Source organism: Luteimonas sp. 100069 (assembly GCF_003813845.1).
GTDB lineage: Bacteria > Pseudomonadota > Gammaproteobacteria > Xanthomonadales > Xanthomonadaceae > Luteimonas > Luteimonas chenhongjianii.
This window is the reverse complement of sequence record NZ_RPFN01000001.1, coordinates 1142053-1198527: the sequence shown is the minus strand read 5'-3', so window position 1 is coordinate 1198527 and position 56475 is coordinate 1142053. Positions and strand designations below refer to the sequence as shown.

The 56475-nt window shown below is 66.3% G+C and carries 55 protein-coding genes, 3 tRNA genes and 1 pseudogene (1 of these 59 only partly in view); 27 read left to right on the top strand and 32 right to left on the bottom strand.

Annotated elements, in window-relative coordinates; all coding sequences use genetic code 11:
* The 3 genes from EGK76_RS15520 to EGK76_RS05350 all read right to left on the bottom strand — a co-directional run.
* On the bottom strand, positions 1-209 hold the beginning of the coding sequence (locus EGK76_RS15520; RefSeq protein WP_199730854.1) for a nuclear transport factor 2 family protein. 487 nt of this gene lie to the left of the window's left edge; only the first 209 of its 696 coding nucleotides appear in the window; the start codon lies at positions 207-209; its stop codon lies beyond the left edge, outside the window.
* A 248-nt stretch (positions 210-457) separates the two neighbouring features.
* The gene (locus EGK76_RS05355; protein WP_199730853.1) at positions 458-991 is read right to left on the bottom strand and encodes a hypothetical protein; all 534 of its coding nucleotides are present in this window, start codon (positions 989-991) and stop codon (positions 458-460) included.
* A gap of 573 nt (positions 992-1564) precedes the next feature.
* Entirely contained in the window at positions 1565-2443 is an 879-nt protein-coding gene (locus tag EGK76_RS05350; protein ID WP_123831894.1) for a pirin family protein, read from the bottom strand.
* Positions 2444-2654: 211 nt separating this feature from the next.
* On the opposite strand from EGK76_RS05350, the gene EGK76_RS05345 reads away from it, so the two are divergent.
* Positions 2655-4349: an MFS transporter gene (locus EGK76_RS05345; protein ID WP_123831893.1), complete on the top strand. Its 1695-nt coding sequence runs from the start codon at positions 2655-2657 to the stop codon at positions 4347-4349.
* Here the strand turns inward: EGK76_RS05345 and EGK76_RS05340 are convergent.
* Positions 4333-5232, bottom strand: coding sequence for a LysR family transcriptional regulator (locus tag EGK76_RS05340; protein ID WP_096300550.1), 900 nt, complete (start codon positions 5230-5232; stop codon positions 4333-4335). The two genes, EGK76_RS05345 and EGK76_RS05340, sit on opposite strands and share 17 nt — an antisense overlap.
* Before the next feature lie 169 nt (positions 5233-5401).
* Between EGK76_RS05340 and EGK76_RS05335 the strand changes: the two genes are divergently transcribed.
* From EGK76_RS05335 to EGK76_RS05300, 8 genes are all read left to right on the top strand, one after another.
* Positions 5402-6520, top strand: a complete 1119-nt coding sequence (locus tag EGK76_RS05335; protein ID WP_123831892.1) for an NAD(P)-dependent alcohol dehydrogenase — start codon at positions 5402-5404, stop codon at positions 6518-6520.
* Between the two features lie 44 nt (positions 6521-6564).
* Positions 6565-7644, top strand: a complete 1080-nt coding sequence (locus EGK76_RS05330) for an MBL fold metallo-hydrolase (RefSeq protein ID WP_096298522.1) — start codon at positions 6565-6567, stop codon at positions 7642-7644.
* A 26-nt stretch (positions 7645-7670) separates the two neighbouring features.
* Positions 7671-9146: an aldehyde dehydrogenase family protein gene (locus EGK76_RS05325; protein WP_123831891.1), complete on the top strand. Its 1476-nt coding sequence runs from the start codon at positions 7671-7673 to the stop codon at positions 9144-9146.
* Positions 9147-9333: 187 nt separating this feature from the next.
* Complete coding sequence (locus EGK76_RS05320; protein ID WP_123831890.1) at positions 9334-9969, top strand: isochorismatase family protein; 636 nt, start codon at positions 9334-9336, stop codon at positions 9967-9969.
* Between the two features lie 491 nt (positions 9970-10460).
* Positions 10461-10766, top strand: a complete 306-nt coding sequence (locus EGK76_RS05315; protein ID WP_123831889.1) for a GNAT family N-acetyltransferase — start codon at positions 10461-10463, stop codon at positions 10764-10766.
* 391 nt (positions 10767-11157) lie between these two features.
* A complete protein-coding gene (locus EGK76_RS05310) occupies positions 11158-11397 on the top strand; it encodes a hypothetical protein (RefSeq protein ID WP_123831888.1) in 240 nt (79 codons plus the stop codon).
* Positions 11398-11734: 337 nt separating this feature from the next.
* Positions 11735-12142, top strand: coding sequence for a DUF4124 domain-containing protein (locus EGK76_RS05305; protein ID WP_123831887.1), 408 nt, complete (start codon positions 11735-11737; stop codon positions 12140-12142).
* Positions 12143-12832: 690 nt separating this feature from the next.
* Positions 12833-13789, top strand: coding sequence for a tyrosine-type recombinase/integrase (locus EGK76_RS05300; protein ID WP_123831886.1), 957 nt, complete (start codon positions 12833-12835; stop codon positions 13787-13789).
* 13 nt (positions 13790-13802) lie between these two features.
* On the opposite strand, the gene ssb is transcribed toward EGK76_RS05300, so the two are convergent.
* From ssb to EGK76_RS05260, 8 genes are all read right to left on the bottom strand, one after another.
* Positions 13803-14234, bottom strand: a complete 432-nt coding sequence (gene ssb / locus EGK76_RS05295) for a single-stranded DNA-binding protein (protein WP_158613452.1) — start codon at positions 14232-14234, stop codon at positions 13803-13805.
* Positions 14235-14442: 208 nt separating this feature from the next.
* The gene (locus tag EGK76_RS05290; RefSeq protein WP_123831884.1) at positions 14443-14694 is read right to left on the bottom strand and encodes a hypothetical protein; all 252 of its coding nucleotides are present in this window, start codon (positions 14692-14694) and stop codon (positions 14443-14445) included.
* Positions 14691-16082: a putative sulfate exporter family transporter gene (locus EGK76_RS05285; RefSeq protein ID WP_123831883.1), complete on the bottom strand. Its 1392-nt coding sequence runs from the start codon at positions 16080-16082 to the stop codon at positions 14691-14693. The genes EGK76_RS05290 and EGK76_RS05285 overlap by 4 nt, the downstream gene beginning before the upstream one ends.
* A 287-nt stretch (positions 16083-16369) precedes the next feature.
* Complete coding sequence (locus EGK76_RS05280; RefSeq protein ID WP_123831882.1) at positions 16370-16573, bottom strand: hypothetical protein; 204 nt, start codon at positions 16571-16573, stop codon at positions 16370-16372.
* Positions 16574-16869: 296 nt separating this feature from the next.
* Positions 16870-16945, bottom strand: a tRNA-Glu gene (locus tag EGK76_RS05275).
* Positions 16946-16997: 52 nt separating this feature from the next.
* A tRNA-Ala gene (locus EGK76_RS05270) sits at positions 16998-17073 on the bottom strand.
* 96 nt (positions 17074-17169) lie between these two features.
* Positions 17170-17676 carry a DUF1249 domain-containing protein gene (locus tag EGK76_RS05265; protein WP_096298539.1) on the bottom strand — a complete coding sequence of 169 codons (507 nt, stop codon included), beginning with the start codon at positions 17674-17676 and terminating at the stop codon, positions 17170-17172.
* Between the two features lie 97 nt (positions 17677-17773).
* Positions 17774-18595: a pyruvate, water dikinase regulatory protein gene (locus EGK76_RS05260; protein ID WP_096298541.1), complete on the bottom strand. Its 822-nt coding sequence runs from the start codon at positions 18593-18595 to the stop codon at positions 17774-17776.
* Positions 18596-18705: 110 nt separating this feature from the next.
* Here EGK76_RS05260 and ppsA point away from each other — a divergent pair, with 110 nt between their 5' ends.
* Positions 18706-21087: a phosphoenolpyruvate synthase gene (gene ppsA / locus EGK76_RS05255; protein ID WP_123831880.1), complete on the top strand. Its 2382-nt coding sequence runs from the start codon at positions 18706-18708 to the stop codon at positions 21085-21087.
* Between the two features lie 276 nt (positions 21088-21363).
* Here ppsA and orn read toward each other — a convergent pair whose 3' ends face one another.
* The gene (gene orn, locus EGK76_RS05250; protein ID WP_096298545.1) at positions 21364-21927 is read right to left on the bottom strand and encodes an oligoribonuclease; all 564 of its coding nucleotides are present in this window, start codon (positions 21925-21927) and stop codon (positions 21364-21366) included.
* A 32-nt stretch (positions 21928-21959) separates the two neighbouring features.
* On the opposite strand from orn, the gene EGK76_RS05245 reads away from it, so the two are divergent.
* Positions 21960-22490, top strand: coding sequence for a DUF2721 domain-containing protein (locus EGK76_RS05245; protein ID WP_233580164.1), 531 nt, complete (start codon positions 21960-21962; stop codon positions 22488-22490).
* A gap of 16 nt (positions 22491-22506) precedes the next feature.
* On the opposite strand, the gene tadA is transcribed toward EGK76_RS05245, so the two are convergent.
* The 8 genes and pseudogenes from tadA to folD all read right to left on the bottom strand — a co-directional run bounded on the left by tadA (position 22507) and on the right by folD (position 30841).
* Positions 22507-22971 carry a tRNA adenosine(34) deaminase TadA gene (tadA, locus tag EGK76_RS15635; protein ID WP_233580199.1) on the bottom strand — a complete coding sequence of 155 codons (465 nt, stop codon included), beginning with the start codon at positions 22969-22971 and terminating at the stop codon, positions 22507-22509.
* Between the two features lie 117 nt (positions 22972-23088).
* Positions 23089-23418 (bottom strand): annotated as a pseudogene (locus tag EGK76_RS15630) (GNAT family N-acetyltransferase); the annotation flags it as partial.
* 110 nt (positions 23419-23528) lie between these two features.
* A complete protein-coding gene (locus EGK76_RS05235; RefSeq protein ID WP_123831878.1) occupies positions 23529-24515 on the bottom strand; it encodes an aldo/keto reductase in 987 nt (328 codons plus the stop codon).
* A gap of 312 nt (positions 24516-24827) precedes the next feature.
* Positions 24828-25685: an aldo/keto reductase gene (locus EGK76_RS05230; RefSeq protein WP_123831877.1), complete on the bottom strand. Its 858-nt coding sequence runs from the start codon at positions 25683-25685 to the stop codon at positions 24828-24830.
* A complete protein-coding gene (locus EGK76_RS05225) occupies positions 25682-26113 on the bottom strand; it encodes a cupin domain-containing protein (RefSeq protein ID WP_123831875.1) in 432 nt (143 codons plus the stop codon). Before EGK76_RS05225 ends, EGK76_RS05230 begins: the two co-directional genes overlap by 4 nt.
* Before the next feature lie 587 nt (positions 26114-26700).
* Complete coding sequence (gene guaA / locus EGK76_RS05220) at positions 26701-28281, bottom strand: glutamine-hydrolyzing GMP synthase (protein ID WP_096300559.1); 1581 nt, start codon at positions 28279-28281, stop codon at positions 26701-26703.
* A gap of 120 nt (positions 28282-28401) precedes the next feature.
* Positions 28402-29859 carry an IMP dehydrogenase gene (guaB, locus tag EGK76_RS05215; RefSeq protein WP_096298551.1) on the bottom strand — a complete coding sequence of 486 codons (1458 nt, stop codon included), beginning with the start codon at positions 29857-29859 and terminating at the stop codon, positions 28402-28404.
* A 106-nt stretch (positions 29860-29965) separates the two neighbouring features.
* A complete protein-coding gene (gene folD / locus EGK76_RS05210; RefSeq protein WP_123831872.1) occupies positions 29966-30841 on the bottom strand; it encodes a bifunctional methylenetetrahydrofolate dehydrogenase/methenyltetrahydrofolate cyclohydrolase FolD in 876 nt (291 codons plus the stop codon).
* A 109-nt stretch (positions 30842-30950) separates the two neighbouring features.
* Between folD and EGK76_RS05205 the strand changes: the two genes are divergently transcribed.
* Positions 30951-31280, top strand: coding sequence for a DUF1244 domain-containing protein (locus tag EGK76_RS05205; RefSeq protein ID WP_123831870.1), 330 nt, complete (start codon positions 30951-30953; stop codon positions 31278-31280).
* A 268-nt stretch (positions 31281-31548) separates the two neighbouring features.
* Here EGK76_RS05205 and htpX read toward each other — a convergent pair whose 3' ends face one another.
* Complete coding sequence (htpX, locus tag EGK76_RS05200; RefSeq protein ID WP_123831868.1) at positions 31549-32454, bottom strand: protease HtpX; 906 nt, start codon at positions 32452-32454, stop codon at positions 31549-31551.
* Between the two features lie 138 nt (positions 32455-32592).
* Between htpX and gluQRS the strand changes: the two genes are divergently transcribed.
* From gluQRS to phbB (EGK76_RS05180), 4 genes are all read left to right on the top strand, one after another.
* On the top strand, positions 32593-33510 hold the full coding sequence (gluQRS, locus tag EGK76_RS05195) for a tRNA glutamyl-Q(34) synthetase GluQRS (protein ID WP_123831867.1): 918 nt from the start codon (positions 32593-32595) through the stop codon (positions 33508-33510).
* A gap of 54 nt (positions 33511-33564) precedes the next feature.
* Positions 33565-34305, top strand: a complete 741-nt coding sequence (gene phbB / locus EGK76_RS05190; RefSeq protein WP_123831865.1) for an acetoacetyl-CoA reductase — start codon at positions 33565-33567, stop codon at positions 34303-34305.
* A gap of 169 nt (positions 34306-34474) precedes the next feature.
* Positions 34475-34966, top strand: a complete 492-nt coding sequence (gene phaR / locus EGK76_RS05185; RefSeq protein ID WP_343205615.1) for a polyhydroxyalkanoate synthesis repressor PhaR — start codon at positions 34475-34477, stop codon at positions 34964-34966.
* A gap of 66 nt (positions 34967-35032) precedes the next feature.
* A complete protein-coding gene (gene phbB / locus EGK76_RS05180; protein ID WP_123831864.1) occupies positions 35033-35779 on the top strand; it encodes an acetoacetyl-CoA reductase in 747 nt (248 codons plus the stop codon).
* A gap of 27 nt (positions 35780-35806) precedes the next feature.
* On the opposite strand, the gene EGK76_RS05175 is transcribed toward phbB (EGK76_RS05180), so the two are convergent.
* On the bottom strand, positions 35807-36730 hold the full coding sequence (locus EGK76_RS05175; RefSeq protein WP_123831862.1) for a M48 family metallopeptidase: 924 nt from the start codon (positions 36728-36730) through the stop codon (positions 35807-35809).
* 31 nt (positions 36731-36761) lie between these two features.
* Complete coding sequence (locus EGK76_RS05170) at positions 36762-38588, bottom strand: formylglycine-generating enzyme family protein (RefSeq protein ID WP_233580163.1); 1827 nt, start codon at positions 38586-38588, stop codon at positions 36762-36764.
* A 112-nt stretch (positions 38589-38700) separates the two neighbouring features.
* Here EGK76_RS05170 and rnd point away from each other — a divergent pair, with 112 nt between their 5' ends.
* Positions 38701-39828: a ribonuclease D gene (gene rnd / locus EGK76_RS05165; RefSeq protein WP_096300561.1), complete on the top strand. Its 1128-nt coding sequence runs from the start codon at positions 38701-38703 to the stop codon at positions 39826-39828.
* Positions 39829-39843: 15 nt separating this feature from the next.
* A tRNA-Ala gene (locus EGK76_RS05160) sits at positions 39844-39919 on the top strand.
* 64 nt (positions 39920-39983) lie between these two features.
* Here EGK76_RS05160 and EGK76_RS05155 read toward each other — a convergent pair.
* The gene (locus tag EGK76_RS05155) at positions 39984-40367 is read right to left on the bottom strand and encodes a DUF6165 family protein (RefSeq protein ID WP_123831859.1); all 384 of its coding nucleotides are present in this window, start codon (positions 40365-40367) and stop codon (positions 39984-39986) included.
* 155 nt (positions 40368-40522) lie between these two features.
* Between EGK76_RS05155 and EGK76_RS05150 the strand changes: the two genes are divergently transcribed.
* A complete protein-coding gene (locus EGK76_RS05150) occupies positions 40523-41113 on the top strand; it encodes a mechanosensitive ion channel family protein (RefSeq protein WP_233580198.1) in 591 nt (196 codons plus the stop codon).
* Between the two features lie 22 nt (positions 41114-41135).
* Here EGK76_RS05150 and EGK76_RS05145 read toward each other — a convergent pair whose 3' ends face one another.
* Positions 41136-42176: an AI-2E family transporter gene (locus EGK76_RS05145; RefSeq protein ID WP_123831857.1), complete on the bottom strand. Its 1041-nt coding sequence runs from the start codon at positions 42174-42176 to the stop codon at positions 41136-41138.
* Positions 42177-42260: 84 nt separating this feature from the next.
* On the bottom strand, positions 42261-42524 hold the full coding sequence (locus EGK76_RS05140) for a DksA/TraR family C4-type zinc finger protein (protein ID WP_096298576.1): 264 nt from the start codon (positions 42522-42524) through the stop codon (positions 42261-42263).
* A 115-nt stretch (positions 42525-42639) separates the two neighbouring features.
* Between EGK76_RS05140 and EGK76_RS15625 the strand changes: the two genes are divergently transcribed.
* Positions 42640-42978, top strand: coding sequence for a VOC family protein (locus EGK76_RS15625; protein ID WP_233580162.1), 339 nt, complete (start codon positions 42640-42642; stop codon positions 42976-42978).
* A gap of 1 nt (position 42979) precedes the next feature.
* Positions 42980-44230, top strand: a complete 1251-nt coding sequence (locus EGK76_RS05135; RefSeq protein WP_233580161.1) for a TIGR03862 family flavoprotein — start codon at positions 42980-42982, stop codon at positions 44228-44230.
* A 104-nt stretch (positions 44231-44334) separates the two neighbouring features.
* On the opposite strand, the gene EGK76_RS05130 is transcribed toward EGK76_RS05135, so the two are convergent.
* The 4 genes from EGK76_RS05130 to EGK76_RS05115 form a co-directional block, all read right to left on the bottom strand.
* On the bottom strand, positions 44335-45243 hold the full coding sequence (locus EGK76_RS05130; RefSeq protein WP_123831853.1) for a pseudouridine synthase: 909 nt from the start codon (positions 45241-45243) through the stop codon (positions 44335-44337).
* Positions 45244-45252: 9 nt separating this feature from the next.
* A complete protein-coding gene (locus EGK76_RS05125; protein ID WP_096298582.1) occupies positions 45253-46110 on the bottom strand; it encodes a PA4780 family RIO1-like protein kinase in 858 nt (285 codons plus the stop codon).
* Between the two features lie 85 nt (positions 46111-46195).
* The gene (locus tag EGK76_RS05120; RefSeq protein ID WP_123831852.1) at positions 46196-48343 is read right to left on the bottom strand and encodes a S46 family peptidase; all 2148 of its coding nucleotides are present in this window, start codon (positions 48341-48343) and stop codon (positions 46196-46198) included.
* Between the two features lie 93 nt (positions 48344-48436).
* A complete protein-coding gene (locus EGK76_RS05115; protein WP_123831850.1) occupies positions 48437-48985 on the bottom strand; it encodes a YaeQ family protein in 549 nt (182 codons plus the stop codon).
* 111 nt (positions 48986-49096) lie between these two features.
* Here EGK76_RS05115 and EGK76_RS05110 point away from each other — a divergent pair, with 111 nt between their 5' ends.
* From EGK76_RS05110 to EGK76_RS05100, 3 genes are read left to right on the top strand one after another with little or no spacing between them, the layout of a single operon-like run.
* Entirely contained in the window at positions 49097-49945 is an 849-nt protein-coding gene (locus EGK76_RS05110; RefSeq protein ID WP_233580160.1) for an N-formylglutamate amidohydrolase, read from the top strand.
* Between the two features lie 8 nt (positions 49946-49953).
* Positions 49954-51153, top strand: coding sequence for a tyrosine/phenylalanine carboxypeptidase domain-containing protein (locus EGK76_RS05105; RefSeq protein WP_158613451.1), 1200 nt, complete (start codon positions 49954-49956; stop codon positions 51151-51153).
* Entirely contained in the window at positions 51150-52214 is a 1065-nt protein-coding gene (locus EGK76_RS05100) for a hypothetical protein (RefSeq protein ID WP_199730851.1), read from the top strand. The genes EGK76_RS05105 and EGK76_RS05100 overlap by 4 nt, the downstream gene beginning before the upstream one ends.
* Before the next feature lie 231 nt (positions 52215-52445).
* Here the strand turns inward: EGK76_RS05100 and EGK76_RS05095 are convergent, their stop codons facing one another.
* Positions 52446-54776, bottom strand: coding sequence for an FdhF/YdeP family oxidoreductase (locus EGK76_RS05095; RefSeq protein ID WP_123831847.1), 2331 nt, complete (start codon positions 54774-54776; stop codon positions 52446-52448).
* A 106-nt stretch (positions 54777-54882) separates the two neighbouring features.
* Between EGK76_RS05095 and EGK76_RS05090 the strand changes: the two genes are divergently transcribed.
* The 3 genes from EGK76_RS05090 to EGK76_RS05080 all read left to right on the top strand — a co-directional run bounded on the left by EGK76_RS05090 (position 54883) and on the right by EGK76_RS05080 (position 56368).
* Positions 54883-55065, top strand: coding sequence for a CPXCG motif-containing cysteine-rich protein (locus EGK76_RS05090; RefSeq protein ID WP_123831846.1), 183 nt, complete (start codon positions 54883-54885; stop codon positions 55063-55065).
* Positions 55066-55300: 235 nt separating this feature from the next.
* Positions 55301-56023, top strand: a complete 723-nt coding sequence (locus tag EGK76_RS05085) for a Crp/Fnr family transcriptional regulator (protein WP_096298596.1) — start codon at positions 55301-55303, stop codon at positions 56021-56023.
* A gap of 60 nt (positions 56024-56083) precedes the next feature.
* Positions 56084-56368, top strand: coding sequence for a DUF3247 family protein (locus tag EGK76_RS05080; RefSeq protein ID WP_157745412.1), 285 nt, complete (start codon positions 56084-56086; stop codon positions 56366-56368).
* Positions 56369-56475: the final 107 nt, after the last annotated feature.

The window sequence follows — 56475 nt, the reverse complement described above, 5'->3', positions numbered from 1 at the left end:
ACGACCTGCCGATCGTAGTCCTGGACCTGGGCCACCGTGGCGCCGTCCTGCTCCTGCCAGCTGACGGCGAACAGGCCGTTCCCCAGCGGTACGACGTGGATGTCCACGACCTCGGCCCGTGCAAACGGTCCTTCCGTGATCTCGAACGCCAGCTGCGTTGTCGACAGCAAACGCAGGCTGACCTTGAACTCGGGATAGGAAACTTCCATTTCCGTCCCGACAGGGAATCGCTCCAGTGCCATCGTCGTTTCTTCCGGTGGTTGATGGGAGACAGGGGGGTGTGTTGCACCGTGTGCGGATGAGGATGCAGCCGACAGTGCAGCGGAGCGCGAGGTTCGCGCAGTCGCTGGAAATCCGCCGATTCGAACTGGTCTACGCCCACATGGGGTCGGCCGATGTCACGGCACCCACGACGTTGAGCGGCCGACGTGCGCAGCCCATCCATCTGACACATCACTCAGACGTCGAGCTCCGGACCCTCGGGATTGGCTTTGATCCGGTATGTGCCGCTTTCGCGGAAGCTGCGTACAGTTGCGAACGTGTCTTCCATGAACTGTACGAAGCTGAGCTTGCCGCCTTTGGACCGCGCCAGGATCGACAGTGGTGAAGTGACCGTCTTTCCGAGCGTGTTGGAGCGGTAGGTGAAGTAGCCGAAGATGGCGGCGCCATCGGCATTCTCGAAGCTGTCCTGCGTTTCGAACGCCTCTGCCGACCATGCAGTGAATACATCCTTGAAGGTCTGGACCAGCCCCTCAGCACCAGCAGTGGTACCAGCCCAGGGCATGATCCGCTTCAGTTCCGGATTGTCGTAGTTGAGCGAAACGTAGATGAAGTCGTCGCTCGTAAGCCGCCGCACGTGGTCGAGATCGGCTGGATTCCGCAGGACGGCCTGCAGCAGCGCGAGCGGGCTGTCGGAGCCGGCGGGCGTGGCCACACTCGGAGCCTGGGCGTCGGTGATTTTCGCAGTCCTCGTATAGACGTCGTGTGTCATTGCATTTTCCCCTCGAGGTTTACAGAGCGATTGCTCGCTGGATGTCGGTTTGACGGCATTGCCCCGCGCCGCCGAACGTTGTGTATTGGCGCCAACGGTGCGCTGCCGATCTGGAAGGCTGGTTCTCACGCTTTGCGTCGCGGGAGGCAGCCAGATGCAGCCGGCGGATATTCCGGGTCGCTCCTGATAAGACGCATCCCGTCGAGCTACGGAAAGAAGAAGATTTCAGAAGCCTCTCATCCAAAGGCGGGGTGGGGTAGCGCCGTTTCCTGTGGTGCTGTGTCGCTCGTGCAGCAACGTCACAGCAGACATCGAAGTGCTCTGCGCGTCCGTCGGTCGACAATCGCCGAGGGTGCAGCTGGCGCCCTTTGGGAGGCGATCGGCGGGCACCGGCGATTCCGCGCAAGGGGAGGGCGGCGATGCTCTGCCTGGACCTGCTTTGACGTCCCACCGATCCAGCCTGCTTCGCTGCCGGCGGGCATGAACGCCGGCCCGGACACCAATCCCCACGATCCATGCGTCTCGTCTCGGACGGCCTACTGGCCATCGATTACCCGCGGCGACCGGCGTCCTTCAGTCGGACGCGCGGCTGTCGGCAGAGGGGACAGGCCGCATCGTGCCGGCGCGGGGGAACTTTCCCGCCCGATATTCGGAATAGTATCGGGCCAGTTCCTCGTGGGAGCCGGCGATGAACGGACCCTTCGCAACCACAGGAATGTTCTGCGGCTGGCCGGCGTAAAGCAGCAGACGAGCGCCACTATCTCCCGCCCGCAACATGAGCAGACTCTCGCCTCCGCCAATGGAGGCAGACCAGCCAACCGTATCTTGGGCGAGTCTCTCGCCTGTGGCGCCAGCCTCCACCTCGCCGTCGATTACCACGACAAACGCGTTCCGGGAGGCTGGTAGATGGGATGCGAAACTGGCCCGCGGCTCCAGCCGGATGTCCACCAAGGTTATCGGAGCGGCGTTCACCGTAGGCGCCGTCGCTTCTCCCGACTTGCCGCTGTACACCGTCGCCAAGACCCCAGGCTCCGCATGCACCGGCATCTCTGCGCGGCGCAGGATCTGCACGCGTGGTGACATGTTGCGATGCGCTTCAGGGAGGATCACCCAAAGCTGCAGGAGACGCATCCCGGAGGAGACCGTCGCATTCTCGGAATGGACGATGCCACTGCCGGCCGTCATCCATTCGACATCGCCTTCCTCCAGACGCCCCCCGGTATCCTCCATCGTGCCGTTGAGCATGAAGGTGACGGTCTCGAGCCCGGCATGGGGGTGCGACTCCCCGAAACTTCCACCGAGCGTGATGTTGTCATCGGCCATGAGAAAGAAAGGATCGGTCGCGCGCAGATCGCCAGGTGCAATGACCAGGGCGGCCTTATGCCTGTCGCCACCGAAGCCGGGACCGAGCGCGGGTGTTCTGGTGACACGATCAATCGATCTCTCAAGCATTGGCCAAGTCCTTCTCCTGGTGTAAGGCGGTTCCTGTCCTGGGTTGACGTCGCCTCCGTAGCGCGGCCAATAATCCGGATCCGTCCGACTTTCATCTAGACACGGGTTCGAGAACCCAGCATTGCTCAAAGCGCAACCCAAGGACTGGCGGTCAGCGGTCTATTGTTGCGTGGTGCAAGATCACCTCGACAGCCAGCGTGAGCGTCGCCCGATGCGCAGATTCCGAGACCTTCTGGAGGAGGAGGTCGTGGAGTTTCCCGAGCATGAGCGCTCTCCCGTACCCGGATCCCCTGCAACGCCGACACATGGGCCAGCGACTCGACTGGCCTATGCGTTCGTCGCAGTGCTGGTTGGGATAACTGCGGGTTTAAGCAGCGCGCTGGTGAGCGTCAACACGCTCCAACTACAACAAATGCTGGACCTGAGCACACATCAAGTGGCGTGGCTATCGACCAGTTATGTGATGAGCGCTGTGTCGGCCAACCTGCTGTTGATCAAGGTTCGCCAGCAATACGGCCTGCGCCGCTTCGCCCTGACATTCCTGACCCTGCATGCCGTTCTGGCCCTGATACTCGTGTTCGCGCCGGGCTATGAGACAACGCTGCTGGTGCGCGCGATCAGCGGTTTCGTTGCGGTAGCACTGATACCGCTTTGTCTCTTCAACATGATGCAGGCTTTCCCCGCAAGATGGCGTTTGCGGGGTCTTGTGCTTGGCATCGGAGTGACGCAATGCGCGATACCTTTGGCGCACGTCCTTTCGCCAGCCTTACTGGCCAGCCACGGGTGGCGCTCACTGTTTCTGCTCGAGGCGGGACTCGCTCTGCTTTCACTTGCGGCATTGGGGATGCTGCGCCTGCCGCCGGCAGAGCGGGTTCGCGTTCTCCAGCCGCTCGACTTGTTGACGTTCGTTCTGATGGGCAGCGGCCTGGCACTGATTGCTGCTGTGCTGGGCCTGGGCCGATGGGAGGGGTGGTGTCAGGCGCCGTGGATCGTCGCGTCGCTTTTCATCGCCATACCGGCGTTGGTGGTAGCAGGCGCGATCGAGACGTGCCGCCAGACACCCCTGTTGAACCTTCGTTGGCTCGGGCGTGGGGACGTCGCGCGCTTCGCTGTCGCGATATTCATGGCGCGGATTGTATTGGCAGAGCAGGCATTCGCGATCGGCGTAATGGGGGAACTGGGTGGTACGGCGCAGCAACTCGCCATGCTATCGATGGCCATGTTGGGCGGAGCCGTCGCTGGGGTTCTCGTTAGCGCCCTCACAGTGAATGCCGAGAAGCTTGCAAGGCCGATGATGCTGTCCGTAGGAATCATCGCCCTTGCTGCGCTTGTCGACAGCGTGTCGGACGGCCAGCATCATCTGCAGCGCTTCTACCTGACTCAGGCTGCCATCGCGTTTGCGGGGACGTTCTTTCTAGGACCCGCGTTACTCCTGGGCATCACCAACGCACTGCAGCACGGCAGCCGGGAGCTGATCAGCTTCATCGTCCTGTTCGGGATCGTCAACGCGCTCGGCGCGCTCGCGGGTCCAGCGCTGCTGGGGAGCCACCATGACGGGAGCCGGGCGGTGGGCGGAACCACACTGGACGCAATGATGGACACGTCGCGCCTGGTAGCCGTCATCGCGGGGTTCACGACGATCTATCTCGCGGTCCTGCTCATTCTACGGATACGGCGGAGGCTGGCAGAACTCGGGAACGAACGCGCCGGTGGCCCGACTTCTCAACCCGGGCCGGTCGCCACGCCCATTGCCCAGTCGATCAACAGCCACTGGCGACCACCTCGCCCCAGTAGCGCTTCGGCAGTCGCGTTTGCCGCCCTTGCATTGCTGGGGGTTGCACTGGTCGTGGCAGCTTGGCACCAGCCGGTCCCAAGCGCAGTCGATCTGCTCAGACCTCCGGGGTGATCCTCTCGTACAAGAAGTCCACCAGCGCACGCACCCTGGCGATACGGGATCGGGCAGCCGGCATGAAGATATGCAGATCGGCGCCTTCGTGTGGATGGGCAGGCAGCACCGCTTCCAGCTCGCCTCGCCTCAGCAAATCCTCAACCATGAACTTCGGAACGACGGTCATGCCCAGATCCGCACGTGCGGCGGCCAGGAGCATTTGTCCGTTACTGGTGCGGAAGCGGGAGTTCATGCGCACATGCTCCCAGCCCCCCACGCCTCGGAAACGCCAATGACCAGTATCCATGGCATGTAGCAGGGCGTCGTGCGAGGCCATTTCGGAGGGGGTGTCCGGCCGTCCTCGTGCATCCAGATAGCCCGGGCTGGCGACGACTACCCAATCAACCCTGGCGAGTTTGCGCGTGATGAGCGTCTGGTCCGAGACAGCACCCACCCAGATCGAGAGGTCATAGGCTTCGGCGGTCATGTCGGCCAGACGATCCTCGAAGCGAATGTCGAACTGGACGCGCGGATGGAGCAGCGCAAACTCGGCGAGCAGCGGCGCAAGAACAAACTCGCCGAACGCGGTTTGAACCTGGATGCGGAGCTGGCCGGAAACGTCAGTCGTCAACTTGTTGACGACCTCCTGCGCCGACTCCAGTTCCGCAAGGCCGGCGCCAGCGCGTGCATGGTACTCACGGCCAATATCGGTTGGCGTCGTACCTCTCGGCGTTCGGGTCAGCAATTGAGCGCCGAGGACGGCCTCCAGGCGACTGACGCGGCGGCTGACGATGGATTTGGCAATGCCAAGGCGTGCGGCAGCGTTCGCAATGCCTCCTGTCTCGACCACCTCAACGAACGCAATGACATCCACCAAGTCAACGGGCAGGCGGTCCGACATCAGCAACTCCAACTTCCGGATTTTGTGGGTAGCGCGACACTACAGAATCAATAACCTGAGCGAAAGGTCGAGCAAGCGCTGCCTGCAGACCCTGATCACTTCCGATGGAAACGCCGATGACCCACTCGAGAAAGTCAAGAATTCCCCTGTCTGCCAGGAGTGTGCATCCGTGAACACTCCAGCGCGAGCAGCCGTGATCGAACAAAAGGACACCCCCTTCGTCATGCGCGATGTCACCATTGATGATCCCCGGCCGGACGAGGTGCTGGTCCGGATGGTTGCAACAGGCATCTGCGCGACCGACGCGCATGTCCGCCAGCAGTTGTTGGCGGCTCCATTGCCGGCAATTCTGGGCCACGAGGGCGCGGGCATCGTTGAGCGCGTCGGATCAACGGTGACTCACCTGAAGCCCGGCGACCACGTCCTGCTTTCCTACCATTCATGCGGGCAGTGCAAGCCCTGTCTGTCCGCTCATCCCGCCTATTGCGACAAGGTCTGGGAAGCCAACTTCGCAGGTGCCAGGCTGGATGGCTCCATCGGTGTGAGTGCGCAAGACGCGGGCGACCTCCATGCCCATTTCTTCGGCCAATCCTCGTTCGCCACCTACGCGCTTGCCCACCAGCGCAACACCATCAAGGTGCCAAGCGACATTCCATTGGAAATCCTCGGACCGCTCGGCTGCGGCTTGCAGACCGGTGCCGGAGCGATATTGACGGCGATGAAGGTTCCGGTCGGCGCCACTGTCGCTATCTTCGGCGTCGGTGCGGTCGGTCTTGCCGCGATCATGGCCGCCAAGGTGGCTGATGCCGCCACCATCATCGCCATCGACGTGAATGAGCCAAGGCTGGAGCTTGCGAAGGAGCTTGGTGCGACCCACGTCGTCAACGCAGCGGGTGGAGTGGACGTGTCCGCAGCGATCCGACAGATCGAACAGCGGGGCGTCGAATTCGTACTGGATACCAGCGGACGTGCGGCGAACCTTGATGCGGGCGTTGGCGCCCTCGCGCCGCTGGGTCATTTCGGCTTCGTTGCGTTCAACGCCCACTCGGGGGCGACTGTCGACGTGTCGCGCCTGTCAGTCGGGCAGACGCTGCAGGGCATTATCCAGGGCGATGCCGTGTCGGCGCTGATGATTCCCGAATTGATCGGGCTCTATCGCAGCGGTCGTTTCCCGTTCGACCGGCTCATCACCTTCTACGACTTCTCTGAAATCAACCAGGCGTTCGATGACGTGGCTGCGGGCCGCGTCATCAAGGCCGTGCTGCGCTTCGATATTCCAGCTGACTGATTGGTCTGCCCCCACTCCACTTTCAACGAAACAGGACACCAACCATGTGCGACAACCACCAGAAGCCGATCACGGCTTCGGATACCCCCGCGTTTTTCGGAATCGACCGTTACGGCTTTCCGGAAGCGGGCGAGCATCCCCTCGACCCGCCGGAATATTACCCACCGTATTTCTGGAGCGAGCGCTTCAAGAAGCTCGGCTACCACTGCGAAGAGCTTCGCGACGGTTTCTACTGGGTCACCAGCGGTGGCTATGACGCGGCGTTCGTCGTAACGGAAGAAGGCGTGATCGCGATTGATGCTCCACCGACGCTCGGCGAGAACATGCTGGCTGCGATCGAGGAGGTCACCGACAAGCCGGTGACGCATGTGATCTACAGCCATTGGCACACCGACCATATCGGCGCCGCCTCGGTCTACGGACCGGACGTCGAGATTGTGGCGCACGAAATCACGAAAGAACTGCTGGAGCGGTTCCCGGATCCGGGCCGGCCGCTTCCGACGCTGACTTTCGACAAGGAGCATGTGCTGACGGTTGGTGGCGTGACCCTGGAGCTGTCCTACAAGGGTGAAAACCATTGCCCCGGCAATATCTTCATCTACGCACCTGCCCAGAAGGTGCTGACCTGCATCGACATCATCAGCCCTGGCAGTGCGACTTTCATGCACTGCGATGCCTCGCAGAATATCACCGCATGGTACGAGGCCCAGCACCAGATCATGGAGTATGACTTCGACTTCCTCGTCGCCGGTCATCACATGAAGTACGGCACGCCCGAACTTGTCAAGGAGTCGATCGAGTATTTCGCCGACATTCTTGAAGGTGCGCAGGCGGCCATCGATATCTACTCGAGATCCGACCGGCTCATCGATATCCTGCTGAAGCCAGGTCTCGACCGCTTCTGGGTTGGAAGTGAGAACTGGATCAACTCGATGGTCAACTACGCCACCAAGCACGTGCTCGAGAAGAAGACCAGCAATGGCAAGCTCTGGTCTGAGCGTTTGGCGGGTGTGACCACGCAGACCAAGTATCACGCCTATACCGTCATGGAGTCGATCCGCCTTGAGCGGCCGCGGCCCAACTACCGGCTGCGCGGCGAGAACCCTCCGCCGTTCCTCGCCTGACCTGACAGGATCCGGATCAATCATTGATGGCCACTTACTCTGCCAATAACTGGATCGACGGCCGCTTCGTCTCTTCGTCGAAGCGCAGCAACTCCATCAATCCAGCGACCTATGAATCCATCGGAGACTACGCCGATGAGGGCGGCGCAGCTGCAGCTGCCGCCATCAAGGCTGCCTCCGGCGCTTTTCGCGGCACGGGCTGGGCGCACGACACCGAACTTCGCGCCAGGGTTCTCGACCAGATGGCGGCTGCGATCGAGGGGAACCGGGATCGGCTGCTTGACATCCTTTCGCTCGAGAACGGCAAGGTTCGTGGCGAAGCTGCACTCGAAGTCGATGGGAGCCCCAGCAAGCTGCGCTACTGGGCCGGGATGGCGCGCACGGAGGCGGGACGCGCCACGCAGCCGCGACCCGGGTGCCTTTCAATCATCCTGCGCCAGCCCATGGGTGTGGCAGGCGTGATCGTGCCTTGGAACTCGCCAGTCATCCTGGGGACCAGGTCGTTCGCGCCGGCCCTGGCGGCAGGATGCACGGTGGTGGTGAAGATGCCCGGCCAGGTCGCGCAGACTGCGGCCGTGCTGGCAGAGATTTTCGCCGACGTGACAGATCTCCCGGCCGGCGTCATGAACATCTTCGCGGAGAGCGGATCAGAGGGCGCCGCACTGTTGGTGGAAAGTGCGGATGTGCCCACGATCAGCTTCACAGGAAGCACGAAGACCGGGGCGCTTATCGGGGCGGTCGGCGCGCGCCGGATGAAGCGTTTTGGACTCGAGCTGGGCGGCAAGGCGCCCATGATCGTGTTCGATGACGCGGACATTCAGCCCATGCTGCCTGTGCTCGAAAAGGCGCTGACGGTTTTCGCCGGCCAGTTCTGCATGACCGGTTCCCGGCTTCTCGTTCAAGACGCGGTCTACGACGTCGTCCGCGATGGACTTGCGGACCGGCTGCGCAAGGTGCGGGTCGGACCTGCCTCCGATCCGGCAAGCGACATGGGGCCGCTGATCGACAAGGCGAATGTCTCACGCGTCGACGAAGTCGTCAGGCAAGCCTTGGTGCATGGTGCGACAGCGGTTGTCCGAGGCGGGCCGCTGACCAGCGGTCCGCTGGCAAAAGGTGCTTTCTTCCAGCCCGCCATGCTCGAAGTCACCGACAACAGCCTGGCGATCGTGCAGGAAGAAACGTTCGGTCCGGTTCTCACCATCCAGCGTTTCAGCCATGAAGCGGAAGCCGTCGCGCTTGCCAATGACAGCGATTACGGGTTATCAGCCAGCGTCTGGACTCGCGATATCGACCGCGCCCTGCGCGTCGCCGGGGCGCTGGAGGCTGGCAGCGTCTTTGTGAATGATTGGGCGAAGGTATATGACGGCACGGAAGAGGGTGGGTTCAAGCAATCGGGCCTGGGCAGGCTCAACGGGCATGCCGCGCTTGATGACTTCATCGAGTACAAGCACATCGCGCTGAAGCCTGGTTTGGCTGGACCGTCGACGTGGCCGCCGCGCTGAGATGGCGCTGCAATCACCCCCCACTTGAAGGCGGCGAGCGCATTGTCTCGGTGGCGTTACGTCCGGTTGATAACTGCCCATGTCGCAACACGAGCCAACTCTGGATCGGGCCAACGCGGCCTCAGTCTTCTCCCAAGTCAAGGGAAAGAGACATTCACTCGTGCAACAACTCAGAAGGATTTCCATTATGTCAAAAGATGACACTTTGCTCACGCCCGACAACCACGCGCTGATCATGATTGATCATCAGTACCTTCAGTTGCTTTCTGTGCGATCCCATACCGTGGAAGAGGTGGTTTCGAACGCAGTGATCACCGCTCGCACGGCAAAGATCTTCGATGTGCCGACGTTGTTCACGACCGCATTCGCCGAACGTCAGGAGCTCATCAAGGAAATCCAGGCGATCGACCCCGAGCAGGTACCGATCGATCGAACCGGATTGAACTCGTGGGACGATCAACGTGTTGTTGATTGGGTAGAGGCGACGGGGAAGAAGAAGCTCGTGATGGCCGGTCTTTGGACCGAGGTCTGCTTGGCCATGCCGGTCCTGTCTTCCCTGGCTGCGGGGTACGAGGTCTATATCGTGACCGACGCCTCGGGTGGCAGCAGTCCGGAAGCGCATGAGCGCGCAGTGCAGCGAATGATTCAGGCCGGCACCCGGCCAATCACCTCATTGGCTTATCTGAGTGAATTGCAGCGCGACTGGAAGTACGAGAGCACCGCGACAGACGTGGTGAACCTCGCCGTAGAAATGGGCACTGCAAGTGGTCACGGATTGCGCTGGGTATGGCAACTTCAAGGCCTCAAGGAAGGCACACGCTGAAGGATCAGCCCAGGATCGTTGGTCTGCGACAGGCTTTCTGGGCCCTCGATTCAAATGCTCCTTCCCGATGTTGTCGGCCGGCGCGCCTTTGACCGCTCGACGACTCGCATCTGTCCGGCGCGGCAGCGAAGGCCTGGGCCTGGCCAGAGGCCGGTGACTGTCAGGGTGCCAAGCCGCCGGACCAGAACGAGAGCTTTAACTCTGCGCTGCGCTCCGTCGGAGCACGACTCGCAGCAAGCATGCAAACACCACGATCCCGGTGCCCGTCCACGTCGCCGCAGGCGACGCCGAAAAGGCGGCCGAGGAATCAGCCAAGAAGTAGGCGAAGGTCTGACATCTGCTGGTGGTAGGGTCGCTACTTCGCCTACCACCAAGCAGCCTGCAAGGAGAAGTGCGAATGAGCGAACCATTCATCGCTCTGCGCCGGCCCCGCCGTGGCGCGTGCCGCTCGGGTGTGCACTCATCTGTCCATCATCTTCACAGAGGCTGAAATGAGCGAGAAACCTGCAGTTCGGATTTCATACGAGGATCAAGGCCACAAGGGTCGCTTTGTCGCCCGTATCACTGGTGTCGACGGAGAGGGCGAACTGACCATCTCGAAGACTTCGGATGTATTGGTCATTGCAGACCGCACTTTCGCACCCGATACGCTCCGCGGCACGGGCGCCGCCTTGGCACTGGTCGAGGCCCTGATTGCGGACGCCCGAGTCAAGGGTTATCGCGTTATACCGCTCTGCCCCTACGTGCGAGCGCAGTCGCTGAAGCATCCGGAGTGGGTGGATGTCATCCAGCAGTGAGGCGGTTATGCGCTCGACCGATCATGCTTGCCACGACTTTGTCGTGTGAAAAAACGAAGTGATGGCGGGTATTTCTGCCCCAGGCTTGCAAGACGATCTGTGGCTGAGCAGTGCCCACAATCGTACTTGAGCTCGCCAGCAACAGCCTCGTTATCGTGCAGGAAAAGTCCTTTGTTCCCGTTCTCTCCATCCAGCGCTTCTGCGATGAGAACGAACGATCAGCTCGCCAACGACAGTGACTGCGGTTGTCGGCCAGCATTTTCCCACGCGACCTCGAACGCGCCCTGCGGGTAGCCCATGCCCTGGAGCCGGGCAGGGTCCTCGTGAACGGTTGGGCGAAGGTGTACGACGGTACGGAGTAGGGTGGGTCAAGCTGTCTGGACTTGACAGGTTGAACGGCCACGCCGCGCTCGACGCCTTCATTGAGTACAAGCACATCGCGCTGAATCCGCGACTGGCCGGGCCGCCGATGCGGTCGCCACTGCCTTCGCGCTCGACCTGGGACTCGTCGGCTCGACATGACTCCCATTTGACCACCAAGAGCACCTTCCATTACTCGCGGAACGATCCGAAACCCCACACCGACCAGGTTTTGTCGCCCGAGATTGCACCCTTGATTGTCATCGACTAGCCAGCCGGTGCAGGCCTCCTCGATCGCTCGATGGCGCGCGAGGAGCTGTGCTTAGTATCACGAGTGTCGCCAAGGCGGCGGTAAAACTTCGCATTCCGATTCGTCCATTCGACGGTCAACGACCAGACCGGCCCAACAAGCCGCCGATCCAGGAACTGCAGGGACGTGCTCGGCCGCCTGCCGACGTACAGGGCAGGGGGCCGGAAGCTGGAAATCGCGTCCTACGGCGAATGTAGCCCGTGACGTCGGCTGCTATGCAGCCCGGAGCATTCGGGAGCCGCGATGGATGGGGGCACCTCTGCGGGTATGATTCCGTCACCGTTGCGGGGAGCGGATCATGAAAGGACTCATCGTCGCGGCTCTTGCTGCGATCAGCACACCAGCCGTCGCTCAGGACGTCCACAAATGCGTCAACTGGCAGGGTGCCGCCACCTACCAGTCGGAACCCTGTCCGCAAGGCCAGCGTCTTGATCGCGTCTATACGCCGACACACGCCGAAGTAGATGGGCGCGCTGTCCGCAACTTCGTGCCTTCGGCTGGTGGATCTCGAGATGCCCTCGCGCCTGCGTATGGCCAAACCATGAGTGCCACCGGCCGCATCAAGTCAGATGCTGCCTGCGGTGCAGCGAAAGCCGTTTTCGGTCATGGCACTGCCACCAACGGCCACCGCAACATCGATTCCCTCCGCACCGGCTCTAGCGTCGTCTCAGAACACTGCAACCACTCCCGCGGGCCGGGACGCTAAGGGGGCGGGCATAGCGCCACGGAAGAATACGTTCGAACAGTCGGCTCAGATAGCGCTCGACCCCGTGCTCGATGCAAGAGCGCGCCTCGAGATTCTCACGTCAGTTGGACGACAAGTTCAATCTCTATGTACCAACGCTGGAGGCGGCTTGGCGACAAAGATCGCCCGCGGCGAAGAGCGGCAAATCTGCAAAGAAGAAGGTAGCCGCGAAGAAGGTGGCGGCTCAGTCCTAGAGCCGGCGTGTTGTGCCGGGTAGTAGTTGGAAGAAACGCTTCGTGTCGACGCGCTGTTCTCAAGCAGCTGCAGAGGCTCTCTGTCACTCGCGGCGGACAAGCGCTTAGGGAACTTCCCAGCCGCCTTACTGCCCGCTACGACACTTCGGAATCACTCATCCCAAGGATTGGTGGACACCCAAAACTACGGAAGTCGCACATGTGTCTACGCCTTTGTGCGTTGGGAACTTCGATGTACATGCGTTAGTGCATCAGATGTACACGTTAAGTGCGTGCGCGGAGCATTGAAGAGTGCGGTGCCCAGGCGCATTCCTGGGGGTCAGAGCACCGACCGACGCTGGAGATGCACCCTAGCGGCCCGCTCCATGACTTCGCATAATGTATATTATGTAAGGTTCTGGGTTGTGTAGAGCCGAGGCGCCCCAACTGACTGATTTTTAAAGCGTTTCGCCCTGTAGTGGTCGCGGGGTGTTTACAGTTGGTGTCACTAAAACCGATTTATGTTGATCTTCTGGACCGCTACGGCACGTTCCTACGGGTCTGTGGGCGGTCGCCGAAGACGGTGCTGGCGTACACCGCGGTGGTCACGCGGTTCCTTCCGGTGCAGGAAGACGGCGGCGCGGACGATCCGGTGCGTCGGTACCTGCGTGCCCGGGCGGGCCGTCTGGCGTCGAACTCCGTGAACCTCGAGATCTCGGCGCTGCGCGCGTGGTTCGCCTGGCGGCACATGGTCGATCCCGAGGGCTGGCAGCCGTCCGGGTGGCCCCGCATGCGCCGGCCGCCACAGCGGCTTGTGCGGGCGCTGGACGACCACGAAATGGGCGTGCTGTTGGCGGCGCCGGATCTGTCGACGTTCGTGGGCCTGCGCGACCACCTGATCATGGCCACGCTGTACCAGTGCGGGCTGCGTGCCAGCGAACTCGTCGCGCTGACGCTGGGCGACGTGCTGCTGGATGGTCTGCTGCACGTGCACGGCAAAGGCAACAAGTACCGGCTGGTGCCGTTCGGCGGCCAATGGCATGGGCTGCTGCGGACCTACCTGCAGAAGCGCGCGGCGCAGAAGCCTGGCAAGCGGTCGGCGCTGTTCCTGACCGCCCAGGGCCGGCCGCTGCGCGACGGGCGCAGCGTGTGGGTGATCGTCAACCGGTACGCCCGCCGGTCGCTGGGGCTGGGCTGCGGGTTCTCGCGGCTTGAAGCGCACACGCGTGGCCGGCCCTGGCAGGGCCACTACCCGCACCTGCTGCGCGCCTCGTTCGCCACCGAATTGATGAAGTCCGGCCTCGACATCTTCGCCATCTCGCAGATGCTGGGCCACGAGAACGCCGAGACCACCACGCGCTACCTTGGCCTCGACATGGAGCACCTGCGTGTCGCCGCGGCGCATCACCCGCGCGCGCGCCGCGCCAGCGAGTGACCGCCGCGCGGCCTCAGAACGGCAGGTCGTCATCATTGAACTGCTCCTCGCGGTTGCTCGGTGCGTCCGCATCCGCGGGCGAGGTCGGGGCAGGTGTCGCTCCCCTGCCCTGATGCTCGCGCCGTGTGTCCGCGTGGTCCCGGCCGCCGTGCCAGGTGATGCCGCCGGGCTCGGCATAGATCCACGTCGAGTAGCGATCGCTGCCGTCGTCGGCCTGCCATTTCTCGGTGCGCAACTTGCCTTCGACGGTGATCAGCCGGCCCTTCTTGAGGAACTTGCCGGCGTTCTCCGCGTCGCGGCTGAAGGCCTTGATGCGCAGCCATTCGGTGTGCTCGACGCGTTCGCCGGCACGATCGCGCCAGGCGTCGGTCACCGCAATGCGCAGCTCGGCAACAGTGCCGCCCTCGCCCGCCTTGACCGCTGCCCGCGGCCAGGCTGCGCCCACTATGCCGTGGGCTCCGCCTGCGCGGCGCATCACATGTAGCCGCGCTGCGCACCATCCCGCGAACCAGCGCGGTGCCCGGCGGGTGGATCGCGACGGACACGATCGCGGCACCGCGTAGCCGGCCGGCACGGGAGGGCGGGCGCGTGGCGGGCGCCGCGCCCACCCGCTCGGTGCTTCTCCCTTGGCGGGTTGATCGACTCCGTGAGGACTAGGGCACCTCATCGGCGCGCGCCGATGAAAACGCCGCGCACCGCTTGCGACCGTTGATGATCCGGTCGTGGCGGAGGCAGAGCCCGTCCCGAGCGCGGACCGAAGCCGTGCCCGAGGACAGCGCCGTCAGCCCGGGCAGCGCCGCTTCAAACTTCGCCGGATCCTGGCAGAAATGGGCGCAGGGACCACAGTTTTCCCCCTGGTCGGAGCGCACGCCGAGCGCGTGCCGCACTGTCATCCACAGGCTCATTGCCCGAGCGTCGCCCAATGCTTGCCAAAGACATAGGCCGACAGCAGGAACCCGATCGATACGTTGACGGCTACCCCGACGGTGAACGCCGCGAACGGCTTCGGGCCGGCGGCGGCCAGGTCGCGGAACCGGGTCGTGAGGCCGATGCTGAAGAAGCAGAAGATGAAGGTCCAGCTCCGCAGGTCCTTGATCGGCCCGGTCAAGCCCGGCGCGACGATACGCTCATAGTCCGCAAGGCTGTAGGACGCGGTAATCGCGGTGATGATCGCAGAGGCCACGAACAGGCCGATCACGAACTTCGGGAAGCGCCTCCACACCTCACGCGCGTCAGGTGCGCTGCCCGCCGGCTGCGTCTCCCAGCGGGTCGTCGCCACGATCGCGAGACCCACGGCCCAGATGCCGATCCAGAGGTCGCGGCCGACCACCTTGACCAGGGTGAAGGCGTGCAGGGCCTGATCCGCCGTGCCCGTGATCCCCGGGATCTTTCCGGCATAGCCGCCATAGGCATGGGCTGCGGCGATTCCGGCAGCATCGGCGAATTCGGACGTACCGATCCATGCACCTGCCACTCCAGTCGGAAGCAGGAGCGCGCGGCTGGCAATCGGGAGGACGAAGATCATCACCAGTGCCCACAGCACGACGATGGTGATGGTGACCGCGGTGTCCTCCTTCTTCGCGCCGACCGCCCCGGCGACGGCGATTGCCGCCGAAACCCCGCAGGTCGCGCCCCCTACGCCCAGGACGGCGGCAAAACGCCGATCAAGGCCGAACCGCTTGGCGGTCCAGTAGATGACGCCGAAGGTCACGATCGACACCGTCGAGGCCTGCAGGATCGCGACCGGCCCGGCGAGCGCGATCAGCGAAAGCGGCAAGGTGGCGCCCAAGAGGACGATCCCGGTCTTGACGTAGAACTCGCCCCGGAACCCGGCATCGAGATGGCGCGGCAGTCCGACCGTGTTGGCAAGGACAAGACCCAGCAGCAGAGCGACGAGCGGGGCCTCCATGTTGTAGTGGGTGGCCTCCTCCCACCGACCGATCACGAAGATCACATAGGCGGCGATGTAGAGCAGCGTGAATGCCGGGACGAACGCCCGCAGTTTCTGGCCGACGGCTGCGAGCGCGAGCGAAAAGACGGCCAGCCAGAACAGGTACAGCGCCAGGTAGCGCACCCAGTTGCGCGCAAGATCGTCGGCCACCTGTGAGATATGGCTCCATTCCGGCGGCACCACCGCCAGCCAGCGCAGGCTGCTTCCGTTCCAGAACAGGATGCAGGCCGCAGCGACGATCGAGAGCCCGATCCAGATCGCCCACCAGTCCTCTTTGCGCCACAGCTCGCTCCAGCCGGATGGCGGAGGAGCGGCAGAAGTCGGCTCGGTTGTGGTCGCCATGTCAGGACCCTGGTCACCGCGGCCCAAGGATGTTGGGACCTGGCGGAACGTCACGCTCTTGTGCGATCGATCTTAAGTGTGTCCAGGTCATCGGGAAGTAAGCATGGCGTCGGCGCCAATAGCAGGGGTGTCCCGCGTCGGGCGGGCAACCAACCCTCTGAAATTGCGAAAGAAATTACGGGGCATCCGGGAGCCCTGGGGATATCTGACGGCGGCTTCGACCCGGGTATCGCCCGGTCGACCTGAGGCGTATGGATTCCTGGACCGGTTGCAGACGCACTCAGGTTTCAGGTGATCCTGTACTCCAGCCCCGCCTCGTCGGTGAAGACGTGCACGGAGCCCGGATCGCCTTCCAGCGTGCCGTGGATCACGCCGTCTTTCGTGAGCAGCTCCCAGTGCTGATCACGGCGCGTCAGGGCGCCCAGAACTTCCCTGATCCAGATGAACTGCCCATCCGCGGTTTTCTCGAAAACGCTGTAGTTGCTTTTCACTGTGGGCTCCATCGCGACTCCAGCAGTGACAATAAGGCGAGGCCATGCATTGCCGACGTCATGATTCGCGTAGGCACGCGGTCCGGTCGCCCGCGGGCCATTACTTCGCGGGACCGCAAAAAACATCGCCAGGATCGGCATTGAACAGGTCTGCGTCGGCGCTGCCGCACGCAGCCTCGACACCGTCGATCCGGGCGGAACAGACCTCCGCTTGTGGCGCGGCTTCAATCAACTAAAGACACGCAAAAAAAAAGCATTCGGGCAGCTCTTGCGAGCTGCCCGAATGCTTGAAAAAGTGGCGTCCCCACGGGGATTCGAACCCCGGTGTCCACCGTGAAAGGGTGGTGTCCTAGGCCTCTAGACGATGGGGACGCAGATGACCTGCGCCATCTGTGCATCGGCCTTGTGATGCACAGAGAAATTGTGGTGGAGCCAGGCGGGATCGAACCGCCGACCTCCTGCATGCCATGCAGGCGCTCTCCCAGCTGAGCTATGGCCCCACGTTTGGGAGCGCGAAATTGTAGGGTTGCAGTGGCGCAACGTCAACAAAAAATTCGCACTTCCTTCGATCGCATCGATTCGTTCCGGGGAACGTTTCAGCCGGTGGCGCCGGCCTCGTTGCTGTCGAGCCGCGCATCATCCGGATTTCCGCGCAGACTTGCAAGCCCATGTCCCTGGTCGTCGAGATACTGCAGCCACTTTCCGAGGAAGGTGTTCATGCGCAGCCGATGATCGACGACTTCGACCGGCGGTGGAAACATGCCGATGACGTCCTGCCAGCGACGACCGACGTAGCAATGCGTCGCCTCCACCTGCCCTGCATCGCGATACAGGCGAAGGTGCGCAGAGGGGTCCGGTTCGCCGGTCACCGGATCGAGCATCGCGTAACTCAGGCGCAGCTCGGTCGTGTAGGGATGCTGGGCGATGACGTCGAGCAGCACCGGCAGCGCGCCCGGCACGTCCGACCGGTAACGGCCCGGCGCAAGCGCAGCCGGATCGAATACGCGGACCAGACGCTCGTAGTTCTCGGCGTACAGGCCCATCAGCCAGCCGAACCGCCCCATGGCGGGCAATCGGGGACGTCGGGTCAGGACTTTCTGCATGCGCCGATGCTACATCCGCGGCGATGAATCGTGCGGAATCCGCCCGCCCCATGAGGACTGGGAATCGCGCTGTTCCGCCACCACCTTCCGGGCGACGTCAGTACATCACCCGTTCGATGCCCAGGGTCGACATGACCTTGCTGGAGATCTCCTCGATCGAGGTGTGGGTCGTGCTCAGCGATGGCACGCGCTCGGCGCGGAACAGCGCCTCGGCCGCACTGACTTCGCGCTTGCAGGTCTCGAGCTGGGCATAGCGCGAGTTCGGGCGACGCTCCTGACGGATCTGCGCCAGCCGCACCGGATCGATCGTCAGCCCGAACAGCTTGCTCCGGTGCGCGCGCAGGCGTGGCGGCAGACGGTCGTGCTCGAGATCTTCCTCGGTCAATGGATAGTTCGCCGCGCGCACGCCGTGATGCAGCGCCAGATACACGCAGGTCGGTGTTTTGCCCGCACGCGACACCGCGACCAGGATGACGTCGGCCTCGTCGTAGTTCGTGGCCATGCCGTCGTCGTGGGTCAGCGCGAAGTTCATCGCGTTGATGCGCCGGTGATAGGTCTCGAAATCAACCATGCCGTGGGCGCGGCCCACGCGCGACTCGCGCGCTTCCAGCAGTTCGCGCTCCAGTGGCTCGATGAATGGCGCGAAGACGTCGAGAACGAGTGCCCCGCTCTCCCCCAGCACCGTCGCAAATGCCGGATCGACGCAGGAGCTGATGACGATCGGGCGCGTACCCATGGCCTCGCCACGCGCGCGGATCAGCGCAGCCACCTCCCGCGCACGTTCCTTCGAATCGACGAAGGGAATGCGGTTGGTGCTGAATTGGGTTCCGGTGAACTGGGTCAGGAGGCTGTGGCCGATGGTTTCGGCAGTGATACCGGTGCCATCGGAAACGTAGAACACGGGGCGGGGACTGGACATATGGCCTCCGAGCAGTCGATGAGAGCGCCTGCGCGCCCGGGATGGCTAAAATAGCGGTTCAGTGCCGGCACTGCCGGCGTTCCCTGATCACCGCGACACGGAGTCTCCTCTTGAGCGCCAACATCCTGTGGTTGCAAGACCTGCGTCTGTCCGACCTCGCCCAGGTGGGTGGAAAGAACTCGTCCCTGGGCGAGATGATCGGCAACCTCGCCAAGCTCGGCGTCTCGGTCCCGGGCGGTTTCGCAACCACGGCCGATGCGTTCCGCGATTTCATCGCTCACAACCATCTGCACCAGCGCATCTTCGACCGCCTTGCGACGCTCGACGTCGAAGACGTGGCCGCGCTGACCGCCGCCGGCAAGGAGATCCGTGGCTGGGTGATCGACGCGCCGCTGCAGCCCCAGCTCGATGCGGACATCCGCAGCGCCTACGAGAAACTGGCGTCGGAGAACGGGGGCGGCGACATCGCCGTCGCGGTGCGCTCGTCGGCGACTGCCGAAGACCTGCCCGATGCCTCGTTCGCCGGCCAGCAGGAAACCTTCCTCAACGTCACCGGCAGCGACGATGTCGTGGTCAAGGTCAAGGAAGTCTTCGCCTCGCTCTACAACGATCGCGCGATCGCCTATCGCGTGCATCACGGATTCAAGCACGAGGACGTGTTCCTGTCGGCCGGCGTGCAGCTGATGGTGCGCTCGGACATCGGCGCCTCGGGCGTGCTGTTCACGCTCGATACCGAGTCCGGCTTCCGCGACGTGGTGTTCGTGACCTCCAGCTTCGGCCTGGGCGAGATGGTCGTCCAGGGCGCGGTGAACCCGGACGAGTTCTACGTCTACAAGCCGACGCTCAAGGCCGGCAAGCCGGCGATCCTGCGCCGCGGCATCGGCAGCAAGCAGCTGCGCATGGTCTATTCCGACGTCCCCGGAGAGCGCGTACGCATCGAGGACACGCCGCTCGAGTTGCGCAACAGCTTCTCGATCAGCGACGAGGACGTGCAGGAACTCTCGCGCCAGGCGCTGATCATCGAAGACCACTACCAGCGCCCGATGGACATCGAGTGGGCGAAGGACGGCGCAAGCGGCAAGCTCTTCATCGTGCAGGCGCGGCCCGAGACGGTGAAATCCCGCGCAAAGAACACCCAGATCGAGCGGTTCTCGCTCGAGCAGCGCGGCGAGGTGATCTGCGAAGGCCGCGCGATCGGCCAGAAGATCGGCGCCGGTATCGCGCGCGTCGTGCGCACGCTCGACGACATGAGCCGCGTGCAGCCGGGCGACGTGCTGGTCGCCGACATGACCGATCCCGACTGGGAACCGGTGATGAAGCGCGCCGCGGCGATCGTCACCAACCGCGGCGGCCGCACCTGCCACGCGGCGATCATCGCGCGCGAGCTCGGCGTGCCGGCGGTCGTGGGCACCGGCAATGCGCTGGACATGATCGAGGACGGCCAGGAAGTCACGATCAGCTGCGCCGAGGGCGATACCGGCTTCATCTACGCCGGCATCCTGCCCTTCGAGCGCATCACCACCGATCTGACCTCGATGCCCGAGGCGCCGCTGAAGATCATGATGAACGTCGCCAACCCGGAGCGCGCGTTCGACTTCGGCCAGCTGCCCAACGCCGGCATCGGCCTGGCGCGCCTGGAAATGATCATCGCCGCGCACATCGGCGTGCATCCGAACGCTCTGCTGCAGTACGAGAAGCAGGACGCCGAGACCCGGAAGAAGATCGACGCCAAGACCATCGGCTATGGCAGCCCGGTCGACTTCTACGTGAACCGCCTGGCTGAAGGCATCGCGACGTTGACCGCATCGGTGGCGCCCAACCCGGTGATCGTGCGCCTGTCGGACTTCAAGTCCAACGAGTACGCGAACCTCATCGGCGGCAAGCACTTCGAGCCGCACGAAGAGAACCCGATGATCGGCTTCCGCGGCGCCAGCCGCTACGTCGACCCGAGCTTTGCCGATGCGTTCGCGCTCGAGTGCAAGGCGGTGCTGAAGGTCCGCAACGAGATGGGCCTCGAGAACCTCTGGGTCATGATCCCGTTCGTGCGCACGCTCGACGAAGGCCGCAAGGTGATCGAAGCGCTCGAGGCCAACGGGCTGCGTCAGGGCGAGGCCGGGCTGAAGATCATCATGATGTGCGAGGTCCCGTCGAACGCCCTGATGGCCGACGAGTTCCTCGAGATCTTCGATGGTTTCTCGATCGGTTCGAACGATCTTACCCAGCTCACCCTCGGCCTGGATCGCGACTCCTCGATCGTCGCCCACCTGTTCGACGAACGTGATCCGGCGGTCAAGAAGCTGCTGTCGATGGCGATCAAGTCCGCGCGCGCCAAGGGCAAGTACGTCGGCATCTGCGGTCAGGGCCCTTCGGACCATCCGGACCTGGCGCAGTGGCTGATGGAGGAAGGTATCGAGTCGGTCTCGCTCAATCCCGACACCGTCGTCGACACCTGGCTGAAGCTGGCCAAGTCCAAGAGCGATGCCAAGGCGTGACATCGCCTTGATCGCACGTCGGCCCCGCTGACGGCACGAGCCCCGCTTCGGCGGGGCTCGTCGTTTTCAGGTTCCGGAAAAGCCTGCGCAGCGGGGCCGCAAACCGGCTGCGTGGGCCGCCGCACCTCAGGTTGATCGGGACGCTTCCCCTACCCGAGCGCGGCACACGTCGCCACAACGGGGCCGGGACGCGGACGTCAGCGCCGCGCTGGCCGCAATTGGAGGCGTGAGGTCGCGCCCGCCCGGGCGACGGGTCGCCGGTCCGCCGGTCCGCGATCAAAGGCCCGAAAAGGGTCCCATCGAGCCACGGTAATGCCGCAGCTCGTCGATCGAATCGCGCACGTCACTGAGCGCGGTGTGCGCGGAGTGCTTGGTGAAGCCTGCCAGGACCTGGGGCGCCCAGCGCCGCGCGAGTTCCTTGATCGTGCTGACGTCGAGGTTGCGGTAGTGGAAGAACTTCTCGAGCGTCGGCATCTGCCGGTGCAGGAAACGCCGATCCTGGCAGATGGAATTGCCACACATCGGCGACTTGCCGGGGCCGGCCCACTGTTCCAGGAACTCAAGCGTGCGTGCCTCCGCCTCGGCCAGGCCGACGCCCTGCTCCAGCGACCGTTGCCACAGGCCCGAGCGGCGATGCTGTCCGCGGTTCCAGTCGTCCATCGCTTCGAGCACCTCGAGCGGCTGCATGATCGCCAGCTCCGGACCTTCGGCCAGGATGTTGAGATCGGCATCGGTCACGATGGTCGCGATTTCCAGGATCCGATCGTGATCGGTATCCAGACCCGTCATCTCCAGGTCGATCCAGACCAGTCGGCTTTCGATGGCCTTGTCGGCATTCATGCGTGCAGTCGCCTTCGGATTCGTAACGGCGCATGATATCGCAGCCGCTTTGGACCCTTGCCCAGAACTTCCGCCAGATGCTGTCCAATCCCGCGATCTCGCACTACACCATCCTCACCGCAATGCTCGCCCCGGCGTTCTTCCTGACAGCGACGGCGTCGCTGCTGGGCTCCGCCAATGCCAGACTGGCCAGGATCATCGACCGCACACGCGCCCTGCTGCGCGATCTGTCCGACGACGATGGCAGCGATCCTGAAGAACGGCGCGTGCTCGAAGCCCGCATCGCGCTGCAGCGCAGGCGCAGCAGGATCATCCTTCGCGGCAGCCAGCTGCTGTATGTGGCGATCAGCTGCTTCGTCGGCACCAGCCTCACCGTGGCCGGGGATTCGTTCCTCGACCACCGCTTCGCCCAGGCGCCGACCCTGCTTGCCGCGCTCGGCGTGCTGTCGATGTTCGCCTCCAGCCTGCTGCTGGCGCGCGAGGCCTCGATGGCGGTGTATGCGGTCAACCAGGAGATGGACGATGCGCATCGCATGGCCAACCGCCGCAGTCCGCTGATCTGACCGGCCGGCGCTCCGGTCAGCGGGGCGGCAGGCCGCGCTTGCGTCGGAAATAGTTGGTCAGCATCGGCCCGGCCACGTCGGCGCACACGCCGCCGGTCACGGCGATTCGATGGTTGTGACGCGGGTCTTCCAGCATGTCGAAAACGCTGCCCGCAGCGCCGGTCTTGGGATCGAACGCGCCGAACACCACCCGCGCCACGCGCGCATGGACCATCGCCATCGCGCACATCGCGCACGGCTCCAGGGTCACGTAGAGGGTGCAGCCGAGCAGACGGTGATTACCGAGCGCGGCCCCGGCGTGACGCATCGCCACGATCTCGGCGTGCGCGCTCGGGTCGTGCTCGGCAATGTTGCGGTTCCAGCCCGTGCCGATCACGTTGCCGGCCGGATCGACCACCAGCGCCCCGACCGGAATCTCGTCGTCATCCAGCATCGCGCGCTCGGCCAGTGCCAATGCCTGACGCATGCGAGCTTCATCCATCGACGTGTCGATCGGCGGCCGGGCGATCTCGCGTGCATCGAGCAACTTCCACAGCACCCGCGTCGCCGCCAGTCCGCCCAGTGGCTTGTACGCGAACTCCGGAATGTCGCCGGCGGGACGATAGCCGAGACGACGATAGAACCTGGTGGCGCCGCCGACCAGCGATGCATCCAGCGTGATCAGATGACGGCCGTGATCGCGTGCGGCCTGTTCGAGGGCACGCACCAGGGCCGCGCCGACACCACTGCCGCGCGCGCTCGCCGTCGTCATCACCTTGGTCAGCTCGGCGCGATGCGGCTGGCTGGGCGCCGATACCAGCGCGAGCGAACCGGTTCCGAGCACTTCACCGTCGCGCCGGGCACACAGGATGATGCGCTCGCCGCGCGCCGCCGCCTGGAGTGCGCCATCCCAGAACGCCCGCGCATCCGCGATGGCCAGGGGGTGCATGAAGCCGACCGAGCCGTTGTCGGCTACGGTCTCGATAAGCAGGTCGGCCAGGACGTCGCGGTCCGCTTCGCGGGCGGCGTCGATACGCAAGGTCTCGCGATCCACGTCCATCACCAGCGCTGGTGCACGTGGGGCTTGATGTCCTGCTCGTAGATGCGCGCGACCGCGTCCATGGTCTGCGGGGACAGGGCTGGCAGGCCGGCCGCGCCGATGTTGGCCAGCGCCTGCGCGGGATTGCGCGCGCCGGGGATGACCACCGACACCGCTTCGTCCATCAGGATCCAGCGCAGCGCCAGCTGGGCCAGCGTGACGCCCTCGGGCACCAGCGGGCGCAGCTTCTCGACCGCCGCCAGGCCGACCTCGTAGGGCACGCCAGCGAAGGTCTCGCCCACGTCGAAGGCCTCGCCATGGCGGTTGAACTGGCGATGGTCGTCGGCTTCGAAGCGCGTATCGGCGGTGAATTTCCCGCTCAGCAGGCCGCTGGCGAGCGGTACGCGCACGATCACCGCCACGCCGCGCCGCTGCGCCTGGCGGAAGAACAGCTCGGCCGGGCGCAGGCGGAACATGTTGTAGATGATCTGCACGCTGGCCACACCGGGGAACTCGATGGCCTTGAGCCCCTCTTCCACGCGCTCCACGCTGACGCCGTAGCGGACGATCTTGCCGCGCTCGACCAGGCGGTCCATGCGCTCGAAGATCTCCGGGTGGTAATACGCGTCGGTCGGCGGGCAATGCAGTTGCACCAGCTCGAGCGCGTCGGCCTCGAGGTTACGCAGGCTGCGATCGATCCAGGATTCGAGGTTCTCCGCGCTGTAGCCGTCCACCGTCTGCGCGGGCAGGCGTCGGCCGGCCTTGGTCGCGACGAACGGACGCTCGCCGCCGCGCTCCTTCAGCACGCGCGCGATCAGGCGCTCGGAGTGGCCGTCGCCGTAAACGTCGGCGGTATCGATGAAGTCCAGACCGGCATCGAGCGCTGCGTGCAGGGCGGCGATCGACTGGCCGTCGTCCACCTGCCCCCAGGCTGCGCCGATGGCCCACGCGCCAAAGCCGACCTCGCCGACGCTGCGACCGCTGCGGCCGAAAGGTCTGGAACGCATCATCATGGCTCTGCAAGGGAACAAACGGGCTGCAAAGTTTAGCCCCTCCAGGGCCACGATCACCCTCGGTCATCTCCGATGGCGGACGGCATCGGGCGGCGCGCACGGCATGGGCAACCTCTCGGGCTAATCGATTCATGCCGCGCGCTCGTGCAAGCCAGAGGTCAACCGCCTTGCGCTGAGGATGCAAGCAGCCCGGCGGCCTTCGTCCACAGCCAGCTGCCTGGGGGGCCGAGGATCTGCAGGCGCATCCGCCATGCGCTGCGGACGCGAGACGCCTCGCCCACGATCCCGGTGGCGAGGAGCGCGCGCCTATCCGCCGAATACGGGGAACCTGCTCGCCTCCCCATAGTCTGTATCGCGCTCCACGTTCACCAGCGTGTCCATGTCGGCATCGGAGATGGTGAAATCGAGTTCGGCGTTGTCCTTCAGGTGCTCGGGATTGGTGGTCTTGGGCAGCGGCAGCAGCCCGAGCTGCAGGCAATAGCGGATGCACAGTTGCGCGACGCTCACGCCGTAGCCCTGCGCCATCGCGGCGAGGCTGCGGTCCTTGAGTACGGCCCCGTGCGCAACGGGCGAATAGGCTTCGACCAGGAGGCCTTTGCTTTTCGAATAGTCGATCAGCTCGAACGGCGTGTTGCCCACATGCGCCAGGAGCTGGTTGACGGACGGTTTCACGGTCGCGTTGTCGATGATGTTGTCCAGGTCGACCTGCTCGAAATTGGACACGCCGATTGCGCGGAGCTTGCCCGCGGCCTGTGCCTCCTCGAGCGCGCGCCAGGCCTGCAGGTTGCCCTCGAGGAAATGCTCTCCCTTGCGGAACGCCGACCACGGTTGCGGGCTGTGGATGAGCATCAGGTCGATGTGTTCGACCGCCAGCGCCTTGAGCGAGCCGTCGATCCTGGCCCGCGCGTCGGCGAGCGTCTTGCTCTCGGCGGCGAGCTTGGTGGTCAGGAAGATCTCGTCGCGGGCAACGCCGCTGGCGCGCAATCCCTCCCCCACGCCCCGTTCGTTCTCGTAAGCCTGGGCCGTGTCGATGTGGCGGTAGCCGATTTCGATCGCCTGTCGCACCAGGCCAGCGGCCGCACCGTCGGCGATCAGCCAGGTGCCCAGCCCCAGCTTCGGGATCCGGACGCCGTTGGACAGCGTGTAGTAGTCATCGAGGATCATGGCGCCTCCCTTTGCGTGGATTGCGTCGATACCGGCTCCAGATACTGCGCGTCGGTGACCGTCTCCATCCACGTCACGGGGGAGCCGTCGACCGATTCCTGGATGGCTATATGGGTCATCGCTTCATGCTCGGTCGCGCCATGCCAATGCTTGCGGTCGGCCGGGCACCACACGATGTCGCCCGCGTGGAACTCGTACTTCGGGCCGCCGTCGACCTGGGTCCAACCGATGCCCTCGGTGACGATCAGGGTCTGGCCCGCCGGATGCGTGTGCCATGCCGTCCGCGCGCCCGGCTCGAAGTGCACGATCGCGCCGCTGACCCGCGACGGATCGGGCCGCTGGAACTGTCCGGTGATCGTCACCTTGCCGGTGAAATATTCCGCCGGTCCGGCCACGGCCTTCATGTCGGCCTTGCGTGCAATGTCCATGTCGACCCTCCTCCTGCGCCTGAGTGCGCCAGGGCGTCTGCGGCCAGCGGCGACAGGCCTGCCGCCACTTCCAGCCAGTGCGTCGTTCTGCGGCCGGCCTGCAGCGGCTGGGAGCACGGCGAGGCGATTACGGGGCATTCCTGCGGCGCGGGGCGATGACGAACTTCATACGCCGGCCTCTGTAGGGCCTTGTGACGGATTTCCGAATCACTTCCCGGGCCGCCCGGACGCGCTCGAGATCCGACTCATCCGGGTCGCATGCCGCGATTCGCGCCTCGGCAATACGCGTCGATCGGAGGTCAGTCCTTACCCCGCGGCAAGTCCGTCATGGCGTGCCAGGCATGTATTGACGGACAACTGTCGGCTTTCAGATCGCTGGAGTAAAAAAAAGTACCGGCAGGGACTGCATGGCCCCCGACGATACCTGGATGCTGGAAAATCAAGAGCGGAAATGCCCATCACATGGGCTGCAAGGGCGGCTCCCGAGCACCGATGGCGCCCGATAGAGACCGGGCCAATCCGTCTTCTACTATCGAACGCACATCAGTGGATATTGCGGAGTCCAGGGCACTGCCCGATGAGCAGAATCACTCCCATTCGATGGTCGCCGGCGGCTTGCCACTGATGTCGTAGACCACGCGCGAGACGCCGCGGACTTCGTTGATGATCCGGTTGGACACGCGGCCGAGGAAGTCGTACGGCAGGTGCGCCCAGTGGGCGGTCATGAAGTCGATGGTCTCCACCGCGCGCAGCGAGATCACCCACTCGTAGGCGCGGGCGTCGCCGACGACGCCGACGGACTTGACCGGCAGGAATACCGCGAAGGCCTGGCTGGTCTTGTCGTAGAGGTCGGCCTTGCGCAGCTCCTCGATGAAGATGTGGTCGGCCTTGGCCAGGATGGCGGCGTACTCGGCCTTGACCTCGCCGAGGATGCGCACGCCCAGGCCCGGACCCGGGAACGGGTGGCGGTAGACCATCTCGCGCGGCAGGCCGAGTTCGACGCCGAGGCGCCGCACTTCGTCCTTGAACAGTTCGCGCAGCGGTTCGACCAGGCCCATCTTCATGTGCTCGGGCAGGCCGCCGACATTGTGGTGGCTCTTGATGACGTGGGCCTTGCCGGTCTTGCTGCCGGCCGACTCGATGACGTCGGGATAGATCGTGCCCTGCGCCAGCCACTTGGCGTTGCTGAGCTTGTTCGACTCTTCGTCGAAGATCTCGACGAACAGGTTGCCGATGATCTTGCGCTTGGCTTCGGGATCGCTCACGCCTGCGAGCGCGCTGAAGTAGCGGTCGCGCGCGTCGACGCGGATCACGCGCACGCCGAGGCCATGCGAGCTGGAGGCATCGGCAAACGTCGTCATGACCTGGTCGCCCTCGCCCAGCCGCAGCAGGCCGGTGTCGACGAATACGCAGGTGAGCTGCTTGCCGATCGCCCTGTGCAACAGCGCGGCAACGACGGACGAATCCACGCCGCCCGACAGGCCCAGGATCACCTCGTCACCACCCACCTGTTCGCGCACGCGGGCGATCTGGTCGTCGATGATGTTGGCCGCGGTCCACAGCGTGGCGCAGCCGCAGATGTCGACCACGAAGCGGCGCAGCAACGCCAGGCCCTGCTTGGTGTGGGTGACTTCGGGATGGAACTGCACGCCGTACCAACGCTTGTCCTCGTTGGCGAACGCGGCGACCGGCACGCGTTCGGTGCTCGCGGTGACGGTGAACCCGGGCGGCGCGGCGCTGACGTGATCGCCATGGCTCATCCACACGTCGAGACGCTGTGCGCCGGCATGGTCGCTCAGGCCTTCGAACAGGCTGTCCTTGGCGACGATGGCGACCTCGGCGTGGCCGTACTCCCGCGCGTCGGCGGCTTCGGTCTCACCGCCCAGCTGCTTGGCCATCGTCTGCATGCCGTAGCAGATGCCCAGCAGCGGCAGGCCGGCATCGAACACCTGCTGCGGGGCGCGCGGCGAGCCGTGTTCGGTGGTCGATTCCGGGCCGCCCGACAGGATGATGCCCTTGGGCGCGAACGCGGCGATCTCGGCCGGATCGTGGTCCCAGGCCCAGATTTCGCAGTAGACGCCCAGCTCGCGGATGCGGCGGGCGATCAGCTGCGTGTACTGCGCGCCGAAATCGAGGATCAGGATCTTGTCGCTGTGCAGGTCGGTCATCGGCATGGGCTTCTGGGTGGAATGACGGCGCTCGAAGCGCTGGAAAACGATAGGCGTGGAGGCGGATACGAAACGGGATCCGCTTTCGCGAATCCCGGATCGGTGCGCCATGCAGCGGACTCAGCCCGCCTGGTAGTTCGGCGGCTGCTTGGTGATCGTGACGTCGTGCACGTGGCTCTCGCGCTGCCCGGCGCCGGTGATCTTCACGAACTTCGGGCGCGTGCGCATCTCCTCGATCGTCGCGCAGCCCACGTAGCCCATGGTGGCGCGCAGGCCACCGGCAAGCTGATGGATGATGCTGCTCAGCGGGCCGCGATACGGAACACGACCCTCGATGCCCTCGGGCACCAGCTTGTCGGCGTCGGACGAGTCCTGGAAGTAGCGGTCCTTGGATCCCTGCTCCATCGCGCCCAGCGAGCCCATGCCGCGATAGCTCTTGTAGCTGCGGCCCTGGAACAGCTCGGCCTCGCCCGGTGATTCCTCGGTGCCGGCAAACAGGCCGCCGATCATCACCGTCGACGCGCCCGCAACCAGCGCCTTGCCGATGTCGCCCGAGTAACGGATGCCGCCGTCGGCAATCAGCGGAATGCGGTCCTGCAACGCCTCGGCGACCATGTCGATCGCGGTGATCTGCGGCACGCCGACACCGGCGACGACACGCGTCGTGCAGATGGACCCCGGGCCCACGCCGACCTTCACCGCATCCGCGCCGGCGTCTTCGAGCGCCCTGGCCGCGTCGCCGGTCACGATGTTGCCGCCGACCACCTGGACCTGCGGATAGGTCTTCTTCAGCCAGTTCACGCGGTCGAGCACGCCCTGCGAGTGGCCGTGGGCGGTGTCCACGATGATCACGTCGACGCCTGCCGCGACCAGCGCTTCGACGCGCTGCTCGGTGTCGCCACCCACGCCGACCGCGGCGCCGACCAGCAGTTGCTCGTCGGCATCCTTGGCGGCATTGGGGTTGTCGTGCGCCTTCTGGATGTCCTTGACGGTGATCAGGCCGCGCAGCGCGAAATCATCGTTGACCACCAGCACCTTCTCGATGCGGTGCTTGTGCAGCAGGGCCAGCACCTCGGACTCGCTGGCGCCTTCGCGCACGGTGACCAGCCGGTCCTGCTTGGTCATGACGTTGCGCACCGGATCGTCGAGCTTGGTCTCGAAACGCATGTCGCGGCCGGTGACGATTCCGACCAGCTTGCCCTCTTCGACCACCGGTACGCCGGAGATGTTGCGTGCGCGGGTCAGCCGCAACACTTCGCCGATCGTGGTGTCGGGACCCACCGTGAAGGGCTCGCGGATCACGCCGGCTTCGAAGTTCTTGACCTTCGCGACTTCGTTCGCCTGGCGCTCGACGCTCAGGTTCTTGTGCAGGATGCCGATGCCGCCGAGCTGGGCCATCGCGATCGCGAGGCGGGCTTCGGTCACGGTGTCCATCGCAGCGGAAACGATGGGCAGGTTCAGGCGCAGCTCGCGCGTCAGGCGGGTCGCCAGCCGGACATCCTTGGGGAGGATCAGCGAGTGGGCGGGAACGAGCGAGACATCGTCGTAGGTAAGAGCTTCGGCCTGGATGCGCAGCATGCGGGGTGCCGGGGAGGAGGAAGCGCGTCATTCTAGCGCGTTTGCCCCTGTCACGCGGGCAACGCAGCGGTGCGCAGTCGGTCTCAAGACAGGCCGCGGCCCGGCCTCAACCCGCGGCTTCGGCTGCCTCGATGGTGTTCTGCATCAAGGTGGCGACGGTCATCGGCCCCACCCCGCCCGGCACCGGGGTGATCCAGCTGGCGCGTTGCGCAGCCGCATCGAAGCCCACATCGCCGACCAGGCGGCCATCGTCGCGGCGGTTGATGCCGACGTCGATCACCACGGCGCCCGGCTTGACCCAGTCTCCGGGGATCAGGGCCGGCCGGCCGACCGCGACCACCAGGATGTCCGCCTCGCCGACGTGCCGGCGCAGCACGTCCGGCGGCGTGAAGCGGTGGCAGGTCGTCACCGTGCAGCCAGCGATCATCAGCTCCAGGGCCATCGGCCTGCCGACATGGTTGCTGACGCCGACGATCGTCGCGCTGGCGCCGCGTACCGGCCGGTCGGTATACGCCAGCAACGTGGTGATGCCGCGCGGCGTGCACGGCCGCAAGCCGAACTGGCGCAGCGCGAGGCGGCCGACGTTCTCGGGATGGAAGCCGTCGACGTCCTTGCGCGGATCGATGCGCTGGATGATGGCGTTCGCATCGGGAATCCCGGGCAGCGGCAGCTGCACCAGGATGCCGTGGACGGCAGGATCGGCATTGAGCCGGTCGATCAATGCAACGAGCTCGCCTTCCGTCGTTCCCACCGGCAGGTCGAAATCGAAAGCCTGGATGCCCACCTTCTCCGCGGCCCTGCGCTTGTTGCGGACGTAGGACTGCGACGCCGGATCGCCGCCCACCAGGACCACGGCAAGACCAGGTCGCTGGCCACCGGCGGCGATGCGCGCATCCACGCGCATGCGCAGCTGATCGAGCAGGGTGTCGGCAATACGCTTGCCGTCGAGGATGCGGGCCGGGGTGGGGTCAGCGGCGGTCATGCGGGCTGTCGGGCGTTCGGGCCGACTATTGTCCCCGATTTCGGCGCCCGGCTTGCAGATGCGTGACGGCGGCTCGATCCTGTGCGGCTCCCCCGCACCCGGAGTTCCCATGGCCGACACCGCCCGCACGCTGTCCGAGGAGACGCGCACCCGCATCGAGGCCGCTGCGTTCCGGCGCCTGCTTGCGCATCTGAACCAGACGCGCCCGGACGTGCAGAACATCGACCTGATGATCCTCGCCGGCTTCTGCCGCAACTGCCTGGCCGACTGGTACCGCGATGCGGCAAGCGCCGAGGGCGCGCCGCTCGACAAGGAGGCCGCCCGCGAAGCGGTCTACGGAATGCCGTTCGCGCAGTGGAAGGCGGCGCACCAGAAAGAAGCTACTCCCGAGCAGCTCGCAGCCTTCGCGGCCGCGCAGGAGAAGCACGCGGACAGCTGACAGGCCACCCGCCCCGCCCAACCGGCGGCCGGCTTCACGATTCAATCGGCGACTGGCGAGGAGCGAACGGCGTGGTCACGGGGGGCGATCCCTCACTCGTCGCCGCCGCTCGCAACGCGAGGACTCGGCGAGGTGCAGGGCATTGCCGATCTCATCGTGCGTCCCTGCCGGCTCCGTGAATGGCACGCCCGGCCCCAGGCGCGCAATCCGGAAAGCACAAGCCCGCCATTCGGCGGGCTTGTGCGACAGCTGACTCAGTGCGTGCGTATCAGGCGACGATGCCCTGACGCACCGCGTGCTTGTCCGGCGGCGCATTGCGCAACGCGGCGATACGCTCATCCAGCGGTGGGTGGCTCATCAACAGCCGCTTCATACCGGAGCCGACCCCACCACTGATGCCGAACGCCGCGACCTGCTTGGGCAGCGTGCTCTGGCCATAGGTCTGCGCCAGACGCTCCAGCGCTGCGATCATCTTGTGACGGCCCGCCAGCTGCGCACCGCCATCGTCGGCGCGGAACTCGCGATGGCGCGAGAACCACATCGCGATCATCGAGGCGAACAGGCCGAAGATCATGTCGAGCACGAAGACGATGGCGAAGTACGCAAAGCCACCACCGCCGTTGTCGCGTCCTCCGTTGAGATATCCGTCGATCGCCCGGCCGACCACGCGCGCCAGGAAGATCACGAAGGTATTGAGCACGCCCTGCAGCAGGGTCATGGTCACCATGTCGCCGTTGGCGACGTGCGCGACCTCGTGGCCGAGCACGGCCTCCGCCTCATCGCGGGTCATCGAACGCAGCAGACCGGTCGACACCGCGACCAGTGCGTTGTTGCGATTGGCACCGGTGGCGAACGCGTTGATCTCGGGGGCGTCGTAGATCGCCACTTCCGGCATGCCGATCCCCGCCTGCTGGGCCTGGCGGCGCACCGTATTGAACAGCCAGCGCTCGGCCTCGTCGCGCGGCTCCTTGATCACGTAGGCGCCAGTGGCGCGCTTGGCCGACCACTTGGAGATCGCCAGCGTGAAGAACGCGCCGCCGAAGCCGAACAGCGCGGCGAACACGAACAGCCCCCCGTATGTGGACGGGTTGATGCCGAAGATCGCCATGATGATGCTCACCAGTGCGAGCACGGCGAAATTGGTGGCGATGAGAAGAGCGAAACGCTTGAACATTGTCTACCTTGATCGGGTGACGCCTGCGCCAGGCGGAAAGCATGCGGGGAGCAACATGTCGCGACAATCTGCGTGCATGAACGCACGATTTCAATTCACCGGCAGCGCAGCCGGTTGGCCCCTCCCGTGACGGTTCACATGGCAGACAGTTTACCGACGCGACTCGCGGCCTACCGCGGCCGCTTCGCCCCTTCACCCACCGGCCCCCTGCACCTCGGCTCGCTGGTGGCCGCGCTCGGCAGCCACGTCATGGCGCGCCAGGCCGGCGGCAGCTGGGTGGTCCGCATCGAGGATGTCGACCGGCTGCGCGAGGTGCCCGGCGCTGCAGCGGGTCAACTTGCCGCACTCTCGGCGTTCGGGTTCCACCCGGATGGTGACGTTCTCGTGCAGAGCCGTCGCGACGCGCGCTATGCGCAGGTGCTCGAGCAGTTGCTCACGCAGGGCCGGGCGTTCGTATGCCACTGCAGCCGCGCGGATCTCGCGATCGACGGCGGTCGCCACCTCGGCGCATGTCGCGCCAGGTCGGTACGCGCGTCCCCCGCGGTGCGACTGCGCGTGCCACCGGGCACGACGATCGGCTTCGACGACGGGATCCGCGGCCCGCAGGTGCAGGCAGTCGACACCGAGGTGGGGGATTTCGTCCTGCGCCGTGCGGACGGCTTCTGGGCATACCAGCTTGCCGTCGTTGTCGACGACCACGACCAGGGCATCACCGATGTCGTCCGCGGCGCCGACCTGCTCGACTCGACGGCGCGCCAGATCCTGCTGCAGCGGGCACTGGGCCTGCATACGCCGCGTTACGCACACCTGCCGCTGCTGGTCGATGCGACGGGCGCAAAGCTCTCGAAGTCGACAGGTGCTACTGCAGTCGATCCGCGTGATCCGCTGCCCGCACTCGCCCGCGCCTGGCACGTGCTGGGGCAGTCTCCCCTCGTCGCCGACACACCCGCGGAGTTCCTGGCCGCGGCGGCCGAATGTTTCGACATCACACGCGTTCCGAAGCACGATATGGTCATTGATGCGCTGCACAATACAGCGGTCATCGGCAATGCCTAGACTGCGGCACACGTTGCCGGATCGGCGACATCACCCCATACAGAAGAGGTCGGCATGAGCGGACGCGTGGCACTGGTTACCGGCGGCACCGGCGGCATTGGAACGGCGATCGTCCGGCGCCTGGCCGACAACGGCTATCGCGTTGCCACCAACTACCGCAACGCCGAGAAGGCCCAGGCCTGGAAACAGCAACTGCAGAGCGAAGGCTACGAGATCGCGATCGCCCCCGGCGACGTGTCCAACCACGACGAAGCCGAACGCATGGTGCGGGAAATCGAAGCGCAACTCGGGCCGGTGGATGTGCTGATCAACAATGCCGGAATCACGCGCGACGGCACCTTCCACAAGATGCATGCCATGCAGTGGCAGGATGTCATCAACACCAACCTCAACTCGGTCTACAACGTCACCCGTCCGGTGATCGAAGGCATGCGCGAGCGCCAATGGGGGCGGATCATCCAGATCAGTTCGATCAATGGCCTCAAGGGCCAGTACGGCCAGGCGAATTACGCGGCCGCAAAGGCCGGCATGCATGGCTTCACGATCTCGCTGGCGCGCGAGAACGCCAAGCTCGGCATCACCGTCAACACGGTTTCACCAGGGTATGTAGCCACGGACATGGTGATGGCGGTGCCCGAGGAGGTGCGCGCCAAGATCGCGGCCGACATCCCGACCGGCCGCCTGGGGCGCCCCGAAGAGATCGCATACGCGGTGAACTTCCTTGTGTCGGACGAAGCGTCGTGGATCACCGGCTCCAATCTCGACATCAACGGCGGCCACCACATGGGCTGGTGATCGAAACCGAGGCCCACTCCAGCCGCAGTCTTCGAAGCGGTCCGCAGCGCTGCGATCCACGCCAAAGGAAAAAGAACGGCGAGACCGCGCATTCAGTAGTTTAGGCCGGTTGCGTGCCCCACCGGGCTGCGCCATGCTGCGCAGCATCAAGGATCAGAGTGTTGGCTTCATGAGTAATGCCGTGCGCATCATCAAGAAGTACCCGAACCGTCGACTCTACGACACGGAAATTTCAAGCTACATCACCATCGAGGATGTCCGACAGCTGATCGTCGATGGCGAGGACTTCGAAGTCCGCGATGCCAAGAGCGGCAACGACATCACCCGCTCGGTCCTGCTGCAGATCATTTCCGAGCATGAGTCCGACGGCGAACCTGTGCTGTCCACACAGCTGCTGAGCCAGATCATCCGCTTCTACGGCGATTCGATGCAGGGCTTCATGGGCAACTATCTCGAACGCTCGATGCAGACCTTCCTCGACCAGCAGCAGCAGTTCCGCCAGCAGATGGGCGGCCTGCTCGGCCAGACCCCCTGGACGATGATGAACCAGCTGACCGAGCGCAACCTGGAGCTGTGGAAGGAGTTCCAGAAGACGATGGTCGGCGCTGCGGTACCCGGCGCCAGACCGGCCGATCGCGACCCGGCCAAGCGCGGCCGCTGATCCGGCGCAGTGTCCGGAACGGCGCGGATTCCGCGCCGTGTTCGTGTCCGTAAACCGGAAATCCGCATGACCCAGACAGCACGCGTCGCCCTCGTCACCGGCGGCCTCGGCGGCATCGGCCGCGCCATCTGCAGCCGGCTCGCCGCCGGTGGCATCCGCGTCGTGGCCGCCGACCTTCCGGCCGATGCCACGCGCCTGGAGGCATTCACCGCCGACATGGGCAGCCTGCCGGTGACGACGCTGGCGCTCGACGTGGGCGATGCCGACGCCTGCGCCGACGCGGTGGCGGAGGTGGAGGGGCGCCACGGCCGGCTCGACATCCTCGTCAACGCCGCCGGCATCACCCGCGACGCGACCCTGCGCAAGATGACGCCCGAACAGTGGGAAGAGGTGCTGCGGATCAATCTCGACAGCGCCTTCCACCTGTGCCGGGCCGCGGTCGAAGGCATGGTCTCGCGCGGGTTCGGGCGCATCGTCAACATCAGCTCGGTCAGCGGTCAGACCGGCAACTTCGGCCAGACCAACTATGCGGCGGCCAAGGCCGGGCTGCACGGCTTCACGATGTCGCTGGCCCGCGAGGTGGCGGCCAAGGGCATCACCGTCAACAGCCTCTCGCCGGGCTATGTGGAAACCCCGATGACCGCACAGATGCCGCCCGAGGTCCTGGCCCGCACCATCGCCAGCGTGCCGATAGGTCGTGTAGGCCAGCCTGCCGATATCGCCCGCGCCGTCGCCTTCCTCGTCGCCGACGATGCCGGCTACATCACCGGCATCAACCTGCCCGTCAACGGTGGCCTCCTCATGGGCTTCTGACGCCCGCGTGCCGTGACGCGCGGAAGATCACCGCGCGAGTGCGGCTTCGCCGCCTGCGTCCTCGCAGAACTTCGCGCGGTATTCCATCGCCTTGGGCATCAAGCCCTCCAGCGTCTGGATGCGCGTACCGGGGTTGGGGTGGGTGGAGGCGAATTCCGGTTGAGATTGCCCACCGCTGGCGGCCGACATCCGCTCCCACAGCGGCACCGCCTGATGTGGATCGAAGCAGGCCGCGGCCGCAAGCAGCAGGCCGACGTTGTCGGCCTCGGTCTCGTGCTTGCGCGCGTAAGGCAGCAGATAGCCGTAGCCCATCGCGGCCATCGCCATCTGCTGTTGCTGCGGGTCCATGCCGCTCAGCGACCCCGCCATCTGGCCGATCTGGGTCAGCCGCTGCTGGGCCATGCGTTGCGCGCCGTGGCGCAACAGCGCGTGCGCGATCTCGTGCCCCATCACTACTGCCAGGGCGTCGGAGTTCTGCGCCACGGGCAGCAGGCCGGTGTAGACCGCCATCTTGCCGCCGGGCAGGCAGAACGCGTTGGCCTGGTCCGACTCGAGCACATTGACCTCCCAGTCGAAGGTCTCCGAGAACCGGGTCGGTTCCAGTCCGTGCTCGCGCGCAAGCTCGGCCTCGACGGCGTCGACCTTGGCGATCAGCCGCTCGGCGATCAGGCGCACTTCCTTCGCGACCTCGCTGTCGGGATCCACCGGCCGCTCCTGGCCCATGATCTCCTGGTAGGCCTGCAGGCCGAGCGACTTCTCGTCTTCGATATCCAGCGAGCGGTCGATCAGCACTTTCTCGCCGGTCACCGGGTCAACGGTCCGGTTGGAGAAGTAGTAGTACGCGCCATACGCGGCGAACAGCGCCACGATGACGATGCGCATGCCGAAGCGACGCCGTGGGGGGCGCGTGCTCTGGCGGCGGTCGCCGCGGCCGAACGGATCCTGTCTCATGTTTTCTCCCGGACCGGTTGCCCGGCATTGATCACAGTTCGCGCACCACGCGGAACCCGAGTCTGGCATTGGTGGTGTCCACCTGCGCGAGTGCCCGCCAGCTGGCGCGGGTCTGCGCTGGTGAACTGGCCCAGGAGCCGCCGCGGATCACCTGGTTGCGGCAGCCCGGATTGATCCAGGCCGAGCCGTCCTCCGGCGCGCGGCGATAGTTCTCGTGCCAGCAGTCGGCCATCCATTCGCTGACGTTGCCAGCCAGGTCGTGAACGCCCCAGCTATTGGGCCGGAACGCGCCCGTCGGCGCCGGGCCCCAGTAGCCATCGCCGTAGTCCGGAAACGCGTTGCCCCATCTGCGGCCGCTCGGCGAGCGGTCGAGGGCACCGGTCATGTTGCCCGTCCCCTCGGGGGGTGTGCCCTCGCCCCACGGGAACCGCTCGCTGCTGCCGCTGCGGAACGCGTACTCGAATTCCGCCTCGCTCGGCAGGCGGTAGCGATGACCGCTCTGCGCGGACAGCCAGTCGACGTAGGCCTGGGCATCCTTGGCGCTGACGTGCAGGACCGGCATCGTGTCGCCCGCAGGCCGACCGACATAGTCCGAGCGCCAGTCCACGTTGCTGCGTCGCAGGAAGTTGCCGGTACGCTCGTCATAGGCCATCGAGAAGCCGCGGCGCATGGCGCGCGACTGGTAGCCGGTGGCATCGACGAAACGCCGGAACTCGCCGACCGAGACCTCGCGCACCCCCATCGCGAAGCCGCGTTCGAAGCGCACGCCATGACGCGGGCGCTCGTTGTCGGCGGCGTCGTCGTCGCCCGGCAGCGCACCCATCATGAAACCGCCGTGCGGCAACACGATCATCTGCGGGCCGCGCGCGCCGCCTTCGAGCGCATCGGTGAAGACCTGGCCGGGGCGGAAGTCGCCGTAGTGCACCGCCCGGTCGATACGCTCGCGCAGGTCGTTGGCGACGGGGTCGCCCGGCTCGGCGATCGCGATGATCTGCGCCAGACGTGCTCGGGCCACGCTGACACCGTTGATCCGGGGCAAGGCGTCGACGCCTTCGTCCCGCAGGCGGCGCACATGCGCCGCGCGTACGCCCTCGAGACGGCGCCGCGCGTCCTCGACGGTCGGAAACCCGGGACGGATGTCCGCCGCGTGCGTGAGCCACTCGGAAGCCAGGCGATAGTCAGCCGCTTCGGCAGCGAGCTCGGCGCGACGGATCATTGCGCTCTCGACCGCGGCCATGCCCTGCATCGCGCGTGGCTGTCCGGGGCGCTCCGCCAGCACCTGCCGGAACAGCGCCAGCGCGCCGCCGCCCGATTCGCCCAGGTCGCCAGCCTGCAGGGCGCGCTCGGCCGCGCGATTGAGTTCCCGCAGGCGGTCGGCTTGGTCGACGCGCTCCAGATATGCCACCACCGCCGGATCGCCCGGCGCGAGGTACCGGGCGACTGCAGCGAACTCGTGGGCGGCGCGCATTCCGGCGGCCGAGTCGAGTGTGTCGACTTCGACGAGCGCCTGCGCACCGAGCTCGAGCAGCCGGGCCTGGGCGCGCTGCAGGCCGCGCGCGGACGCGCGCTCATACCCGGGCACGCTGGCCAGCCCAAGGTACAAGGGGATTGCCGAATCAGCTGTCGCGTAGAGATCGTCCGCGGCCAGCGCCTCGCCTGCCTGCACGAGCGCCGCCTCGGGATCCTCCGCCGGCAGGGTGACAGCGGGGGGCGTCCAGTTGAGCGCGGCAACGACCGCATCGTCGCCGCTGATCGTGACGCTGCCATCGCCGATCTCGACCTGACTGGCGACAGGTTCGTCGCGGCAGCCCGCAAGGACGAGCGCGCACAGCAACACGGCGACGAGGATGCTGCGCAAACCTGGCTCCCGAAAACGCATCGCGGCAGATTAAGCCATCACGCCAGTGGCGGCGATGCGCGCCGATCACGGCGATTGCCGCGATGCCCGCACGCCGCTAGGCTCTGCGCGCATGTCATCTCCCAATTCCTGCTGGATCAGTGATCCGGCAACGCTGCAGGCCCGCCTGCCGTCCGCGCCGGCCCGTGTTGGCCTGGATACCGAGTTCATCCGTGAACGCACCTTCTGGCCGCAGCTGGCGCTGGTGCAGATCGCGGTCGAGACCGCCGACGGGATCGAGGTCCTGCTCGTCGACCCGCTTGCCCCGGGTATCGCCGAAGCGCTGCGCCCCATGCTCGGCGATCCGGCCATCCTCAAGATCATGCACAGCGCCAGCGAGGACCTCGTCGCCTTCGGCCATGCCTGCGGCGCCGTGCCTGCGCCGCTGTTCGATACCCAGATCGCCGCCGCGATCTCTGGCACCGGCGCCGGCATGGGCTACCAGCGCCTGGTGCAGGAGACGCTGGGCGTCGCGCTTTCCAAGGGCGAGACGCGCTCCGACTGGCTGCGCCGTCCGCTGTCGGCCACGCAGCTCGAATACGCGGTCGACGACGTCGCGCATCTCTTCGATCTGCACGACACGCTGGCCGCCAGGCTCGATGCGCTGGACCGTGCGGCCTGGCTGGCCGAGGACTGCGCGCGCCTGGTGGCGACCGCGGGGAACATGGAAGGCGAGCGCTGGCCGCAGCTCGGCGGCCGCGCCGGGCTGTACCTCGATGCCGACGCGCAGCGCCGTCTGGCGCGGCTGCTGCGCTGGCGTGAGCAGTACGCGCGCAGCCAGGACCGTCCACGCAGCTGGATCCTCGACAATGAACTCGCCACCCTGCTCGCCCGCGATCCGCCGGCGGACATGGCCGCCCTGCAGCAGCGCCTCGATGCGCACCCCAAGGCGCCGCGAAAGCTGACCACGGTGATCTGGAATGCGCTGACCACGCCCCTGCCCGACGAAGCGGAGATGCCGCTGTCGCGCGGCGAGGAGCCCGACCGCAAGCAGCTCAAGCGTCTGCAGCAGGCAGTCGCCGAGCGCAGCGCGGCGCTCGGCCTGCCCGATGGCGTGCTCGCATCCCGCAAGGGGCTCGAGGCCATGCTCGAAGGCGCCGACTGGCCCGGTGCCCTGTCGGGCTGGCGTCGTGGCCAGCTCGAAGCTGCGCTTGCGCCCCTGCTCGAAAGGACTGGCGAGGCGCGGAACGGATCCGTATAATCGCCAACGCACCATGGGGCCATAGCTCAGCTGGGAGAGCGCGTCGTTCGCATCGACGAGGTCAGGAGTTCGATCCTCCTTGGCTCCACCATGGATACCGCAGAAAAGCCAGGACCCAGGTCCTGGCTTTTCTGCTTTCCGGGCAACCGTCCCGGTCAGCGGTACTGCTTTTCCTCGACGAAGCGTGAGCCCGCAAGCCGGTTGATCCGGTTCTTGAGTTCGACGCGGTCTCCATTGTGACGCGCGACCGCCCGCGCCAGATCGATGAATTCCTCGCCGAAATCCTGCGCCGCCTCTTTCGTGCGCAACGCATCCTGGACGTCCCACATGCGCGTGTTGGCGGCCCGCAGCGCGGTCTTCAGCTCGGTCATTTCGGCTTGCGCGGCCGCCAGCGGCACCCACAGCGGCAGCAGGCCATCGAGTTCGGTGCGGACGTTCTGCAGCTTCTGCGGGTCCGCGATCCGCTCGGCCTTGATCTCGAGAATGGTGATCTTGTCGGCGAGTTCGCCGATCGAGACCGGGGCCAGGATCGTGCTCATGGAAAGTCCTCTAAAGCATGTACGCGGGCCGGCCATGGTAGCGCCGCGATCGCCTGGCCGGCCCGGAGCGGTGCTGGGGATCTCGCCTGCGGCGTAAACTGCGCGCCGGCGCGATCGGCGCCATACGTGGAGCACCCGTGCGTTATCAGCATCGCCTGCCCGTCTGGCTGCACGACTGGATCGACCTCTTCCTGCCGGTCGCGCAGATCCTGCTGATCGTGCTTGCCGCCTGGCTGTTGCGCGTGTGCATGCGCCGGCTCATCGCGCGTATAGGCCATCGCTATACATTGCCGGCCGAAGCGGTCGTGGGTGCGCGCCGCGTCAGCTCGTTCCTGATCTATGCCGGCGCGCTGCTGATGGTCCTCGAGCGCCTGGGCGTGTCGGGGACGGTGTTGTGGACCGCGTTCACCGGCTTTGCCGCGGTTGCGGCGGTCGCGTTCTTTGCCGCCTGGAGCGTGCTGTCGAACATCTTCTGCACGATGCTGATCCTGACCACGCGCCCGTTCCGGCTCTACGACCATGTGGAGTTGCTGGAGAACGGCGAGAAGCCCGGGCTGCGCGGCCAGGTCGTGGACATCAACCTCATCTACACCACGCTGCGCGAGAGCGACGATGGCGATGGTGCCGGCACCAGCCTGCAGATCCCCAACAGCCTGTTCTTCCAGCGGGCGCTGCGCCGGTGGCGCGGGGGCGCATTGCCGACCGCGCGCAGCCGCGGCGGCGCAGTCGATCCGCTCGACGTCTGAGCTGCCTCGCGCCGGGCGGTGCCTATCGGTCTTCCCCCGGCACACTCACCTCGGTGCCCAAGGTCTCGCGCACGTACAGCTGCTTGACCAGCACGTAGAGCACCACCGTCAGCGGCGCGGCGAGCAGCAGACCGACGGTGCCCTGCAGGCTGCCGAAGATCACCAATGAGAACAGCAGCACCGCCGGCGGCAGTTCCACCGCGCGCTGCTGGATCAGCGGCTGCAACAGGTTGCCCTCGATCTGCTGGATCACCAGGTACAGCGCCGCGGTCGCCAGCCCGATCTGCGGGCTCACGGTGAAGCCCAGCAGGATGCCCGGGATGGCGGCCGCGATCGGCCCGACGATCGGCACGAAATCAAGCAGGAATGCGATCAGTCCGAGCGCGAACGGGGCCGGCACGCCCAGCAGCCACAGGCCCAGCCCGGTCAGCAGGCCCACCGCGAGCATCGCGACGAGTTGCCCGCCCAGCCAGAGCCGCAGCGCCGCGGCGCTCGCGGAGATGGCATCGCCCGCCACTGCGCGCGCGCTGGGCGGCACCAGCAACAGCAGGCCGTTGCGGTACATCCGCGGCTGTGCGGCGATATAGATCGCACCCACCAGCACAAGGAACATGTCCACCACGCCGCCGGAGACGGTGATCGCGATCGCGCCGGCGCTGCTGACAATGCGGCCCATGCTGTCGCGCAGGGTCTCGAGCTGGTCGCTGACGAACGCACCCAGGCTGGTTCCATCCAGCCACTGCTCGAACTGTGCATATGCGCCGGGCAACGCCTCGGTGAGTTTGGACATCTCGCCCGATACCTGCGCCCCGAAGAGCCACAGCAGCAGCGCCAGCCCCCCGCCGAGCAGGATCAGGACGATAGCAAGTGCCAGTCCGTCGCCGACGGGCACCAGCCGTTGCAGCAGATGCGCCAGCGACAGGAACAACGCGGCGACGACGACCGCGCCGAATACCAGCATGAACACTGGAAGCAACGCCCAGGCCAGCACGAGAAGAACGACGAGCGCGAGGACGATCAGGACCTTGCGGGTGAATGGAACAAGATCCTGCGACTGCGGCATCCACGACTCCCTGGGGCACGGGCCGTCGGGCGACGGCGCGGGTCGTTATCCCACGCGCCGCGTCGATGCGCGGTGGAGTTCGCCTCAGCGCAGCTGACTGTCCTTGCTGCCGCGGCGGTTGAAGCCGCTGTGCGCCGCGTCGCTGTCGTGCGCGGCCTGGCAGTCCACGCATAGGCGTACGCCGGGCACCGCATTGCGCCGCGCTTCGGGGATCGGCGCATCGCATTCCTCGCAATGGGCAAGTCCGGGCCCGCTGCGCAGCTTGCTGCGGGCGCGTTCGATCGCATCCTTCACCGTGGCATCGATCTGGTCCTGCACCGCGCCATCACCCGCCCAGCCCGTGGCCATGACCGACTCCTCGAATGTCGCAACGACGAGTGCAGACCCTAGCAAGTGCGCCGTCGCGACAGGATGAGCCACCGCGGCGGTCCATAATGCGTGCGACCGAACTGCGAGGACCGATATGTCGCTGACCCTGCTGCTGCGTTGCGCCGATCCCGGGCGGACCCGCGCGTTCTACGACGCCCTGCCCGGCTTCACCGTCACCCATTCGGCCGGCGAGACCGTCACAGTCACCGGCCACGGCGGGCGCCTGGTGTTCACCGGCGCCGACCTGTGGAATCGCGCGCCGACGCTGACCGGCACCCTCTATTTCACTGTCGACGATGTCGAGTCGTGCTTCGCCCGCATGCAGGGCGCGGCCCAGCTTGCCTGGCCTCTGCAGGACATGCCGTACGGGGCCCGCGAGTTCGCGATCCTCGACTGCAACGGATACGTGCTGGCGTTCCAGCAGGGCAGCTGAGGTGTCTGGCGCCATCCCCCCGCGGCTCGCCATCGTCGGTGGCGGGCCGGCCGGCCTGTTCGCCGCCGAGCGCGCGCGCGCCGCCGGGTTGCAGGTCGATCTGTTCGAGGGCAAAGGCTCGGTAGGTCGCAAGTTCCTGATCGCCGGCAAGGGCGGTCTCAATCTCACCCATTCCGAGCCGCGTCCCGGATTCGATGCGCGATACGGCACACGCGCGCCGCACGTCGGCCGCTGGCTCGAGCGCTTCGATGCCGGCGCCCTGCGCGACTGGGCCGCGGCCCGCGGCGTGCCCACCTTCGTCGGCAGTTCGGGCCGCGTGTTCCCCGAAGATCTGAAGGCTGCGCCTTTGCTGCGCGGCTGGGTGCGGTCATTGCGCGAGGACGGCGTGCGCTTCCATGTGCAGCATCGCTGGACGGGCTGGGACGGCGCCGGCGCACTGACCTTCGAAACGCCCGACGGGCCGGTTGCGCACGTCGCCGACGCGAGCCTGCTGGCACTTGGCGGCGCGAGCTGGCCGCAGCTCGGATCCGACGGCGCGTGGCAAGCGATCCTCGCCGCGCGCGGTGTCGATGTCGCGCCGCTGGTGCCGGCCAACTGCGGATTCGACATCGGCTGGAGCGCGCATCTCGCCGAGCGCCACGCCGGCGCGCCGCTCAAGCCGGTGGTCCTGCACTGGACCGGCCTGGACGGCCAGGCCTGCAGCCTGCAGGGGGAATGCGTACTGACCGCGACCGGCATGGAGGGCAGCGCGATCTACGCGATCTCCGCCGCCCTGCGCGACACGATCGCCCGCGACGGCAGCGCGCTGCTGGAGATCGACCTGGCGCCCGGCCGTGACCTCGCCCGGCTCACGCAGGACCTCGCGCGGCCGCGCGGCCGGCGCAGCATCGGCGAGCACCTGCGTCGCGCGACCGGGCTGGATGCGGCCAAGACCGCCCTGCTGTTCGAGCACCTCGATCGCCCGGCCCTGGAGGACCCTGCGCGTATCGCTGCCGCGATCAAGCGCCTGCCGCTACGGCTGCGCAGCCCGCGCCCGATCGAAGAGGCGATCAGCAGCGCCGGTGGCGTGCGCCTCGAAGCCGTCACCGACGATCTGATGCTGAAGGCTCTGCCCGGCGTGTTCGTCGCCGGCGAGATGCTCGACTGGGAAGCGCCGACCGGCGGTTATCTGCTGACCGCCTGTTATGCGAGCGCCGCGGTGGCCGCTGACGGCGTGCTGGCGTGGTTGCGGGGGCCAGCCAACCCGGCATAGCCGCGCTGGCGCTGGTCGGCTGCACACCGCCCACACCGTTGGCGCGGCCGCGACCGTCGCGCGGCCGGCCCGACCCGAAGCGGGTGCACTGCGCCCGCGTAGTCTCAGATGCCTGGCCCGGATCCTGCGTCCAGTTCCAGCCCGGACTCGAAAACGCGGCTGCGTCCATCGATCGGATCATCGAACGCGAGCGCACGCGCGAGCAGCTGCAACGGCGCCCGGGCGGCATCGTCGGCCTCTCGCAGCACCGGATACCAGGGGTCGTGCAGGATCGGCGCCCCGAGCGCGGCCATGTGCACGCGCAGCTGGTGCTTGCGCCCGCTCACCGGCGACAGGCGATAGCGCCAGTGGGGCTCGCCGCGCTCGAGCACGTCGATGCGGGTTTCGCTGTTGGCCGTACCGTCGGCTTCGCGCATGCGGAAGAATGGCTCGCCGGGTTCGATCCGGCTCCGGCGTACCATCGGAAAGCGGACGCCCGGCAACGCGGGCGCGAGCGCTTCGTAGGTCTTGGCGATCCGGGATTGGCGGAACAGTGCCTGGTAGGCGCCGCGCGTCGCAGGCGCCGCGGAAAACATCACAAGCCCTGCAGTCTCCCGGTCGATCCGGTGCAGGGGCACCAGCGCAGGGTTGCCCAGTGTCGCCACCAGCCGCGTCAGCAGCGTCTGGGTGACGAAGCTGCCGGTCGGCGCCACCGGCAGCCCGTGCGGCTTGTCGGCGACGACCAGGTGATCGTCGACGTGCAGGATGGTTGCGCGCGCGGCGATCGCGCGCTCCTCGGCCACCTCGCGGTAATAGCCGATCTCGGCGCCGGGGCGCGCCGGCGTGTCCAGCGTGACCGGTTTGCCGTCGGCGGCGAGTACCAGGCCGCGCGCGATGCGATCGCGCCACGCGGCATCGCCGATCCGGGGAAACCGCGCGACGAGTGCCTCGAGCACCGTGGTCCATGGGCCGGGCGGAAGCTGCAGCCGGCTGGCCGGCACCCCGTCCCGCGACGGGAACGCGGGTCGGCTCATCGCCGGCGTTCAGTCGGCCGCATCGGCCTCTTCACGCCCCTGCTGGCGGATCACCGCCTCCTGGCGTGCATCCTCGATCGACCACAGGATCGACTCGGTGTCGGCCTTGCGGGTGTCGAAGACGAAACTGCCCGTCAGCGGCGAATCGGCGCGCAGCTCACCGGCTTCGAACAACGCCCACATTTCCTCGCCGTAGTGCGTATCGGCGAGCTCGGGCGCAAAGCGCGCCAAGGTTTCGCGGATGTTGTGCACGTCGCGCAGCAGCATCTCGCGCGCGGCGTTGTTGCCGGCGGCGCTGACGACCTGCGGGAAATCGATCAGCACCGGGCCATCCGGTGTCGCCAGCACGTTGTACTCCGACAGGTCGCCGTGGATCATGCCCAGCACCAGCATCCGCACCACGTCGCGCACCAGCATCTCGTGCCATTCGCGCGCCTGCTCGGGCTCAAGCTCCACTTCCGCCAGGCGCGGCGCGCTGAAGCCCTCGCCATCGGTCACCAGGTCCATGATCAGCACGCCATGGAAGAAGCCGTGCGGCTGCGGCACGCGCACGCCGGCGTCGGCCAGCGCATACAGTGCGTCGACCTCGGTGGTCTTCCAGGCCGCTTCCTGTTCGCGCCGGCCGAACTTCGTCGCCTTGCCCATCGCCCGCTGCTCGCGGCTGCCGCGGACCTTGCGGCCCTCCTGGTACTGCACGCGGGCCTGGAAACTGCGCTGCGCCATGTCCTTGTAGACCTTCGCGCAGCGCACCTCGCCGCCAGCCTCGACGACGTACACCGAGGCCTCCTTGCCGCTCTTGAGCGGACGCAGCACGGCGTCGATGATGCCGTCCTCGATCAGTGGCTGCAGTCCCTGCGGGATCTTCATGGGGCCGATGGCTTCCGGTATGGCCGCGTATTGTGCGGCCAAACCGGCGCCGGCACCCGAACGGCACCCGACTGCGGCGCCCCGCTCAGGGCGTCGGCAGCCCCATTTCCTCGAGCAGCGCCGGCGCCGGATAGACCTTGCCCATCAGCCAGCGCATGTAGCGCATGTCGACATGGATCGCGCGCTTGGTGCGCGGATCGAACCACCAGCTGGCACTGACCGACTCCCAGTTGCTGTCGAAGTTCAGGCCGACCACCTGCCCGCGTGCATCGAGGACCGGCGAGCCGGAATTGCCGCCGGTGGTATCGAGGTTGGTCAGGAAGTTCACCGGCTGGGTCCGGAGCGCGGGATCGGCGGTGCCGGCAAAATCTTCGGCCGCGATCGCCTCCAGCAACGGTGCGGGCGCATCGAACGGGGCCTGGCCGGTGTGCTTCTCGACGATACCGGCGACCGTGGTCACCGGCGAGAACGCGACCGCGTCGCGCGGCGACAGCGCCTCGACGCGGCCGTAGCTGATGCGCAGCGTGCCGTTGGCATCGGGATAGACCGCCCGCCCCTGCGAAGCGCGCCAGTCGAACAGGGCATGCATGTAGGCCGGACGCAGCCGCAACTGCTCGCCGTCGCGGGTCTTGCGCGCATCCTCGAGTTCCAGCTGCGCGGCCACCAGCGGCGCGGCGAGCGCCAACAGGGGGTCGTCGGCCATCGGGCGACCGTCGCGCGCGGCGGCGAAGCGCGACAGCCGCGCCGGCTCCTCGCCCAGCGACGTCGCCGCATAGACGCGGTCGAGCACGCGCGCGAGGGCTTGGGGCGTGCGGCCGAACGCGGCATCGAAAGCGGGCACGCGCTGCGCGTCGGGAAGCTGCTGGTAGCGCCCGAGCAGCACCGTGAGCAAGGCCTTCTCCGCCTGCGGCGCATAACGCCGCTGCACCTGCTTCAGCACGCCTTCGAGCAATGCCTGGTCGCGCTGCTGGTAGCCCGACTCGCGCATCGCATCGGGCTTGGCCGATTCGATCCGCAGACGTTCCAGCAGCAGCGCCGAGCGCATCAGCTGGGTCTGCGAGGCGACCAGGCCGAGCAGCAGATCGCGCTCACCCTGACCTGCGGCGTCGGCGAGGATCGCCTGCAGTTGCGTGATCGCGGCAAGGTCGTCGCCCGTGGTCCGGGCCAGCATCGCGGCCTCGTCGGCACTGCGCTGGTCGACCGCACGGCTGCGCTGCAGGCCTTCGAGTTCGCCCGCCGCACGCTTCCGGTTGTTCTTCAGCGACTGCAGCTGCGAGGCATAGCGCGTGCGCACGTCGGCATCGGCCGAGCCGGCGGCCTCGAGCGCGTCGATCAGCGCGTCGAACACCGACACGCGCTGCGGCAGCGTCGCCTGCACCTGGTGCGCGAACTCGGCCGCGGTGCGGTGGCGGAACGTCGTGCCCGGATAGCCGGCGAGCATCGCGTAGTCACCCGCCTGCAGCCCCTCGCGCGCCACCTGCAGGTGCGCCGGCGGCTGATAGGGCACGTTCTCGGCGCTGTAGTCGGCGGGCTTGCCGTCGCGCCCCACATAGGCGCGCAGCAGGGTGAAGTCTCCGCTGTGCCGCGGCCACATGAAGTTGTCGATCTCGTCGCCGTAGTTGCCGATCGCGCGAGGCGGTGCGTAGACCAGGCGGACGTCGCGCAGCTCGAGCTGGGTGATGCGGTAGAAATCGGTGCCGTAGTACATGTTGGCGACGCTGCAGCGCACATTCCCGGCCTGTTCGCACTCGGCGACGATGCGCTTGCTGGCGGCATCGACGGCGTCGAAGTACGCACGGCCGGTGGTGCCGCGCGCGTGCTCGAGCACTTCGTCGGTGACCTTGTCGAAACCGATCGTGACCAGCACGCGGAAATCCGGGTTCGAGGGGCGCTCATCGCCACGCCCCTCGGCGATGAAACCGCCTTCGATGATGTCGCGCCCGGGCGTGCTGTTGTACTGGATCACCCCGTAAGCCACATGGTGATTGGTCAGCAGCAGCCCCTCGCCGGACACGAAAGCGCCGGTTCCGCCCCCAACCTTGACCACCGCGCTGAGCGGCGGTGCGGTGACATCGGCCAGCGCACGCGGATCACCGCGGAAACCGGCGGCGCGCATCGGCTTCGCCAGCTCGGGCAGTTGGGTCGGCATCCACATGCCCTCGTCGGCATGGGCGATCGCGGACAGGAGAAGGCCGGCCGCAAGGGCAGCAACGGCGGGTCGACGGACAGGCATGGGGACAACCGGGCAAGAGAACAGCCCGCGACCTTAGCCAGCAGCGCGCCCCGCAGCAACGGCCACAGGTCACGTCCGCCCACACACTGCGCCTCAGTCGGCGGGACGGACCCGGTAGGTCGGCGTCATCGCGATGGTCTCGACATCGCTCATCAGCTGCAGTTCGCCGTCCTGGATCATCGCGGTCAGGCGCATGCTTCGCTGCAGCAGGCGCGTGCTCGCCTCGACCGAGGCGGGATCCAGGTCGATGACGGTGAGGTTCTTCAGCCGGGTCAGCGAGTTGGCAATCCGGTCCCACCAGATCGCGGCGGCATTGCCGCTGTAGTTGATGATCGCCAGCTGGCGGGCGCGGGCGCTGGCCTTGCGGATGCGGCTTTCGTCCGGCTGACCCAGATCGATCCACTGCTCGATATCGCCGGTGTAGTCACGCCGCCACAGATCCGGCTCGTCTTCGTTGCTCAGTCCACGACCGAATTCCAGGCGCTCGTCGGCGAACAGCGCGAACGCGATCAGGCGCACCATCAGGCGCGCGTCGGTCTCCGACGGATGCTGTGCCAGCACCAGATCGTGGGAGGCGTAGTAATGCCGGTCCATGTCGCTGACCTGCAGCTCGGCTTTGTAGACGGTGGCCTTGGGCGACATCGGAAGAACCCTGCACGAAACGAAGGCGCGGATTGTAGGTGAATCACGCGTCAAGGCCCGAATGCCGCCCAGTCACGAGGCCGTGATCCGCCGCCTGCCAGCATGCATTTCATGCCAGATGCACGCCGATCTTTCCTCACCTCATTCTTCTCCGACACCACGCCACCCGCCCTGCGGGCACCAGGCGACGCATGGGATCTCGTCGTCACCGACGGTCCGGTCATCGCGACCGCGATCCACGATGGCCATGCCCTGCGTGAATCGCTGCGCGCGCGCGTTGCCCTCGACGACGAGGCGCGCTGGCGCGAGGAAGACCCCCTCACCAGTCTGCTGACCCAGGTCGGCGATACGCGCCTGCGTGTGCGCCAGTCGCGGTTCGAGGTCGACCTCAACCGGCCGCGCGCCGAGGCCGTCTACGCCACGCCCGAGGCGTGCTGGGGCCTCGATGTATGGAAGGCGCCACTCGACGAGGCAGAACTCCAGGCCTCGCTCGCCCTGCACGACCGCTTCTACGACATGGTCGGCGAACTGATCGACCGCACGGTTGCCCGCTGGGGCAGCGCCTTGCTGATCGACATCCACAGCTACAACCATCGGCGCGACGGGCCCGACGCCGCGCCGGCCGCGCAGGACGCCAATCCCGACATCGAACTGGGCATCACAACGCTCGATGCCGACCGCTGGGGCGACACCGCCCGACGCTTCGCCAACGTGCTGCGCCGTCACCCGGTCCGCGGCGCGCTGCCCGACGTGCGCTGCAATGTCCGCTTCCCGACCGGCGGCCATTTCCCGGAATGGGTCTATGCGCACTGGGGCGACAAGGTCTGCACGATCTCGCCCGAGTACAAGAAGATCTTCATGGACGAGTGGACCGGCAAGGCCGACATGCCGGCGCTGTATGCACTGCGCGACGGCCTCGAGCACGCCGTGGATGCCGTGCGCCCCGAGTTCCTGGCATGAGCCCGGCGGTGAAGCGACCGGTGGCGCGGCCACTGCCGGAGCTTGCGGCGCAGATCGACGCCACGCTGTCAAGACTCGATGCCCGGCTCGACTGGTTGCTGGCCCTGTCGCCGATCGACACCCCGGGCCTGTGGAACGCCTTCGACGGCAGCGGCCGCATCTCCGAGCCGGTGCTGCGCTACGTGGACCTGGAGATCGATTTCGGTGCGCTCCGGCACGAGCTGGCGGCGCTGCCCATGACCGAGGTGCAGCCTCCTGCACTGCAGGCGCTTCTGGTCGAGAAGCAGGGCGAGCTCTCCCGGATGATCGACCTGGTCGAGCAACGCGACCGGCCGGATTTCATCGAGGCCAGCGTCGCCCTGTTCGGCGCGGTGGAACCGGAACTGGTCGAACTGGCCGACCGCATCCTCGCGACCGTTCCCCCGGGCGACCCCCTGCCGGCCGATTGCGGCATCGATGAGGTGCGCAGCCAGGTCGAGGACGAGATCGCCTGGTACCGCGCGCAGGCGCCGGACTTCCATATCGACGTCGTCATCGACACCGACATCAGCTCCTCGCTGATGGTGTCCCATGGCACGTTCTACATCGATGGCAACATCCGCCTCCCGCGGGCGCGGGTGCGTCCGCTGATCCAGCACGAGATCGGCACCCACGTCGTGACCCGGCACAACGGCCGCCAACAGGCACTGCGGCAGCTCGAGGTCGGACTGGCCCAGTACGACCCGACCCAGGAGGGCCTCGGCGTGCTGGGCGAATACCTGTCCGGCTACCTGCCGGGCGCGCGGCTGCGCATCCTCGCCGCGCGCGTGGTGGCCACGGCCATGGCGGCATCGGGCGCGCAACTGCCGGCGATCTTCGCCTGCCTGCACGAGGCACACGGCATGCCGACCGACGAAGCCTTCGATGTGGCGGTGCGCGCGCGCCGCGGCGGCGGGTTGACCAAGGATGCGGTGTACCTGCGCGGCCTGCGCGGCCTGCTCTCCTATCTCGAAGCGGGCGGCGAGTTCGACACGCTGTTCCTGGGCAAGTTCGCCCTGCCGCAACTCGAGCTGCTGGAGGCACTGGTCGATGACGGCTGGATCGTGCCGCCGGCCCTTCTGCCCCGTTACACCACCGACCCCGATTTCCGTGATCGGCTTGCCGCGTGTCGGCAGACGCCGGTCGAACGCCTCTACCAGTCGCACCGCCCCCAGGAGCACACCGCATGAGCGAGACGCGCAGCATGCGCCTCGGCTTCGTCGTCAACGACGTCGCCACCGAACAGGACAACTACACCACCATCCGGCTCGCGCGTACGGCCGTGGGCCGCGGCCACCAGGTCTCGCTGATCGGACTGGGGGATTTCACCTACGACCCGAGCGGCACGGTTCGGGCCAAGGCCTACGTGCCCTGCGGCCCCGACTACACCGACGACGCCGCGCTGCTCGCCGACATCCAGTCGACCGACTGCGAGACGGTGCAGGTGTCGGTGGACGAGCTCGATGTCCTGATGCTGCGGAGCGACCCCGCAGTGGAGATGGCGGAACGGCCGTGGGCGCCGTCCAGCGGCCTGCTGTTCGCGCAATTGGCCGGGCTGCGCCGCGCCCTCGTGCTCAACGACCCTTCGCATCTGACCGACGCCTCGAACAAGACCTATTTCCAGCACTTTCCGGAAGAAGTCCGACCGGTGACCTGCATCAGCCGGGATCCGGAGGAGATCAAGAAATTCATCACCGACCGCGATGGCTATGGAGTCGTCAAGCCCCTGCAGGGCTCGGGCGGCCAGGGCGTGTTCGTGATCACCCCCGACAGCGGCGGCAACCTCAACCAGATGATCGACGCGGTCATCCGCGATGGCTACGCGATCGCCCAGGAATACCTGCCCAAGGCCAAGGACGGCGACCTGCGCCTGTTGATGCTCAATGGCCGCCCGCTCGAGGTCGACGGCACCTACGCCTGCATCCGCCGCTACAACGACAGCGGCGACGCGCGCAGCAACATCAGCGCCGGGGGCAAGTACGAGATGGCGGTGCCAGACGCGGACGCACTGCGACTGGCCGATCTGGTTGCACCGAAGCTGATCCGCGACGGCATGTATTTCGTCGGTCTCGACATCGTCGGCGACAAGCTGATGGAGGTGAACGTCGACACCCCCGGCGGCATCAACATGGTCGAGGAACTGACCGGGCTGGATTTCTCCGGCCACATCATCGACGACCTGGAGCGCAAGCTGCGGCTGCGCGAGCATTACGGCCGCACGCTGACCAACGTGGAACTCGCGATGCTCTAGCGAAAGCGCCGGCCTACGATCGGCATTGCACGACGCTGATCGCGACCGCCTGTGGTTAGCCAGACGGAGCGGTTTTCGGCAGCTTGAGCGCCCGTAGGCGAGGTGCTGTCCCGGCGCACACGAGGCGGCCCCATACGCAGCCAAAGCCGCGAGGGCCGGACGGTCTCCGCCCGATGCCGTTGCAACCTAAGCAGACGAAGCGACCCGCATGATGCGGGCCGCCCGTTTGTGTCACTCGGGCGCCGGGCCCGGCGGGATCGGCGCGCCCGCGCCACGGCGGATGCGCACCGGCACCGACTTGCCTGCAGGCACGTGACTGTCGACCGCGTGATGCGAGACCGGGATCAGCGGATTGCACTCGGGGTAGTAGGCCGCGATGCAGCCGCGCGGAATCCGATAGGGGATCGGCCGCAGCCCCCCCACCTCGCGCACTTCAGGGTCATCATCGAAATCCGCGACCAGGGTGATGTGTTCGCCCTCGTCCAGGCCCAGCGCGGCGATGTCGTCCTCATGCATCAGCACCACGCGGCGGGTGCCTTCGATGCCGCGGAACCGGTCGCGGTAACCATAGACCGTGGTGTTGAACTGGTCGTTGCTGCGCACCGTGATCAGGCGGTACCGGCCCGCGCGGTCTTCGAAACCGGTTGCGCACAGCACCTCCGGCACGTGGAATTCAGCCTTGCCGCTCTCGGTCTCCCAGCGCCGCTCGCGCGCCGCGACCGGACGCGGGAATCCACCGGGCGTGTGCAAGCGCGCATTGAAGTCGCGGAACTGGTCGGGATACGTCGCCTCGATCGCACCGCGAACCTGCGCGTAGTCCCCGACCCATTGTTCCCATGGCACCAGGGCAGCCCGCTCGGGCGGGAGGATCGCCTGCGCCAGCGCGGCGACGATCGCGGGTTCGGAGCGAAGCGTGTCAGCGACCGGTGGACTGATACCGAGCGAGCCATGGATGCAGGTGGTGCTGTCCTCGATGCTGACGTGCTGCGCGCCGGTCGCCTGCACGTCCTCCTCGATCCGCCCCAGGCACGGCAGCAACAGGGTTTCGCGCGCGCACAGCAGATGGTTGCGGTTTAGATGGGTGGCGACCTGCAGGCTCAGCGCGAGACCGCGCCACGCGGGTTCGAGGCGCGCGGTGTCCGGCGCCGCGCGCGAGAAATTGCCGCCCAGCCCGATGAAGGCTTCGACGCTGCCGTCCAGGATGCCTTCCACCGTGCCCACGGTGTCGAGCCCCTTCTCGCGCGGCGGCTCGAATCCGTACTGTTCGGACAACCGGTCCAGCGGCACCAGCTCGGGCTTTTCGGAAATCCCGACAGTGCGCTGACCCTGCACGTTGGAGTGGCCACGCACCGGGCAGATGCCTGCACCGGGCCGGCCGATATTGCCGCGCATCAGGGCGAGATTGCACAGCATGCGGACGTTGTCGACCCCATGACGGTGCTGGGTCAGGCCCATTCCGTAGATCAGGATCGTCGACTTGGCCTGTGCGTAGACCGCAGCGACCGATTCGATATCGTCGCGCGACAGGCCGCTCTCGGTTTCGATCCGCTGCCAGTCGGCAGCGCGCAGCCAGGCCTCGAACGCGTCGAAGCCGTGGGTATGGGTTTCGATGAACTCGACATCCAGCACGCGGGCATCGCCCCGCGCGCGCGCCGCGTCATCCAGATCGAGCAGCGCTCGCGCCAGGCCCTGCAGCAGCGCGATATCGCCGCCGGCGCGTACCGGGAAGTAGGCGTTGCTGATCCGCGTCGATGTGCCGGTGGCCATCGCCAGCGGCTCCTGGGGATTGGTGAAACGCTCCCAGCCGCGCTCGTATAGCGGGTTGAAGGTGAAGATGTCGGCGCCGCGTCGCGCGGCCGCCTGCAACGGATGCAGCATGCGCGGGCTGTTGACGCCGACGTTCTGGCCGAACGAAAGGATGCAGTCGCAGTGGTCGAAGTCTTCCAGCAGCACCGTGCCCACCGGCACGCCGATGCTGCGCGGCAGGCCGACCGAGGTGCTCTCGTGGCACATGTTGGAACTGTCGGGCAGATTGTTGTTGCCGTAGAGCCGTGCCAGCAGCGCGTACATGTAGGAGGTCTCGAGCGAAGCGCGGCCCGAGGCATAGAACACGGCGCGTTCGGGCGCCATGTCGCGCAGCACACGGCCCGCGATCGCGAACGCCTCCTCCCACGAGATTCCGACGTAACGGTCGCTGGACGCGTCGTAGCGCATCGGCTCGACCAGTCGGCCCTGTGCTTCCAGATCGTGGTCGGCCCAGGTGAGCAGTTCGCTGACCGTATGCCGCTCGAAGAACCCGGCATCGACGCGGCGCTTGTCGAGCTCCCAGAGCGTCGCCTTTGCTCCGTTCTCGCAGAATTCGAACGGATGAGGTTCGGCCGGCTTGGCCCAGGAGCAGCTTACACAGGCGAAGCCGTCGACCTTGTTCTGGCGCTGCAGCTGGCGCGCGCCTTCCGCCGTTCGCGCGCCTTCGCCGAGCCCATGACGCAGCAGGGATCGGACCGAGCCCCAGCCGCCCGCGGGCGCTTTGTATGGCGTGAAGCTTGGCGTTGGCTGGCTCATGGCGGCTCCGTCATCTACATGACGCACCACCCTCGCGCAGACGACCTGCCAACTCCGTGAAAATCGGCGTCACGGGACCAGGAGGAGGTGACGGCATACTTCCTCCATGGATGCCATCGCCCACATGCGCTGCCCGTGGTGCGGCGAACGGTTCGAGACCCTCGTCGACGCGAGCGCAGGCGCCGCCGACTACATCGAGGATTGCCCGGTCTGCTGTCGTCCGATCGAGATGCAGCTGCGCGTCGGGACGGAAGATGACTACCGATTGCAGGGCGGCCGGGGCGACTGAAGTGGCCACCACGCCTCACGCTCATCGGGCGCTCCATTGGGTGGAGGGGTACGGGATGCGGAGGCCTGGGCTCACCCGGGGTGCGATGGATACACGTCTGCCGGACCGGTACGATTCAAAAGGCGACCTATCACACCGCCTTCACAATTCTTTATGCGCGTTGCCGCACATACGCGCCCGCATTCAGTCGGGAGAATCCGCTCCTGTTCGTCCAGCGTAGACCTTGCCGATCCGCATGAAAAAGAAAGCGCCATGGGCGCCGCTCAATGGGCTGCTCCAGGACCTGCCCGAGGATGTCTGCGATCGCCTCGACGGCGAGATCCAGCTGGTCGACATGCCGGCCGGCAAGGTGCTGCACGAGGCCCATGCGGCGCAGACGACGCTGTACTTTCCGCGCGAAGGCATCGTCTCGCTGATGTACGCACTGGAAAGCGGCGATACCAGCGAGTTCGCGATGGTCGGCAACGAGGGCATGGTCGGCATCGGCCTGCTCACCGGCGCGCGCAGCACGCCGACCCGCGCCGTGGTCAAAGTGGGGGGCGAGGCCCTGGCGATGCGCGGCGAGTTCGCACTGCGCGAGTTCCAGCGCGGTGGCGCGTTCCAGCAGATCCTGTTGCGCTACGTCCAGGCGCTGGTCACCCAGACCGCGCTGACCGGCGTCTGCAACCGGCATCACACGGTCGACAAGCAGCTCTCGCGTTGGCTGCTGCTGGTCAACGACCGCGTGGGATCGGTCGAGATCAAGATGACCCAGGAGCAGATCGGGCACCTGCTGGGTGTGCGCCGCGAGGGCATCACCGAGGCCGCACGTCGACTGCAGGAAGAGGGCTGCATCCGCTACAGCCGCGGGGTCATCCAGGTGATGGACCGCGACTGCCTGCTCGCCCGATCCTGCGAATGCTACGGCGTGGTGCGGACCGAGTACGACCGCCTGCTGCGGCCGGCGAACGAGGGCTGACCCTCACTTCGCGTTTTCGGTCGTCAATGCAGCATGCAAGGCTCGCACCAGGAGACGCGCATGAGCCAGCAACCCCCGACCCTCGTTACCAGCCGCGATGCGGTGGCGAAGATCGAACACTGGATCACCCTCCTCGACGACGAAGCCATCGTCCGGGTGACGCGCGACTCCGATGTGGTCGAGGGTGTGGTGGCGGTGCGTCCCACCATCGAAGCCTTCCGCAACGATGCCGGCGAGGAAGGCCATAACGCGCTGCTGCGCCTGGACGCCGTGGAACCGCGGCAGACGCCGCAGTACGTCTGGCTCAGTGACGTGCGCGACATCGAGCGACTGGGAACGGACTGAGCACGCTGGCTCTGGTCGGCGATTCGCTGCCGGAGCATCACGGATTTGACCCGGCCCAACCCGGCCGGAACGGCTCTGGTGGACGTGGCGAGCGGCTGCTCGATATC

What these genes read in the sequence shown, in the direction of transcription:
- EGK76_RS05355 (WP_199730853.1), bottom strand. Translation starts at nt 991, where the DNA reads ATGACACACGACGTCTATACGAGGACTGCGAAAATCACCGACGCCCAG.
- EGK76_RS05350 (WP_123831894.1), bottom strand. Translation starts at nt 2,443, where the DNA reads ATGCTTGAGAGATCGATTGATCGTGTCACCAGAACACCCGCGCTCGGT.
- EGK76_RS05345 (WP_123831893.1), top strand. Translation starts at nt 2,655, where the DNA reads ATGCGCAGATTCCGAGACCTTCTGGAGGAGGAGGTCGTGGAGTTTCCC.
- EGK76_RS05340 (WP_096300550.1), bottom strand. Translation starts at nt 5,232, where the DNA reads ATGTCGGACCGCCTGCCCGTTGACTTGGTGGATGTCATTGCGTTCGTT.
- EGK76_RS05330 (WP_096298522.1), top strand. Translation starts at nt 6,565, where the DNA reads ATGTGCGACAACCACCAGAAGCCGATCACGGCTTCGGATACCCCCGCG.
- EGK76_RS05325 (WP_123831891.1), top strand. Translation starts at nt 7,671, where the DNA reads ATGGCCACTTACTCTGCCAATAACTGGATCGACGGCCGCTTCGTCTCT.
- EGK76_RS05320 (WP_123831890.1), top strand. Translation starts at nt 9,334, where the DNA reads ATGTCAAAAGATGACACTTTGCTCACGCCCGACAACCACGCGCTGATC.
- EGK76_RS05315 (WP_123831889.1), top strand. Translation starts at nt 10,461, where the DNA reads ATGAGCGAGAAACCTGCAGTTCGGATTTCATACGAGGATCAAGGCCAC.
- EGK76_RS05305 (WP_123831887.1), top strand. Translation starts at nt 11,735, where the DNA reads ATGAAAGGACTCATCGTCGCGGCTCTTGCTGCGATCAGCACACCAGCC.
- EGK76_RS05290 (WP_123831884.1), bottom strand. Translation starts at nt 14,694, where the DNA reads ATGAGCCTGTGGATGACAGTGCGGCACGCGCTCGGCGTGCGCTCCGAC.
- EGK76_RS05285 (WP_123831883.1), bottom strand. Translation starts at nt 16,082, where the DNA reads ATGGCGACCACAACCGAGCCGACTTCTGCCGCTCCTCCGCCATCCGGC.
- EGK76_RS05265 (WP_096298539.1), bottom strand. Translation starts at nt 17,676, where the DNA reads ATGCAGAAAGTCCTGACCCGACGTCCCCGATTGCCCGCCATGGGGCGG.
- EGK76_RS05260 (WP_096298541.1), bottom strand. Translation starts at nt 18,595, where the DNA reads ATGTCCAGTCCCCGCCCCGTGTTCTACGTTTCCGATGGCACCGGTATC.
- orn (WP_096298545.1), bottom strand. Translation starts at nt 21,927, where the DNA reads ATGAATGCCGACAAGGCCATCGAAAGCCGACTGGTCTGGATCGACCTG.
- EGK76_RS05245 (WP_233580164.1), top strand. Translation starts at nt 21,960, where the DNA reads ATGATATCGCAGCCGCTTTGGACCCTTGCCCAGAACTTCCGCCAGATG.
- tadA (WP_233580199.1), bottom strand. Translation starts at nt 22,971, where the DNA reads ATGGATGAAGCTCGCATGCGTCAGGCATTGGCACTGGCCGAGCGCGCG.
- EGK76_RS05235 (WP_123831878.1), bottom strand. Translation starts at nt 24,515, where the DNA reads ATGCGTTCCAGACCTTTCGGCCGCAGCGGTCGCAGCGTCGGCGAGGTC.
- EGK76_RS05230 (WP_123831877.1), bottom strand. Translation starts at nt 25,685, where the DNA reads ATGATCCTCGATGACTACTACACGCTGTCCAACGGCGTCCGGATCCCG.
- EGK76_RS05225 (WP_123831875.1), bottom strand. Translation starts at nt 26,113, where the DNA reads ATGGACATTGCACGCAAGGCCGACATGAAGGCCGTGGCCGGACCGGCG.
- guaA (WP_096300559.1), bottom strand. Translation starts at nt 28,281, where the DNA reads ATGACCGACCTGCACAGCGACAAGATCCTGATCCTCGATTTCGGCGCG.
- guaB (WP_096298551.1), bottom strand. Translation starts at nt 29,859, where the DNA reads ATGCTGCGCATCCAGGCCGAAGCTCTTACCTACGACGATGTCTCGCTC.
- folD (WP_123831872.1), bottom strand. Translation starts at nt 30,841, where the DNA reads ATGACCGCCGCTGACCCCACCCCGGCCCGCATCCTCGACGGCAAGCGT.
- EGK76_RS05205 (WP_123831870.1), top strand. Translation starts at nt 30,951, where the DNA reads ATGGCCGACACCGCCCGCACGCTGTCCGAGGAGACGCGCACCCGCATC.
- htpX (WP_123831868.1), bottom strand. Translation starts at nt 32,454, where the DNA reads ATGTTCAAGCGTTTCGCTCTTCTCATCGCCACCAATTTCGCCGTGCTC.
- gluQRS (WP_123831867.1), top strand. Translation starts at nt 32,593, where the DNA reads ATGGCAGACAGTTTACCGACGCGACTCGCGGCCTACCGCGGCCGCTTC.
- phbB (WP_123831865.1), top strand. Translation starts at nt 33,565, where the DNA reads ATGAGCGGACGCGTGGCACTGGTTACCGGCGGCACCGGCGGCATTGGA.
- phaR (WP_343205615.1), top strand. Translation starts at nt 34,475, where the DNA reads ATGAGTAATGCCGTGCGCATCATCAAGAAGTACCCGAACCGTCGACTC.
- phbB (WP_123831864.1), top strand. Translation starts at nt 35,033, where the DNA reads ATGACCCAGACAGCACGCGTCGCCCTCGTCACCGGCGGCCTCGGCGGC.
- EGK76_RS05175 (WP_123831862.1), bottom strand. Translation starts at nt 36,730, where the DNA reads ATGAGACAGGATCCGTTCGGCCGCGGCGACCGCCGCCAGAGCACGCGC.
- rnd (WP_096300561.1), top strand. Translation starts at nt 38,701, where the DNA reads ATGTCATCTCCCAATTCCTGCTGGATCAGTGATCCGGCAACGCTGCAG.
- EGK76_RS05155 (WP_123831859.1), bottom strand. Translation starts at nt 40,367, where the DNA reads ATGAGCACGATCCTGGCCCCGGTCTCGATCGGCGAACTCGCCGACAAG.
- EGK76_RS05145 (WP_123831857.1), bottom strand. Translation starts at nt 42,176, where the DNA reads ATGCCGCAGTCGCAGGATCTTGTTCCATTCACCCGCAAGGTCCTGATC.
- EGK76_RS05140 (WP_096298576.1), bottom strand. Translation starts at nt 42,524, where the DNA reads ATGGCCACGGGCTGGGCGGGTGATGGCGCGGTGCAGGACCAGATCGAT.
- EGK76_RS15625 (WP_233580162.1), top strand. Translation starts at nt 42,640, where the DNA reads ATGTCGCTGACCCTGCTGCTGCGTTGCGCCGATCCCGGGCGGACCCGC.
- EGK76_RS05130 (WP_123831853.1), bottom strand. Translation starts at nt 45,243, where the DNA reads ATGAGCCGACCCGCGTTCCCGTCGCGGGACGGGGTGCCGGCCAGCCGG.
- EGK76_RS05125 (WP_096298582.1), bottom strand. Translation starts at nt 46,110, where the DNA reads ATGAAGATCCCGCAGGGACTGCAGCCACTGATCGAGGACGGCATCATC.
- EGK76_RS05120 (WP_123831852.1), bottom strand. Translation starts at nt 48,343, where the DNA reads ATGCCTGTCCGTCGACCCGCCGTTGCTGCCCTTGCGGCCGGCCTTCTC.
- EGK76_RS05115 (WP_123831850.1), bottom strand. Translation starts at nt 48,985, where the DNA reads ATGTCGCCCAAGGCCACCGTCTACAAAGCCGAGCTGCAGGTCAGCGAC.
- EGK76_RS05110 (WP_233580160.1), top strand. Translation starts at nt 49,097, where the DNA reads ATGCCAGATGCACGCCGATCTTTCCTCACCTCATTCTTCTCCGACACC.
- EGK76_RS05100 (WP_199730851.1), top strand. Translation starts at nt 51,150, where the DNA reads ATGAGCGAGACGCGCAGCATGCGCCTCGGCTTCGTCGTCAACGACGTC.
- EGK76_RS05095 (WP_123831847.1), bottom strand. Translation starts at nt 54,776, where the DNA reads ATGAGCCAGCCAACGCCAAGCTTCACGCCATACAAAGCGCCCGCGGGC.
- EGK76_RS05090 (WP_123831846.1), top strand. Translation starts at nt 54,883, where the DNA reads ATGGATGCCATCGCCCACATGCGCTGCCCGTGGTGCGGCGAACGGTTC.
- EGK76_RS05085 (WP_096298596.1), top strand. Translation starts at nt 55,301, where the DNA reads ATGAAAAAGAAAGCGCCATGGGCGCCGCTCAATGGGCTGCTCCAGGAC.
- EGK76_RS05080 (WP_157745412.1), top strand. Translation starts at nt 56,084, where the DNA reads ATGAGCCAGCAACCCCCGACCCTCGTTACCAGCCGCGATGCGGTGGCG.